The sequence below is a fragment of the Aquitalea magnusonii genome (assembly GCF_003202035.1).
GTDB classification, from domain to species: domain Bacteria; phylum Pseudomonadota; class Gammaproteobacteria; order Burkholderiales; family Chromobacteriaceae; genus Aquitalea; species Aquitalea magnusonii.
Window position 1 is genome coordinate 1 of the sequence record NZ_QJKC01000013.1, and the last position, 57671, is coordinate 57671.

At 59.0% G+C, this 57671-nt stretch carries 52 protein-coding genes and 2 rRNA genes (1 of these 54 running past the window's edge); 27 read left to right on the forward strand and 27 right to left on the reverse strand.

Annotation, left to right across the window (positions count from 1 at the left end):
- Positions 1-88: ribosomal RNA gene (gene rrf / locus DFR38_RS21885) — 5S ribosomal RNA — on the forward strand; the annotation flags it as partial.
- Positions 89-185: 97 nt separating this feature from the next.
- Positions 186-300: ribosomal RNA gene (rrf, locus tag DFR38_RS14095) — 5S ribosomal RNA — on the forward strand.
- Between the two features lie 74 nt (positions 301-374).
- On the opposite strand, the gene DFR38_RS14100 is transcribed toward rrf (DFR38_RS14095), so the two are convergent.
- Positions 375-875: a 2-thiouracil desulfurase family protein gene (locus DFR38_RS14100; protein ID WP_059285254.1), complete on the reverse strand. Its 501-nt coding sequence runs from the start codon at positions 873-875 to the stop codon at positions 375-377.
- Positions 872-2326 (reverse strand): MocR-like pyridoxine biosynthesis transcription factor PdxR, encoded by a 1455-nt coding sequence (gene pdxR / locus DFR38_RS14105; protein ID WP_059285279.1) that lies wholly within the window; start codon positions 2324-2326, stop codon positions 872-874. The genes DFR38_RS14100 and pdxR overlap by 4 nt, the downstream gene beginning before the upstream one ends.
- A gap of 102 nt (positions 2327-2428) precedes the next feature.
- On the opposite strand from pdxR, the gene DFR38_RS14110 reads away from it, so the two are divergent.
- From DFR38_RS14110 to DFR38_RS14120, 3 genes are all read left to right on the forward strand, one after another.
- The gene (locus DFR38_RS14110; protein ID WP_059285280.1) at positions 2429-2818 is read left to right on the forward strand and encodes a rhodanese-like domain-containing protein; all 390 of its coding nucleotides are present in this window, start codon (positions 2429-2431) and stop codon (positions 2816-2818) included.
- 8 nt (positions 2819-2826) lie between these two features.
- Entirely contained in the window at positions 2827-3582 is a 756-nt protein-coding gene (locus DFR38_RS14115; protein ID WP_059285255.1) for a GNAT family N-acetyltransferase, read from the forward strand.
- A gap of 91 nt (positions 3583-3673) precedes the next feature.
- Positions 3674-5113, forward strand: coding sequence for a hypothetical protein (locus tag DFR38_RS14120; RefSeq protein ID WP_110313556.1), 1440 nt, complete (start codon positions 3674-3676; stop codon positions 5111-5113).
- 102 nt (positions 5114-5215) lie between these two features.
- Here the strand turns inward: DFR38_RS14120 and gabD are convergent, their stop codons facing one another.
- From gabD to DFR38_RS14150, 6 genes are all read right to left on the reverse strand, one after another.
- Positions 5216-6676, reverse strand: a complete 1461-nt coding sequence (gene gabD, locus DFR38_RS14125; protein ID WP_059285256.1) for an NADP-dependent succinate-semialdehyde dehydrogenase — start codon at positions 6674-6676, stop codon at positions 5216-5218.
- Between the two features lie 91 nt (positions 6677-6767).
- A complete protein-coding gene (gene gabT, locus DFR38_RS14130; protein ID WP_059285257.1) occupies positions 6768-8033 on the reverse strand; it encodes a 4-aminobutyrate--2-oxoglutarate transaminase in 1266 nt (421 codons plus the stop codon).
- A gap of 273 nt (positions 8034-8306) precedes the next feature.
- Positions 8307-9611, reverse strand: a complete 1305-nt coding sequence (locus DFR38_RS14135) for a TolC family outer membrane protein (RefSeq protein WP_059285258.1) — start codon at positions 9609-9611, stop codon at positions 8307-8309.
- Entirely contained in the window at positions 9608-12670 is a 3063-nt protein-coding gene (locus tag DFR38_RS14140) for an efflux RND transporter permease subunit (RefSeq protein WP_059285259.1), read from the reverse strand. Before DFR38_RS14140 ends, DFR38_RS14135 begins: the two co-directional genes overlap by 4 nt.
- The gene (locus DFR38_RS14145; RefSeq protein ID WP_059285281.1) at positions 12670-13755 is read right to left on the reverse strand and encodes an efflux RND transporter periplasmic adaptor subunit; all 1086 of its coding nucleotides are present in this window, start codon (positions 13753-13755) and stop codon (positions 12670-12672) included. Before DFR38_RS14145 ends, DFR38_RS14140 begins: the two co-directional genes overlap by 1 nt.
- Positions 13756-13769: 14 nt before the next feature.
- Positions 13770-14438, reverse strand: a complete 669-nt coding sequence (locus DFR38_RS14150) for a TetR/AcrR family transcriptional regulator (protein ID WP_233170466.1) — start codon at positions 14436-14438, stop codon at positions 13770-13772.
- Between the two features lie 139 nt (positions 14439-14577).
- Between DFR38_RS14150 and argB the strand changes: the two genes are divergently transcribed.
- Both argB and DFR38_RS14160 read left to right on the forward strand, forming a co-directional pair.
- Entirely contained in the window at positions 14578-15450 is an 873-nt protein-coding gene (gene argB, locus DFR38_RS14155) for an acetylglutamate kinase (protein WP_059285261.1), read from the forward strand.
- Between the two features lie 174 nt (positions 15451-15624).
- Positions 15625-16059 carry a CBS domain-containing protein gene (locus DFR38_RS14160; RefSeq protein WP_059285262.1) on the forward strand — a complete coding sequence of 145 codons (435 nt, stop codon included), beginning with the start codon at positions 15625-15627 and terminating at the stop codon, positions 16057-16059.
- A gap of 64 nt (positions 16060-16123) precedes the next feature.
- Here DFR38_RS14160 and DFR38_RS14165 read toward each other — a convergent pair whose 3' ends face one another.
- Complete coding sequence (locus tag DFR38_RS14165; protein ID WP_110313557.1) at positions 16124-16897, reverse strand: IclR family transcriptional regulator; 774 nt, start codon at positions 16895-16897, stop codon at positions 16124-16126.
- 191 nt (positions 16898-17088) lie between these two features.
- Here DFR38_RS14165 and DFR38_RS14170 point away from each other — a divergent pair, with 191 nt between their 5' ends.
- The 7 genes from DFR38_RS14170 to ylqF all read left to right on the forward strand — a co-directional run bounded on the left by DFR38_RS14170 (position 17089) and on the right by ylqF (position 24184).
- Positions 17089-18276 (forward strand): acyl-CoA dehydrogenase, encoded by a 1188-nt coding sequence (locus DFR38_RS14170; protein ID WP_059285263.1) that lies wholly within the window; start codon positions 17089-17091, stop codon positions 18274-18276.
- A gap of 180 nt (positions 18277-18456) precedes the next feature.
- Entirely contained in the window at positions 18457-19647 is a 1191-nt protein-coding gene (locus DFR38_RS14175; RefSeq protein WP_059285264.1) for a CaiB/BaiF CoA transferase family protein, read from the forward strand.
- A gap of 105 nt (positions 19648-19752) precedes the next feature.
- Positions 19753-21372, forward strand: coding sequence for an electron transfer flavoprotein-ubiquinone oxidoreductase (locus tag DFR38_RS14180; RefSeq protein ID WP_059285282.1), 1620 nt, complete (start codon positions 19753-19755; stop codon positions 21370-21372).
- Positions 21373-21699: 327 nt separating this feature from the next.
- Positions 21700-22311, forward strand: coding sequence for a hypothetical protein (locus DFR38_RS14185; RefSeq protein ID WP_146215983.1), 612 nt, complete (start codon positions 21700-21702; stop codon positions 22309-22311).
- A gap of 22 nt (positions 22312-22333) precedes the next feature.
- Positions 22334-22672, forward strand: coding sequence for a DUF4870 family protein (locus DFR38_RS14190; RefSeq protein ID WP_059285266.1), 339 nt, complete (start codon positions 22334-22336; stop codon positions 22670-22672).
- 348 nt (positions 22673-23020) lie between these two features.
- Positions 23021-23233, forward strand: a complete 213-nt coding sequence (locus tag DFR38_RS14195; RefSeq protein WP_059285267.1) for a DUF3820 family protein — start codon at positions 23021-23023, stop codon at positions 23231-23233.
- Between the two features lie 3 nt (positions 23234-23236).
- Positions 23237-24184 (forward strand): ribosome biogenesis GTPase YlqF, encoded by a 948-nt coding sequence (ylqF, locus tag DFR38_RS14200; protein ID WP_059285268.1) that lies wholly within the window; start codon positions 23237-23239, stop codon positions 24182-24184.
- 71 nt (positions 24185-24255) lie between these two features.
- Here the strand turns inward: ylqF and DFR38_RS14205 are convergent, their stop codons facing one another.
- Positions 24256-24693: a hypothetical protein gene (locus tag DFR38_RS14205; RefSeq protein ID WP_059285269.1), complete on the reverse strand. Its 438-nt coding sequence runs from the start codon at positions 24691-24693 to the stop codon at positions 24256-24258.
- A gap of 355 nt (positions 24694-25048) precedes the next feature.
- Here DFR38_RS14205 and DFR38_RS14210 point away from each other — a divergent pair, with 355 nt between their 5' ends.
- The 3 genes from DFR38_RS14210 to DFR38_RS14220 all read left to right on the forward strand — a co-directional run bounded on the left by DFR38_RS14210 (position 25049) and on the right by DFR38_RS14220 (position 28522).
- On the forward strand, positions 25049-25396 hold the full coding sequence (locus DFR38_RS14210; RefSeq protein ID WP_059285270.1) for a DUF2834 domain-containing protein: 348 nt from the start codon (positions 25049-25051) through the stop codon (positions 25394-25396).
- Positions 25397-25727: 331 nt separating this feature from the next.
- The gene (locus DFR38_RS14215) at positions 25728-27059 is read left to right on the forward strand and encodes an MFS transporter (RefSeq protein WP_059285271.1); all 1332 of its coding nucleotides are present in this window, start codon (positions 25728-25730) and stop codon (positions 27057-27059) included.
- Entirely contained in the window at positions 27056-28522 is a 1467-nt protein-coding gene (locus DFR38_RS14220) for an amidase (protein ID WP_199053365.1), read from the forward strand. The genes DFR38_RS14215 and DFR38_RS14220 overlap by 4 nt, the downstream gene beginning before the upstream one ends.
- Before the next feature lie 69 nt (positions 28523-28591).
- Here the strand turns inward: DFR38_RS14220 and DFR38_RS14225 are convergent, their stop codons facing one another.
- From DFR38_RS14225 to moaA, 6 genes are all read right to left on the reverse strand, one after another.
- Entirely contained in the window at positions 28592-29134 is a 543-nt protein-coding gene (locus DFR38_RS14225; RefSeq protein WP_059285272.1) for a hypoxanthine-guanine phosphoribosyltransferase, read from the reverse strand.
- 66 nt (positions 29135-29200) lie between these two features.
- Complete coding sequence (gene galU / locus DFR38_RS14230) at positions 29201-30070, reverse strand: UTP--glucose-1-phosphate uridylyltransferase GalU (RefSeq protein ID WP_059285273.1); 870 nt, start codon at positions 30068-30070, stop codon at positions 29201-29203.
- A gap of 80 nt (positions 30071-30150) precedes the next feature.
- Positions 30151-31590 (reverse strand): tetratricopeptide repeat protein, encoded by a 1440-nt coding sequence (locus tag DFR38_RS14235; protein WP_059285274.1) that lies wholly within the window; start codon positions 31588-31590, stop codon positions 30151-30153.
- 10 nt (positions 31591-31600) lie between these two features.
- Complete coding sequence (gene ligA / locus DFR38_RS14240; protein ID WP_059285275.1) at positions 31601-34027, reverse strand: NAD-dependent DNA ligase LigA; 2427 nt, start codon at positions 34025-34027, stop codon at positions 31601-31603.
- 55 nt (positions 34028-34082) lie between these two features.
- A complete protein-coding gene (locus DFR38_RS14245; RefSeq protein WP_110313558.1) occupies positions 34083-35264 on the reverse strand; it encodes a cell division protein ZipA C-terminal FtsZ-binding domain-containing protein in 1182 nt (393 codons plus the stop codon).
- 97 nt (positions 35265-35361) lie between these two features.
- Positions 35362-36336: a GTP 3',8-cyclase MoaA gene (gene moaA, locus DFR38_RS14250; protein ID WP_110313576.1), complete on the reverse strand. Its 975-nt coding sequence runs from the start codon at positions 36334-36336 to the stop codon at positions 35362-35364.
- Between the two features lie 333 nt (positions 36337-36669).
- Between moaA and DFR38_RS14255 the strand changes: the two genes are divergently transcribed.
- The 4 genes from DFR38_RS14255 to DFR38_RS14270 are packed head-to-tail and all read left to right on the forward strand — an operon-like array spanning position 36670 to position 38763.
- Complete coding sequence (locus DFR38_RS14255) at positions 36670-37062, forward strand: MarR family winged helix-turn-helix transcriptional regulator (RefSeq protein ID WP_233170464.1); 393 nt, start codon at positions 36670-36672, stop codon at positions 37060-37062.
- Positions 37049-37594 (forward strand): cytochrome b, encoded by a 546-nt coding sequence (locus DFR38_RS14260; protein ID WP_059285277.1) that lies wholly within the window; start codon positions 37049-37051, stop codon positions 37592-37594. The genes DFR38_RS14255 and DFR38_RS14260 overlap by 14 nt, the downstream gene beginning before the upstream one ends.
- Positions 37595-37619: 25 nt before the next feature.
- Positions 37620-38171 (forward strand): YceI family protein, encoded by a 552-nt coding sequence (locus DFR38_RS14265; RefSeq protein WP_233170463.1) that lies wholly within the window; start codon positions 37620-37622, stop codon positions 38169-38171.
- A 19-nt stretch (positions 38172-38190) separates the two neighbouring features.
- On the forward strand, positions 38191-38763 hold the full coding sequence (locus tag DFR38_RS14270) for a YceI family protein (RefSeq protein WP_059285278.1): 573 nt from the start codon (positions 38191-38193) through the stop codon (positions 38761-38763).
- A 62-nt stretch (positions 38764-38825) separates the two neighbouring features.
- Here DFR38_RS14270 and DFR38_RS14275 read toward each other — a convergent pair whose 3' ends face one another.
- From DFR38_RS14275 to smc, 3 genes are all read right to left on the reverse strand, one after another.
- Positions 38826-39515 (reverse strand): energy transducer TonB, encoded by a 690-nt coding sequence (locus tag DFR38_RS14275; RefSeq protein WP_146215984.1) that lies wholly within the window; start codon positions 39513-39515, stop codon positions 38826-38828.
- Positions 39516-39523: 8 nt separating this feature from the next.
- Positions 39524-40903 (reverse strand): MFS transporter, encoded by a 1380-nt coding sequence (locus tag DFR38_RS14280; protein WP_110313560.1) that lies wholly within the window; start codon positions 40901-40903, stop codon positions 39524-39526.
- Positions 40904-41027: 124 nt separating this feature from the next.
- The gene (gene smc, locus DFR38_RS14285; protein WP_244909910.1) at positions 41028-44543 is read right to left on the reverse strand and encodes a chromosome segregation protein SMC; all 3516 of its coding nucleotides are present in this window, start codon (positions 44541-44543) and stop codon (positions 41028-41030) included.
- A gap of 105 nt (positions 44544-44648) precedes the next feature.
- Between smc and DFR38_RS14290 the strand changes: the two genes are divergently transcribed.
- The 5 genes from DFR38_RS14290 (at position 44649) to DFR38_RS14310 (ending at position 47537) form a co-directional block, all read left to right on the forward strand.
- Positions 44649-45209 (forward strand): YqgE/AlgH family protein, encoded by a 561-nt coding sequence (locus DFR38_RS14290; protein ID WP_059284336.1) that lies wholly within the window; start codon positions 44649-44651, stop codon positions 45207-45209.
- A complete protein-coding gene (gene ruvX / locus DFR38_RS14295) occupies positions 45193-45630 on the forward strand; it encodes a Holliday junction resolvase RuvX (protein ID WP_059284337.1) in 438 nt (145 codons plus the stop codon). Before DFR38_RS14290 ends, ruvX begins: the two co-directional genes overlap by 17 nt.
- 13 nt (positions 45631-45643) lie before the next feature.
- The gene (locus DFR38_RS14300; RefSeq protein WP_082693226.1) at positions 45644-46156 is read left to right on the forward strand and encodes a DUF3592 domain-containing protein; all 513 of its coding nucleotides are present in this window, start codon (positions 45644-45646) and stop codon (positions 46154-46156) included.
- Positions 46149-46616, forward strand: a complete 468-nt coding sequence (locus DFR38_RS14305; RefSeq protein ID WP_059284339.1) for a DUF3592 domain-containing protein — start codon at positions 46149-46151, stop codon at positions 46614-46616. Before DFR38_RS14300 ends, DFR38_RS14305 begins: the two co-directional genes overlap by 8 nt.
- Before the next feature lie 186 nt (positions 46617-46802).
- On the forward strand, positions 46803-47537 hold the full coding sequence (locus tag DFR38_RS14310; protein ID WP_059284340.1) for an S-methyl-5'-thioinosine phosphorylase: 735 nt from the start codon (positions 46803-46805) through the stop codon (positions 47535-47537).
- 88 nt (positions 47538-47625) lie between these two features.
- On the opposite strand, the gene DFR38_RS14315 is transcribed toward DFR38_RS14310, so the two are convergent.
- From DFR38_RS14315 to DFR38_RS14350, 8 genes are read right to left on the reverse strand one after another with little or no spacing between them, the layout of a single operon-like run.
- The gene (locus DFR38_RS14315; protein WP_059284341.1) at positions 47626-49407 is read right to left on the reverse strand and encodes a glycosyltransferase family 2 protein; all 1782 of its coding nucleotides are present in this window, start codon (positions 49405-49407) and stop codon (positions 47626-47628) included.
- Positions 49408-49451: 44 nt separating this feature from the next.
- Positions 49452-50843 (reverse strand): radical SAM protein, encoded by a 1392-nt coding sequence (locus DFR38_RS14320; protein WP_059284342.1) that lies wholly within the window; start codon positions 50841-50843, stop codon positions 49452-49454.
- Between the two features lie 22 nt (positions 50844-50865).
- Entirely contained in the window at positions 50866-51915 is a 1050-nt protein-coding gene (locus DFR38_RS14325) for an alpha-ketoacid dehydrogenase subunit beta (protein ID WP_204377376.1), read from the reverse strand.
- Between the two features lie 2 nt (positions 51916-51917).
- Positions 51918-52886 (reverse strand): thiamine pyrophosphate-dependent dehydrogenase E1 component subunit alpha, encoded by a 969-nt coding sequence (locus DFR38_RS14330; RefSeq protein ID WP_059284344.1) that lies wholly within the window; start codon positions 52884-52886, stop codon positions 51918-51920.
- A gap of 6 nt (positions 52887-52892) precedes the next feature.
- Positions 52893-53993 carry a radical SAM protein gene (locus tag DFR38_RS14335; RefSeq protein WP_059284345.1) on the reverse strand — a complete coding sequence of 367 codons (1101 nt, stop codon included), beginning with the start codon at positions 53991-53993 and terminating at the stop codon, positions 52893-52895.
- Positions 53994-54004: 11 nt separating this feature from the next.
- A complete protein-coding gene (locus DFR38_RS14340; RefSeq protein WP_059284346.1) occupies positions 54005-55519 on the reverse strand; it encodes a PfkB family carbohydrate kinase in 1515 nt (504 codons plus the stop codon).
- 1 nt (position 55520) lies between these two features.
- Positions 55521-56093: a D-sedoheptulose-7-phosphate isomerase gene (locus DFR38_RS14345; RefSeq protein WP_059284347.1), complete on the reverse strand. Its 573-nt coding sequence runs from the start codon at positions 56091-56093 to the stop codon at positions 55521-55523.
- Entirely contained in the window at positions 56080-57081 is a 1002-nt protein-coding gene (locus tag DFR38_RS14350) for an SDR family oxidoreductase (RefSeq protein ID WP_059284348.1), read from the reverse strand. Before DFR38_RS14350 ends, DFR38_RS14345 begins: the two co-directional genes overlap by 14 nt.
- Positions 57082-57410: 329 nt before the next feature.
- On the opposite strand from DFR38_RS14350, the gene DFR38_RS14355 reads away from it, so the two are divergent.
- Positions 57411-57671: the 5' portion of a glycosyltransferase family protein gene (locus DFR38_RS14355; RefSeq protein ID WP_082693227.1), read on the forward strand. The gene runs 1050 nt beyond the window's last position; only the first 261 of its 1311 coding nucleotides appear in the window; the start codon lies at positions 57411-57413; the stop codon falls past the right edge of the window.

Here is a 57671-nt window from a genome sequence, read left to right on the forward strand (position 1 = left end):
CGCCTTCCCATCCCGAACAGGACCGTGAAACGCCTTAGCGCCGATGATAGTGTGGCATTCGCCATGTGAAAGTAGGACACCGCCAGACTCCCCTTTGAAAGCCCAGCTCAATCGAGCTGGGCTTTGATTTAACTGTTTTCCTGACCGTCGAGTCATTCCGGCAGGAAAGCAGGTGACAGCTTGTGTTTGGTGGCCATAGCGAGGTGGTCCCACGCCTTCCCATCCCGAACAGGACCGTGAAACGCCTTAGCGCCGATGATAGTGTGGCATTCGCCATGTGAAAGTAGGACACCGCCAACCTTCCCATTTGCCAGCTAGCTGGCAGTAAAAAGCCCGGACTTGTTCCGGGCTTTTTGCATTCTGATCTCATCCAGTCAATGCATGTCGGTCACCAGCGCCAGCAGTTGGTCTATTTCATTTTCATTGAATACCTGCAAGCCATGTTGTTGCAGCAAGGCAGCAGTGACACCCTGGCCGTGTCGCAGCTGTTGACTGAAGCTCCCATCGTAGATGTCGTGATTGCCACATGACGGGCTATTGGCTTTGAGTAGTGCCAGCTGGCAACCATATTGCTTGGCCAGCTGCAGGGTGTGCTCGGCACCGGCCCGGAATGGCTGGCTGACATCTTCGCCACTGGCCGTCACCACCCGGGCCTGGCCGCGCAGCACCTGCCGGCCATCACCATGAATGATTTCTGCGGCAGGTCGTGGCACAGGTAGTCCACCTGCGCATTCTGGGCAGACGGGCAGTAGCTGGTAATGCGATGCCAGCTGTGTCAGACATGCGGCATTCTGGCTCTTGGATTGGCCATCGTAGCGCACAGGCTGTCCCAGCAGGCAGGCGCTGATCAGCAAGGGTGGTTTGTGATCGGTCACAACATGGGCTCCAGCAATTGCGCCAGTCGCAAGGCAGACTGGCGGATAAGGGTTTCTTCGACGCCGGCATAACCCAGCACCAGCCCGTTTTGCTCGGGCTGTTGCAGATAATGGCCGGATAGCGGGCGTAGCCATAGCTGCTCCCGTGCAGCAAGGCTGCTCAGTTGCTGGTCGTCGACATGGGCTGGCAGCCGGGCGACCAGATGCATGCCGGCCTGGCCTGCGGACAGGGGCACGGCGCTGCCCAGGGCATGCTCCAGTGTGTGGCGCAGCAGCTGCTGGCGTATGCGATACAGTTCGCGCATGCGCCGGATATGGCGGGCGAAGTGTCCCTGCTCGATAAAATCGGCCAGTGCGGCCTGCTGGGCATAGCTGCCTTCACGGTAGAAGCGGGCATAGGCCGCGCGGAAGCTGTCTGTCAGGGTGGGTGGGATAACCAGATAGCCTAGCCGCAGCGCTGGAAACATCACCTTGCTGAAGGTGCCGACATAGATGACCCGTTCGCTGCTGGCCAGCCCCTGCAGCGAGGCGATGGGCTGGGTATCGTAGCGGAATTCGCTGTCGTAATCGTCCTCGATGATCCAGCTGTTGCAGGTTTCTGCCAGTTGCAGCAGCTCCAGCCGCCGTTGCAGCGACATCACCACGCCACTGGGATATTGATGGGAGGGGGTGATGTAGATCAGTCGTGGCGTACTGCCAACAGGGGCGGCTGCCGGATTCAAGCCTTGTTCGTCTACCGGGACGGGAATCAGCTGCAGACCGGCGGCTTGTAGCGCAGCCTGGGCACCGATATAGCCCGGATCCTCCATCCAGGCGCAGTCGCCGGCATCGCTCAGCAACCGGGCCGCCAGCTCCAGCGCCTGCTGGGCACCTTGCACGATGAGAATCTGCTCGGGCTGACAACGTACCGAGCGCGACAGTTGCAGATAATCGCAAACGGCTTGTCGCAGTTCCGGCAGGCCGCCTTGTTGCTGATAGTGCCACCAGTGTGCGGGAGCCTGTTTGCTGCGCACTTGCTGCAGCCGCTGCCAGGTGTGATGCGGGAACTGCTGTAATTCCGGCAGGCCAGGCGCAAAAGCACCGGTCAGCCCGGTGGGTAAGCGGCACTGCGCGGTAAGTTGCTGCCCGCGCTGTGACAGGCCGGCATGTGGCATGGTCGGTGGCAGATGGGCGCTTTGCTGTGCAAAGAGCGGGCTGACAAAGGTGCCTGCTCCTTGCTTGCTGTGCAGATAGCCTTCGGCCAGCAACTGGTCGTAAGCGGCCAGCACGGTATTGCGGCCGAGCTGCAGCGCCTGCGCCAGTGTGCGGCTGGCCGGCAGCGCGGTGCCACCTTTCAGTTGCTGGCTGCGAATGGCTTCGCGCAGCAGACGGTAGAGCTGTTGCCCCAGCGTGGTCTGGCCATCGCGCAGCAGGCAGCGCTGCAGGTGTTCGATAATCCAGTCGGTTTGCACGGTGACGAGTGGTTCCTGCGTGAAGGTGGCAAGTGGTTCTTTTGAAGGAATCAATTTGCCCGTAATCTGCTTGTATTGCAATGCATGAACAAGGAGGGCGTGATGACGCAGCTGGAGTTCTATCAGGCCAAGCTGGCCTATGAAATCGATGCCGCTGATGTAAAGGCCGCACTGGATGCCGGGGAGAAGGTGATTCTGATTGATACCCGTGCGGCCAGTGCATTCGAAAGAGAAACCATTCCCGGTGCCTTGTCCTTGCCACACCGTACCATGTCGGCACAGACCACGGCAGCGTTGCCGCGTGATGCCTTGCTGGTGCCATTTTGCGATGGTATCGGTTGCAATGGCTCGACCAATGGGGCGATCAAGCTGTTGCAGCTGGGTTTCCGGGTGAAAGAGCTGCAGGGCGGGCTGGACTGGTGGAAGCGTGATGGCTACGCCACCGTTGGCAGCCATGCGGTGGCGGCCACCTCCCTTCAATGTGCCTGTTAGGAGTGCCCATGTCCGATACCTTTATCGCGCAGCGCCTGGCGGCTGGCGAAGCCAATGCCCTGGGCCAGTTGCATGGTTTGCCGCTGCCACAGTGGCAGCCCTGTCCACAGCCGCAGCCCGTGGTGCTGCAAGGCCAGTATTGCCGGCTGGAGCCCTTGTCGGTGGCCCGCCATGGTGAGGCGCTCTACGCCGCGATGCGGCGGGATGTCGAGGGCGCAAACTGGACCTATCTGCCCTATGGCCCGTTTGCTGATCAGGCAAGCTATCGGCAATGGCTGAGCAGCATGGAGGGTCTGGCTGATCCGCAGTTTTACGCCATAGTGGACGCTGGTTCGGGGCAGGCTCTTGGGTTGGCGAGTTATTTGCGCATCGACCCGGCCAATGGGGTGATCGAAGTGGGCCATCTCAATTTCTCTCCCTTGCTGCAACGCACGCCGGCGGCGACCGAGGCCATGTATTTGCTGATGCGCCATGCCTTTGAACTGGGTTACCGCCGCTACGAATGGAAGTGCAATGCCCTCAATCTGCCATCACGCCGGGCGGCCGAGCGCCTGGGTTTTCTGTTTGAAGGCTTGTTCCGCCAGGCCATGATCAGCAAGGGGCGAAACCGCGATACCGCCTGGTATTCGATACTGGATGGCGAGTGGCCGATGGTGCGCCAGTTGCTGGAGCAATGGCTGTCCGCGGACAATTTTGATGCAGCAGGGCAGCAGCAGCAATCATTGACGGCGTTGATGACAAACTGGAGACAGACCCGGCAATAAGCCAAATTGCGGCATTTGGGCTCCCCGAGGTTTCACCTCGGGCGGGCTGGCGGGTACAATGGGATGTTTTTGCTGATTTTCTGGTTGACTGATGACACCTCATCCCCGCAATGCTCATATCAAGGGCGAGCCGCAATTGCCCAATCGCTTCATTTTTGGCGACGCCGTGGACGAGTCCGGTCTGGAAGCGACCGAGTATCTGGTGCATACCGCTGCTCCGGCCTTTGTCTGCCGCCTGGTTGGCAATGATTTCACCGACTTTGCCGGTCGTGATGAAGACGAATTTGCCAGCGCGCTGCTATTTGATGTGGATGGCAACCGCAGCATTTACGTATGCAACCGCGGCTTGCGGCTGTTTGATTTCAATTTCAGTGGCGAGCCGCCGACAGCGGCCCGTCTGCAGGCCATCTGCGACGAAGCCATCGCCTGCTACCAGCGTTTGCATGAGGCTTATGCCGAACGCGAAGTCGGCCCCAAGGCCAGGGAGATGCGCCAGGGGCCAACCGAGCCCTTGCCACCAGCCGAGCGCAGCCGTGCCATCCGCACCTTGCGTGATGCGGCGCGTGCCGCCGCGCAGGACCCGATTCACCGCGCCGGTTTTGCGGCACAAGTGCAGCAGGCACTGATGGGCGGGGATCAGGCGGTGTTCACCGAAGCCCAGTTATCCCTGCTGGGCGAACCGGTGGCGCGTGCCTTGCTGGTGAATAGCGCGCGCGATGCCATTGCCTTTCCCGAAGTGGTGCGGGCGGATGGCTCGGTGATGTCTTTCGAATTGTGGGCCTTGCCCTTTGCCTTTTCCCGCGCGCAGGGTGGGGTGTGGTGGCACTTCCCCTTGCTGGAACGCCTGGAGACGCCGCTGGCGGATGCGCTGGATGTGCCGGAAAAAGCCATTCTGTGGATTTCCCCCACGCTGTTTACCGTGGACATGCTGAATGAGCGCGCCTGCCAGAACCTGATGCATCTGGCCGGCGTGATGGACGCCGGCTGTGATTTTGCGCCGCTGGATCCGGAGTCGTCGCGTGCCACTTACGAGGCGGCCCGCAAGACGCAGGACCCGCAGCTGGTGATTTCCTGGCTGCCCTTCCTGGTGGAACGTGGCGCCTTGCCGGTGGAGCAGGCAAGGCAGCTGTCGCGCAAGGCGCTGGATGCGGTGATGCCGCTGGTGCAGCAGGCCATCGGCGCCGAGATGGAATATGGCGAAGCCGAGCTGTTTGCACCGCTGCCGTGGTGGGAGTCCTTGCAGGCCGGGGTACGTGCCTGGAACCGCAAACGGCTGGGGCTGACCGTGGCCCTGATTGCCACCCGTGTCGGCGGCTTGCAGGACCTGGAAGCCGTGGCGGAATATCAGCCGGAAATGCAGGGTTATGAAGTGGGTCTCAAGTTGCGCGGCAGCGAAGAACTGCTGGCACGGTCGCCCTGGCTGGTGGTGCCGGACGTGGCGCCGGACAAGGATGCCACCTGGCAGGACTTGTGCGATTGCCTGCGCGAGGCGGACATTCCGCTGTCGGAAACCATCGTCAAGCTGCATTGATTGGTGGGCAGATGCAAAGACCAGGGCCGCGTGAGCGGCCCTGGTCTTTGGCAGATACGAAAAAGGCCGCGCAAGTGGCCTTTTCAGCAGGGATGACCGGACTTATTTGTCCAGGCCGCCCAGCAGTACGTATTTGATTTCCAGATAGTCTTCAATACCGTACTTGCTGCCCTCACGGCCCAGGCCGGATTGCTTCACGCCGCCAAAGGGCGCGGCTTCATTGGACAGGATGCCGCTGTTGACGGCGACCATGCCATATTCCAGACCTTCCGATACGCGGAAGATACGACCCACGTCGCGGGCATAGAAGTAGCTGGCCAGGCCGAATTCGGTATCGTTGGCCATCTGGATGGCTTCTTCTTCGGTGCTGAAGCGGAACAGCGGTGCCAGCGGGCCGAAGGTTTCTTCCTTGGCCACTTTCATCGCCGGAGTCACGCCGGTAATCACCGTGGGTTCGAAGAAGCTGTGGCCCAGTGCGTGGCGCTTGCCACCAGCCACCAGCTTGCCGCCCTTGGCCAGCGCGTCGGCAATGTGCTCTTCCACCTTGGCCACGGCATTGGTGTCGATCATCGGGCCCTGGGTGATGCCGGCTTCCAGACCATTGCCCACGTTCAGCTTGGCCACGGCAGCGGCAAATTTCTCGGCAAAGGCATCGTACACGCCATCCTGTACCAGGATGCGGTTGGCGCAGACGCAGGTCTGGCCGGCATTGCGGTACTTGGAAATCATGGCGCCTTCGACGGCGGCATCCAGATCGGCATCATCAAACACGATGAACGGTGCGTTGCCGCCCAGTTCCATCGACACTTTCTTGACGGTGTCGGCACATTGGGCAATCAGCTTGCGACCCACTTCGGTGGAGCCGGTAAAGGAGAATTTCTTCACCGTATCGCTGCCGGTCAGCACGGCGCCGATTTCGCTGGAGCCACCGGTCAGTACCGAGAACACGCCAGCCGGGATGCCGGCACGTTCGGCCAGCACGGCAATGGCCAGGGCGGACAGCGGAGTCTGGCTGGCCGGACGCACCACCATCGGGCAACCTGCTGCCAGGGCCGGAGCCGCCTTGCGGGTGATCATGGCATTGGGGAAGTTCCACGGGGTGATGGCGGCGGTTACGCCGATCGGCTCCTTGGTGACCAGGATGCGACGGTCGGCAGCCGGAGCCGGGATGGTGTCGCCGTACAGGCGCTTGGCTTCTTCGGCATACCATTCGATATAAGAAGCACCATAGGCGATTTCGCCCTTGGCTTCGGCCAGCGGCTTGCCCTGTTCGCAGGTCAGGATGACGGCCAGGTCGTCCTGGTTGGCCATCATCAGGTCAAACCAGCGGCGCAGGATGGTGGCGCGTTCCTTGGCGGATTTCTTTTTCCAGCTCTTGAAGGCTTCGGCGGCACCGGCTACGGCGCGCTCGGCTTCGGCCTTGCCCATTTTCGGCACGCTGGCGATGACTTCGCCGGTGGCCGGGTTGGTGACCGGGATGGTTTCGCCATTGTCGGCATCCAGCCATTGGCCGTTGATATAGCACTGCTGCTTGAGCAGGGAAGGATCTTTCAGGTTCAGCATGTCTCTCTCCAGAAGGTGGGCGGAGGATATTGTTTGTGCAGACGGCCAACCCCGCTGCCGGGATTGGCCGTTGCCATCAGCCGTTAAGCGATCAGGCCTTCAGGGCGGCTTCCAGCTTGGCCAGCGCTTCGGCGAAGATTTCGTCTTCGATGGTCAGCGGGAACAGGAAACGCACCACGTTGTAGTACACGCCGCAAGTCAGCAGGATCAGGCCGGATTCCAGTGCCTTGGTCTGTACCTTCTTGGTGAACTCGGCATCCGGCTCGTGGGTGCCCGGCTTGTTGAATTCCACGGCCACCATCGCGCCCAGACCACGTACATCGGCGATCTGCGGGATGTCTTTCTTCAGGCTGTGCAGTTTTTCCTTCAGCAGGTCGCCCAGCTTGTTGGAACGTTCCAGCAGCTTTTCTTCCTGAATCACGTCGATCACGGCGCTGGCAGCGGCCAGGCCCAGCGGGCTGCCGGCGTAAGTGCCACCCAGGCCGCCCGGTGCCGGTGCGTCCATCAGTTCGGCCTTGCCGACCAGGGCTGCCAGCGGGAAACCGCCAGCCAGCGACTTGGCCATGGTGGTCAGGTCCGGGGTCACATCGTAGTGTTCCATGGCAAACAGCTTGCCGGTACGGGCAAAGCCGGCTTGCACTTCGTCGGCAATCATCACGATGCCGTTGTCGTCACACAGCTTGCGGATGGCACGCACCCATTCGGCCGGTGCGGAGTAGAAACCACCTTCGCCTTGTACCGGTTCGAAGATGATGGCGGCCACGCGCTTGGCTTCGATATCGAACTTGAACAGTTTTTCGATGCTGGCCAGCGAATCTTCCACCGATACGCCGTGCAGGGCATTCGGGTAGGCAGCGTGGTAGATCTCACCCACAAACGGACCAAAGCCGATCTTGTACGGGGCAACCTTGCCGGTCAGGGCCATGCCCAGCATGGTACGGCCGTGGAAGGCACCGCCAAATGCGATCACACCCGGACGGCCGGTGGCGGCGCGGGCTACCTTGATGGCGTTCTCGACGGCTTCGGCGCCGGTGCTGAAGAAAGCGGTTTTCTTGGCGAAGTTGCCCGGAGTCAGCTTGTTCAGCTTTTCGGCCACATCGATATAGGATTCGTAGGGTACGACCTGGTAGCAGGTGTGGCTGAACTTGTTCAGTTGCGCGGCCACGGCAGCCTGTACCTTGTCATGCAGATGGCCGGTATTCAGTACGCCGATACCGCCAGCAAAGTCGATGTAACGGTTGCCTTCGATATCCCATACTTCGGCGTTCTTGGCCTTGTCGGCAAAGAAAGTACACATTACACCCACGCCGCGCGGGGTAGCCTCGGCCTTGCGTTGCATCAGATCCTTGTTGCTCATTCCATCTCTCCTAAGATTGGGGTGCCTGGCGGCGATGTCCTGGACGGAAGGGCTGGTTGCGGCGGTGGCACTTTCAATGCTTTTTTGCCGGGTCAACCAGCTGCCGGGGCGATGAATCGGCGGCTTCCAGAGTCGTTTGATTCTAATCAGGTGTTTAGCAAAAAGCTACACTTGCCACAAAAAGTTAAACACTTGTTGCAAGACCAGCACACCATGAAAAATGGGGCCGCTGTGCGAACAGTAGCCCCATTTGATCAAAAGTAACACATTTTCTTAATGCCGCACTGCCGCATTCACCTCCTGCAGTTGCTGCTGGTCCAGCGTGCCCGCCACTTGTCCCAGCTGCAGGCGAGCTGTCAGGTAATCGTATTTGGCGGTGGCCAGGCTGGTGAGTGCATCGTAGTAAGCCTGCTCGGCCTGCAGTACGTCCAGATTGGTCCGAATGCCCACTTCCTTGCCCAGCTTGGTGGAGTCGACCTTGCTTTTGGCCGAGACCAGCAGCTGTTGCTGTGCCCGCACCAGTGCCGCGCCATTGGTCACGCCCAGCCAGCTTTTGCGTACATCTTCCCTGAGCTGGCGGCGGGCGGATTCCAGCTTGTCGCGCGCCGATTCTTCACGGGCCAGCGCTTCGCGGATTTGCGAGTTGATGCCGCCGCCGGCAAACAGCGGCAGGCTGACGCTCACGCCGATGCTGCTGCCGCGGGTGACCGGTATCATGCCGGCCTGGTTGCTGCGGTTGTCGTTATAACCGGCATTGAGTGCCACCACCGGTAATTGATTGCCGCGTTTTTCGGTGACGGTCTGGCTGGCAAATTGCAAGGCCTGCTCGGCAGCGCGCAGTGCCAGGCTGTTGTGCGTGGCGGTCTCCAGCCAGCCTTGCAGGGTGCCGGCGGGCGGTGGCGGCAGTTGCTCCTGCAAGGGCTGGATGGCGCTGGCATCCAGGCCGGTCAGCCGGCGCAGATTGTTCTGGCTGATTTCCTGCTGGTTCAGTGCAACGATTTCCTTGGCGTTGGCGGCATCGAAGCCGGCCTGGGCTTCGTGGGTATCGATGATGGTGGCCGTGCCCAGCTCAAAGGCGGTTTTCGCCTGTTCCAGCTGGGTGTGAAAAGCCTTTTTGCTGGCGCGGGTGGCGGCCAGGGTGTCTTCGGCCAGCAGCACGTCAAAATAGGCGCGGGCGATGTCGACGATCAGTTGCTGCTCTGCCGCACTGAAAGCGGTTTCGGCCTGCTGGCTGGCAATCTTGCCTTTCTGATAGGCGCTGTACTTGCTGGTGTCGAACAGCGGCTGGCTCAGTTGCACGCCATAGCCGGAGCTGTCGTAAGTGGACTGCCCGGCCGGCTGGGTGGGGTTGGTGTGGCTGTAGCTGCCGGTCAGCGCCACTTGTGGCAGCAACTGGGCACGGCCTTGCACCGCCTGTTCGCGACCGGCGCCCAGATCGGCACGCGAGGCCGCGTAGTCGCTGTTGTAGTCGCGGGCGGCCAGCCAGGCCTGGTTCAGGTCGAAGGCCGGTGTGGCCGTGCTGGCCAGCAGCAGGGCCAGTCCGCTCAACAGCGGTGCGCAGTGGGCGTATGTCTTCATGATGTTCTCTTCGGTTTGCTTTCCACCCTGAACCACTGGGCGTACAGGGCGGGCAAAAACAGCAGGGTCAGCACCGTGGCCACCAGCAGGCCGCCCATGATGGCCACGGCCATCGGCCCCCAGAAGGTGCTGCGGGTCAGCGGGATCATGGCCAGGATGGCGGCCAGCGCGGTCAGCATGATGGGGCGGAAGCGCCGTACCGTCGAACCGATGATGGCCTCGTGCCGGTCTATGCCTTCGCGGATGTCCTGTTCGATCTGGTCGACCAGGATGACCGAGTTGCGCATGATCATGCCGGACAGGGCAATCACCCCCAGCATGGCGACAAAGCCAAAGGGCGCATGGAAGATGATCAGCGTCAGCGTCACGCCTATCATGCCCAGTGGTGCGGTCAGCAAGACCATCAGGGTGCGCTGGAAGCTTTGCAGCTGCAGCATCAGCAGGGTCAGTACCACCACGATCATGAAGGGCGCGACCGCGGCGATGGCGCTCTGCGAATTGCCACTGGACTCCATCGATCCGCCCAGCTCGATGTGATAGCCCAGCGGCAGGGTTTGTTCCAGCTGCTGCATCTGCGGCCAGAGTGCGGCGGATACATCATCCCCCTGCACGCCGTCGGCCACGTCGGCATTGACGGTGATGGTGGGCAGGCGGTTGCGCCGCCAGATGATGGATTCTTCCGGCTGATAGTCGATCTTGCCCAGCTGGGATACCGGTACAAAGCGGCCACTGGCGGTTTGCACCTGCAGATCACCGAGGGCGGCCACGTCGCTGTGCTCCTGCTTGTTGAGGCGGGCGACAATGCCCACGGTACGGTTGCCATCGCGATAGTCGGTGATGGTGGCGCCGGAAATCAGCATCTGCAGCTGTTGCGACAAGGATTGGCTGTTGATGCCCAGCAGGCGGATCTTGTCCTGATCCAGGGTGATGCGTAGCGCTTTCTGCTGCTCGCCCCAGTTGATATTGACGTGGCGGCTGGCCGGATGGGCGCGCACCTTTTGTTCTACCTGGGCGGCAATGGCGCGGATCTTGTCATGATCCGGTCCCATGACGCGGAACTGTACCGGATAGCCCACCGGCGGGCCGTTTTCCAGCCGGGTCACCCGGCCGCGCACCAGCGGGAAGTCGTGGTCGAAGATGGACTCCAGCCGTGCCTTGACCTGTTCGCGCACATGCTCGTCGCCGGTCATCACCATCAGCTGGGCGTAGTTCAGATGCTGTTGCTGCTGGTCCAGCGGCAGGTAGAAGCGCGGGCTGCCACTGCCGACATAGCTGGTGACGCTGAGCACGTTCCTGTCCTGCTTGATCAGTGCTTCCAGTTTTTTCACTTCGCCTTCGGTGGCGGCAAAACTGGCACCGCGCGGCAGCCACATGTCCACCATCAGCTCCGGCCGGTTGGACGAGGGGAAGAACTGCTGGGCCACCAGCAGGCGGAAGGCCAGCAAGGACAGCACGAAAACCCCCAGCGTGATGGCGATGACGGTCTTGCGGTAGTGCAGGCACCATTCCAGCAGCGCCCGAAAACGGATGTAGAAGGGCTTCTGGTACACATCATGCGTCTGGTGATGCATGGCCTGTTCCGGCAGCAGCTTGTAACCCAGAAACGGAGTAAACACCACGGCGACGATCCAGGACAGGATCAGTGCCAGTCCGACCACGGCAAACAGGCTGAACACATATTCGCCCGCGTCGGATTTGGCCAGCCCCACCGGCAGGAAGGTGGCCGCGGTAATCAGCGTGCCGGTGAGCATGGGGAAGGCGGTGCTGGTATAGGCATACGTCGCGGCCTGGAACTTGTTCCAGCCCTGTTCCAGCTTCAGCGCCATCATTTCCACGGCGATGATGGCATCGTCCACCAGCAAGCCCAGCGCGATGATCAGCGATCCCAGCGAGATGCGTTGCAGATCGAGCTTGAAAAAGTACATGGCCAGAAAGGTCATGGCCAGCACCAGCGGAATCGACAGCGCCACCACCACCCCGGTACGCAGGCCCAGGCTGAAGAAGCTGACGGCCAGCACGATCAGCACCGCCTCGATCAGCGAGCTCATGAATTCGCCGACGGCGCCTTTCACCACCTTGGGCTGGTCGGACACGGCGTGAATCTGTATGCCCACTGGCAACTTGGCCTGGATCCGCTGCAAGGCAGCATCCAGATGCTCGCCCAGCTTCAGCACATCGCCCCCGGTTTTCATCGAAATGGCCAGGCCCAAGGCCGGCTGGCCGTTGAAGCGCATGCGGAAGGAGGGCGGGTCGATGAAGCCGCGGTGAATGCTGGCGATATCACCCAGCCGCAGCGTCTTGCCATTGGCCACGATGGGCGTGTTGGCCACGGCCTCCACCGTGCTGTAATTGCCGGTAGGGCGCACCCAGATGCGGTCGCTGGCCGTTTCGTAACTGCCCGCGGGCAGCATGGCGTTTTGCTGCTGCAGCGCAGTCCAGATGCTGCCGGTATCCAGCCCCAGCGAGGCGAGCTTGCTGCTGGAGAGGTCGATGTAGATGTTTTCGCTTTGCTCGCCCACCAGGCTGACCTTGCCCACATCCGGCACGCGCAGGATTTCTTCCTTGGCACGATCGACATAGCGGCGCAGTTCTTCGGCGCTGAAACCGTCACCGGTAAAGGCGTAGATATTGCCGAAGGTATCGCCGAACTCGTCATTGAAGAAGGGGCCCTGGGTGCTTGCTGGCAGGCTGCTGCGCACATCGCCCAGTTTCTTGCGTACCTGATACCACAGGCCAGGCACGTTCTTGGCCGGGATATCCTCACGCAGAGCGATCAGCAGCAGCGATTCGCCCGGCTTGCTATAGCTCTGCACATACTTGATTTCCGGCATTTCCTGCAGCTTTTCTTCCAGCCGGTCGCTGATCTGCTGCTCTACCTCCTCGGCCTTGGCTCCTGGCCAGTAGGTCTGCACCAGCATGGCCTTGAAGGTGAATTCCGGGTCTTCCTTCTGCCCCAGCTGGGTGTAGGCCCACAGGCCGGACACCATCAGCATCACCATGAAGTAGAACACCAGTGCCTGGTGGCGCAGTGCCCATTCCGACAGATTGATTTTCTTCATTACTGTTCGCCTTGCTGCAGCAGGAGCACGCGCTGGCCTTCATGCAGCAGGTGGACACCGGCAGTCACCACCAGCTCGCCCGGCTGCAGCGCCCCACGTACGCTGGCACTGTCGCTGTCGATATTAAGCACGCTGACGGCGCGGCGGCTGACGCGCAGCGTCTTGGGATCGACAATCCACAGCGCATGCTTGCCCTGCTCGTCCAGCAGTGCGGTCAGCGGCAGCCGCATGGCGCTGCTGTCGCCGTGGCTGGCGCCGGGCAGGGACACGGTGGCCGTCTGGCCCAGAGCCAGGCCAGCGGCTTGTGGCAGGGTGATGCGTGCGGCATAGGTGCGGGTGGCCGGATCGGCATCGCCGGCCAGTTCACGCAGCCGGCCCTGGTATTGCTGTTTGCCGGCCCACAGGCTGATGGTGAAGGTTTGTTGCTGGCGCACGCTGGCCAGGGCGTTTTCCGGAAGCTGGATCGCGACTTCGCGCTCGCCGTCATGTGCCAGCCGTGCCACGGTCTGGCCCGCGGCCACCACCTGCCCCGGCTCGGCCAGCATCTGGCTGACGATGCCGTCGGCATCGGCGACCAGCTGGGTGTAGCTGCCCTGATTGCGGCTGGCGGTCAGCTGCGCGCGTGCCTCGTCACGCTTGGCGCGCGCCGCGTTGACGCCATTTTGCTGGCTGTCCACCTGCGCCTGGCTGATGAATTGCTTGGCCAGCAGCTCCTGGTAACGCTTCAGATTGAGCTGCTGCTGGGCAAGGTCGGATTCTGCCGCCGCCAGTTGTGCCTGTTTGGCGCTGATGTCCAGGCTGGTGTCGCTGGCATCCAGCCGGGCCAGCACCTGACCTTTGCGCACATGCTCGCCGCTATTGACCAGCTTGGCGATCACCTTGCCGCCGATGCGGAAGGCCAGATCGGTTTCGGTACGGGCGCGGACTTGTCCGGCAAAGCTGTTGCCATTGTCTATGCCGTGCTGGCCGGCGCTGACCACGCGTACCGGCCGGACTTCTTCGCTGGGGGCCTGCTGTTTGCTGCAGCCGGCCAGCAGCAGCAAGCCAAGCAGGGTAAAGCGCCAGAGGTGGGGAGAGGTGGACATGGGCATGTTTCCTGTCAGTTGTTTTTCAGGCCGTGCAGCACCAGATCCAGCGCGTCTTGCAGAAAGCCGAGCGGGTCTTTGGTGGAACCGATGCAGCAGCCAGGCAACTGGCCGAAGGAGTGGCTGAAAATCATGGTGGTCAGCAAGGGGGCCAGCAAGGCATCGACGGTGTGCACCAGCGGCACGGCGCGAAACTCGCCACTATCGATGCCGCGTTGCAGCACCCGGCTCAGCAGCTGGTTGCTGGGGGCGATCAGTTCTTCAAAGTAGAAGCGGGCAAGTTCGGGGAAATTGGCCGCTTCCGCAATCATCAGCTTGCACAGGCCGGCCGAAGGGGAGCAGCCCACTTCCTGCCACCAGTGCGCCACCATCTGATGGAGCAGTGCACTGGCGGAACCGTCGAAATCATCGGCCAGCCTGTCCAGCTGCTGCAGATTGGCCACGAAAGTGCCGCGGGCAATCGCCTTGAAAATTTCTTCCTTATTCTGGAAGTACAGGTAGGGCGTGCCCTTGGTCACCCCTGCGGCGCGGGCAATGTCTTCCATCTTGGTGGCGCGATAGCCTTTTTCGACAAACTGGCTGAGGGCGGCATCCAGGATTTCAGCCGGGCGGGCTTCTTTTTTCCTACGCCAGCGGGCGATAGGGCAGTTTTCGGTCATGGATTTAACTGAATCAATATTCATTAATGTCCGGCAATGTAGTGCAATTGCCTTGTCATGACAATTAATAAATCACTGTTCAGTAGCTTGATTGATTAGAATGCAACACATTGTCGCCAGTGGCCGGAATGGCTCCGGTCCTTATCCTCAGAAGGAGAGTGTCGTGTCTGTAAATGCCGCTGAAAAAGCGTTGGTTCTCGCCGAGGCCCTGCCGTATATCCGCCGTTTTTCCGGCAAGACCATCGTGATCAAGTACGGTGGCAACGCCATGACCGACGATGCCCTGAAAGAAGGCTTTGCCAAGGACATCGTGCTGCTCAAGCTGGTGGGCATCAATCCGGTGGTGGTGCATGGCGGCGGCCCGCAGATCAACGAGCTGCTGGAGCGCGTGGGCAAGGAAGGCAAGTTCATCCAGGGCATGCGCGTGACCGACCAGGAAACCATGGACGTGGTGGAAATGGTGCTGGGCGGCCTGGTGAACAAGGAAATCGTCTCGCTGATCAACACCCATGGCGGCAAGGCGGTTGGCCTCACCGGCAAGGATGGCCATTTCATCCGCGCGGAAAAGATGTTCCTCAGCGATGAGAGCGAAGACAAGATCGACATCGGCCAGGTCGGTGAAATCTCCAGCATCGACCCCTCGCTGGTGTCACTGCTGGACCGTCAGGATTTCATCCCGGTGGTAGCCCCCATCGGCGTAGGTGCCAATGGTGAAGCCTACAATATCAATGCCGACCTGGTGGCCGGCAAGCTGGCTGAAACCCTGAATGCCGAAAAACTGATCCTGATGACCAATACCCCGGGCGTGCTGGACAAGGCGGGCAAGCTGCTGACCGGCCTGTCCGCCCAGCAAGTGGACGCACTGTTTGCCGATGGCACCATCCACGGCGGCATGCTGCCGAAGATCAGCTCGGCGCTGGATGCGGCGCGCAGCGGGGTGAATACCGTGCACATCATCGATGGCCGTGTGCCGCATGCCCTGCTGCTGGAAATCATGACCGACGACGGTGTCGGCACCATGATCCGCGCCAGCTAGGCGTCAGCACTCAGCAAGCCAGGCCGGCAACAGCGATGTTGACCGGCCTTTTTCATGGCGGCGTGGCGGCCGGGCAAGGGCACGATATACCTTCTGCCATTTCGTTGATCAGTCTTGTTCTATAGTATTAAAACAGGTTGTATCAGGTTCTCTTGGCCGAACAGGGAGGGTGCAATGCAGACAGTCAGACAGTTGCTGGAGCAGAAGTCCGGGCGCGTGCTGGTGACGGTATCGCCGGAAAGTACCGTGTTTCAGGCTTTGCAGGTGATGGCGGAGCACGACATCGGTGCGGTGCTGGTGATGGAAGGCGGCGACGTGGTGGGGATATTCTCCGAGCGCGACTATGCACGGCGCATCGTGCTGCAGGGCCGTACTTCGGCTGGCACCCGCATCCGCGACATCATGACCAGCAAGGTGGTGTATGTCACGCCGGACCAGAGGTCGGACGAGTGCATGGCGCTGATGACGGAAAAGCACATCCGCCACCTGCCGGTGCTGGAAGGCAAGACGGTGCAGGGCATGTTGTCCATCGGCGACCTGGTCCATGCCACCATTCAGGAGCAGGCGCAGGTCATCAACCAGCTGGTGCATTACATCCAGAGCGCCTGAATCCGGATCTGCCCGCAAGCAAAAAGCCGCCTGTTGGCGGCTTTTTGCTATCTCGTGTAACGCCTCAGGCCACCGGCACGATGCGCTGGCGCAGGGCAATCAGCGCCGGGGCAACTTGCTGCTGCATCACCTCGGCGCTGAAGGCAAAGGCCGGGCCGCTGGCGTTCAGGCTCATCGGCGGCTGGCCCGGATTGGGCGAGGGCAGGTGCACACCTACCGCCATCACATCCGGTTCATATTCGCCAAATGATGCCGAATAGCCGCAGCGCAGGTATTCCTCCATCGCCTGTTGCAGCCGTTGTTGCAGCGCCGGCCAGCGTTCGCCATAACGCGCAGCCAGTTCGCCATCCAGTTGCTGGCGCACATTTACCGGTAGTCCGGCATAAAAGGCCCGGCCGATGGCGGTAGTGGCAATCGGCACCCGTGAGCCCACGGTCAGCTGCACGCTGACCCGCGACTGGCTGCGACAGGTTTCCAGATACACCATATCGGTGCCATCGCGCATGGCCAGGCTGATCGACACATTGTTTGCCAGGGCAAATTCCCGCATCAGCGGGCCGGCCACCTGGCGGATGTCATAGCTGGCCAGCACCACCGAGCCCAGCGCCAGCAGTGCCACCCCCAGCCGGTAAAAGCCGCTGTGTTCATCCTGCGACAGATGACCCAGCCTGGTCAGGGTGTAAGTCAGCCGTGACACGGTGGACTTGGGCAGGCCGGTACGCTTGGCGATTTCCAGGTTGGATAGCGCCGATTCGCCGGGGCGGAACGCCGCCAATACCTGCAAACCCCGCGCCAGCGCGGTGACGAATAACCGGTCCTTGTCATCCTCTTCCTGCATTGCTTTCCTCATTTCTATCTTGATGGCCTGGATTTTCCAACCTGGCGCTAGCGCGTGAGCGGCAAGCATAGCCTGCTTGCCGCCAGGATCAAACAAAACGCTTTACAGGCGAATTTGGAGTTGTTAGTCTATTCTGCAATGTAAAACGCAATTCCGCAATGCGGAACAAGCAAAACCAAGGAGAACTCTCGATGGCCGCATCCAACAGCCGCGCACCCTTTGCCTGGGAAGATCCCTTCCTGCTGGCCGATCAGCTGACCGAAGAAGAACGTCTGGTCCAGCAGACCGCCGAAGCCTATTGCCAGGATCGCCTGATGCCGCGCGTGCTGACGGCCAATCGTGAAGAACGCTTCGATCGCGAAATCATGAGCGAGATGGGCGAACTGGGCCTGCTGGGCTGCACCATCGACGGCTACGGCTGTGCCGGTCTCAGCCACGTGGCTTACGGCCTGGTAGCCCGCGAAGTGGAGCGTGTCGATTCCGGCTACCGCTCGGCCATGAGCGTGCAATCCAGCCTGGTGATGCACCCGATCTGGGCCTATGGCTCGGAAGCGCAGAAAGACAAATACCTGCCCAAGCTGGCCACCGGCGAATGGGTGGGCTGTTTCGGCCTGACCGAACCGGATGCCGGTTCCGACCCGGCCGGCATGAAAACCCGCGCTCGCAAGGTCGATGGCGGTTATGTGCTGTCCGGCAGCAAGATGTGGATCACCAACAGCCCGGTAGCCGATGTATTCGTGGTATGGGCCAAGGATGACGAAGGCGAAATCCGCGGCTTTGTGCTGGAAAAAGGCATGAAGGGTCTGTCTGCACCGAAGATTCACGGCAAGTTCAGCCTGCGTGCCTCCATTACCGGTGAAATCGTCATGGACGAAGTGCTGGTGCCGGAAGATGCCATCCTGCCGGGTGTGAAGGGTCTGAAAGGCCCGTTCGGTTGCCTGAACAAGGCCCGTTATGGCATTGCCTGGGGTGCGATGGGTGCCGCCGAGTTCTGCTGGCACGCCGCTCGCCAGTACACGCTGGACCGCAAGCAGTTTGGCCGCCCGCTGGCCGCCACCCAGCTGATCCAGCTCAAGCTGGCCAATATGCAGACCGAAATCGCGCTGGGCCTGCAGGCGGCCATCCGTGTCGGCCGTTTGCTGGACGAAGGCAAGGCTGCACCGGAAATGATTTCGCTGATCAAGCGCAACAACTGCGGCAAGTCGCTGGACATCGCCCGTATCGCCCGCGACATGCACGGCGGTAACGGCATTGCCGACGAATTCCACGTCATCCGCCATGTGATGAACCTGGAAGCCGTCAACACTTATGAAGGCACGCACGATGTGCATGCCCTGATTCTGGGCCGAGCCCAGACCGGTATTCAGGCATTTGCCTGATAGCACAGCGGGGGCATGGCTCCACCTGCCCCTGTTGTTGGTTCCTGTCTGTCCTTGTGCGGCCCGGTGAGTACCGGGCCCTTTTTTTGGTGCACAGCGTCATGTGGCTGCTCGCGCGGCGGCATCACACTGTCCATCCGGCCGCCAGGCGGCCATTAACGAATCAATCAGGAGAACACCATGGCGGGCGCACTTGCAGGCATCAAGGTTCTGGATCTTTCCCGGGTACTGGCCGGCCCCTGGGCAGGCCAGTTGCTGGCCGACCTGGGTGCCGAAGTGCTCAAGGTGGAACGGCCCGGTGCCGGCGACGACACCCGGCAATGGGCACCGCCCAGCCTGGCGGATGGCACGGCAGCTTACTTTCTGTGTGCCAACCGTGGCAAACGCTCGGTAACGGTGGACATCACCAAGCCGGAAGGGCAGGAGATTGTCCGCGCCCTGGCACGCGATGCCGACGTGATCATTGAAAACTACAAGGTGGGTGGACTGAAAAAATACGGGCTGGATTACGACAGCCTCAGCCAGCTCAATCCGCGGCTGGTGTATTGCTCCATCACCGGCTTTGGTCAGGATGGCCCCTATGCCGAGCTGCCTGGCTACGACTACATCGTGCAGGGCATGTCTGGTCTGATGAGCATTACCGGCCCGGCCGATGGAGAGCCGCACAAGGTGGGCGTGGCGGTCACCGACCTGTTCACCGGCATCTATGCCAGCAATGCCATTCTGGCGGCCATTATTGCGCGCAACAGCAGCGGCAAGGGGCAGTACATCGACATGGCGCTGTTCGATTGCGCGCTGGCCTCGCTGGCCAATATCAATATGAACTGGTTGATCGGCCAGCAAGTCCCGCCGCGGCTGGGCAATGCCCATGCCAATATCGTGCCTTATCAGGTATTTGCCTGTGCCGACGGCCATTTCATCCTGGCCTGCGGCAACGACAAGCAATTCCGTGCGGTATGCCAGGTCATCGGCCTGCCGGCACTGGCCGACGACGAACGCTTTGCCAGCAATCCGCAGCGGGTGAAGCACCGCGACAGCGTGGTGCCCGTGCTGGCCGCAGCCTTCATGGGCAATACCCGCGAACAGTGGCTCAAGCAACTGGATGAAGCCGGGGTGCCCTGCGGCCCGATCAACACCGTGGACGAAGCCTTCCGCGATCCGCAGATCCAGCATCGCGGCATGGAAATACACTTGCAGGACAGCGTAGGGCAAAATGTGCCCCTGGTAGGGTGTCCGATCAAACTTTCCGGCACGCCAGTCGAGTACAATCAGGCCCCTCCCAAACTGGGTGAACATACCGACGACGTACTGCGCGCGCTGGGCTACGACGCTGCCAGGATTGCCACACTGCGTGAGCAAGGCACCGTTTAAACGCTTGTTTGATTTTGACGAGCAAGGCCGCTTCATTGCATGATGACTGCCAGCCAATAAGGACAGCCCTCCGGGCGCAAAGGAGATGTGGTGCAACGCGATTATATGGAATACGACGTGGTGATCGTCGGCGGCGGCCCTGCCGGGCTGTCTGCCGCGATTCGCCTCAAGCAGCTGGCTGAAGAAAAAGGCCAGGAAATCAGTGTCTGTCTGTTGGAAAAAGGCTCGGAAATCGGGGCGCATATTCTGTCGGGTGCCGTGATTGAAACCGGCGCACTGTCTGAACTGATACCGGACTGGAAAGAAAAGGGCGCGCCGCTGAATACCCCGGCACTGTCCGACCGTTTCCTCTACCTGACGGAAACCGAGTCCATCCAGCTGCCTACCCCGCCGCAGATGCACAATCACGGCAACTACATTGTCAGCCTGGGCAATTTCTGCCGCTGGCTGGGCGAGCAGGCCGAAGCGCTGGGCGTGGAAATCTACCCCGGTTTTGCCGCTGCCGAAGTGCTTTACCATGCCGACGGCTCGGTCAAGGGCGTGGCCACCGGCGCCATGGGTACCGGCAAGAACGGCGACCAGCCGGGTGAACCGGGCATGGAGCTGTGGGCGCGCCAGACCATCTTTGCCGAAGGCTGTCGTGGCTCGCTCACCAAGATGCTGTTCGAGCGCTTTGCCCTGCGTGACGGCGCCGACCCGCAAACCTACGGCATCGGCATCAAGGAGTTGTGGGAAGTCAAACCGGAAAACCACAAGCCCGGCACCATCACCCACACCGTGGGCTGGCCGGTGGACACCGCCACTTACGGCGGTTCCTTCCTGTATCACCTGGAAGACAATCAGGTTGTCGTGGGCTATGTGGTGGGGCTGGATTACACCAACCCCTACCTCTCGCCGTTCGAGGAATTCCAGCGCTTCAAGACTCACCCTGCCATCAAGGGGGTGTTCGAGGGTGGCCGTCGCCTGAGCTATGGCGCACGTGCCCTGTCCGAAGGCGGCATCCAGAGTCTGCCCAAGCTGACCTTCCCTGGCGGCTTGCTGGTGGGCGATACTGCCGGCTTCCTCAATGTGCCCAAGATCAAGGGCACGCACACCGCGATGAAGTCGGCCACGCTGGCCGCCGATGCCGTGTTCGAGCTGCTGCAGGCCAATCCGGAAGCACAGGGGCTGGAAGCGACCGGCTATTCCGCCCGCTTCAAGCAAAGCTGGCTGCACGAAGAATTGCACAAAGTGCGCAATATCCGCCCGTCCTTCCGCTGGGGCCTGTGGCCGGCCATGATCTACTCGGCCATCGACACCTTCCTGTTCCGTGGCAAAGCCCCGTGGACGCTGCGCCACAAGCATGCCGACCACGAAGCCTTGCGTCCGGCCAGTGAATGCACGCGCATCGACTATCCCAAGCCGGACGGCGTGCTGACCTTCGACCGCCTGTCCTCGGTGTTCATTTCCAACACCAATCACAGCGAAGACCAGCCGCCGCACCTCAAGCTGAAAGATGCCAGCGTGCCGATCAGCTTCAATCTGGCCAAGTACGATGCCCCCGAACAGCGTTACTGCCCGGCTGGTGTGTATGAAATCGTCGGTCAGGAAGAGGGCAGCCCGCGTCTGCAGATCAATGCGCAGAACTGCGTACATTGCAAAACCTGTGATATCAAGGACCCCAGCCAGAACATCAACTGGTGCACGCCGGAAGGCGGCGGCGGTCCCAACTATCCCAATATGTAAGCAGCACTCTGGATTGCTGTTGCAAAAACCCGGCCTTGGCCGGGTTTTTTTGTGCAATGCAATGATTTCTGGCTTTCCGCCTTGACAGCCCACTGCCCTTGTTGGCAGGATGGTCGACATGAATACTTTCTCCGCAGTCTTTAACGCCTATTTTTATTGGTACCGCAGCTCACGGCGGCTCCAAGGGGCGTCTCTGCACTAGAGAACAGTACAAGAGAACGAATACACCCGAACAATGCCGCCGCGGACACTCCGGCGGCATTTGTTTTTTCAGCAGACAAATCAGCTCCGGACCCACCCAGGCAAGCCCGACTGGAGATGCAGGTCATGAATGAAGTCAGTGATGCAAGGCAGATCGCCCGAGAAAGCGCCAGTCTGGTGCTGGACGGTGCTGCGTGGTCCGTAACCCTGTTGACTGATGGTGAGGCCCTGGCCAATGCTGTCGCACCACAAACGGACAGCCTGTATCGCTACCTGCAGCAAGACCAGACAACGGCCACGCCGCTGCTGGAATCGCTGCTGCCGGACATTCGTGCCTTTGCCATGTTGCTGGCCTCCCAGCGCCGGCATCCCCATGGTTCGCCTGCACGCTTTGCCGATGCAACAGACTGGCTGGCGGCGCGTATCGCCGTGCTCGAACTCAGCCATGTCGCCGTCACCCTGGCTGAGCTGACGCAGCTGGATGAAGCGAACCGCCGTCTCAAGCTGCTGTCGGAGCAGTTGCAGCTTAAACTGCCATCGGCAGCTCCGGTGCTGCTGACCGCACCAGAGGCCACGCCCGGTGTATTGCGCGGCTGGAGCAGACAGCGGCAGAGCGGCATGGTGGGGACGGTGCACGGCATGCAATCCATGCTGATGGCCTCGCGCCTGGTGGCGCAGCAATGCCGTCAGCGGCTGCAACCTTTCTGGCACGGCCTGCAGGCAGCACGCCGCGGCTGAGCGACCAACAAGCGGAAATACCATGCAACTGCAAACGCGTGATGATGAGCGCAAACTGAACAACCTGACCCTGGTGGTGTATATCCTGCAGGGCCTCAGCCTGTTTACCGGCCTTCCCATGCTGGTCGGCGTGATCATCAACTATCTCAAGCTGGAGGATAGCCGCGGCAGCTGGTTTGAAAGCCATTTTCGCTGGCAGATCAACACCTTCTGGATCGGCCTGCTCGGCACGGTGCTGGGCTATGCACTGGTATGGATACTGGTCGGTTTTGCCATTCTTGGCCTGACCTGGCTGTGGTGCCTGTACCGTGTGCTGCGCGGTTTTCTGGCTTTCAATGACGGCAAGGCACTGCCGCGCTGAGCCAAAAAAGAAGGGCAACCAGAGCGGGCTGCCCAAAGAGGTCTTGAGCGTGCGGGCAGGCCATGCCTGTATCCAACCGCCGTATGCACTACGGCTGCCACGCCAAAGAACCTACGTCGCTATCACTGAACTGACTTCGCATTGCGGTCGCAATCGGAACCGACCAGACCCCGGTAACGAATGGCCACCATGCTATCCCGTCCACGCCGGTTTTCGACAGAAAAATGACAACGGCACTTGTCGCAGGTCAAATCCGGCAACTCGACAATAAAAGTCCGACAAAACAAGGCTGTGGCGTAAAATGGCAGCCTTTGGCACAATGCGCCTCCTTCAGTCCGATGTGAAATCATGCAACAAGAAGATCTGCAACGGCTGGTCAGCACGACCATGCCTTTTGGCAAACACCAGGGCACCCTGCTGTGCGACCTGCCTGGCAACTATCTCAACTGGTTTGCCCGCGAGGGTTTTCCCAAGAGCGAGATCGGTCGTCTGCTGCAATTGATGCAGGAAATCGACCACAATGGACTGAGTTATTTACTGGACCCGTTAAGAAAGCGTTAAAGCATGGCAATTCAATGGTTTCCCGGCCACATGAACAAGGCGCGCAAAGATGTCATGGAGCGCCTGAAAGACATCGATGTGGTCATCGAAATGCTGGATGCGCGCTTGCCGGCGTCCAGCGCCAATCCGATGCTGGCGCGCATGGCCAAGGGCAAGCCGCGCCTGATGATCCTCAACAAGCAGGATCTGGCCGACCCGGCCATCACCACGCAGTGGCTGGACTGGTATCGCGCCAAGAAGCAGACCCAGGCCATTGCGCTGGATGCCGGCGAACGTGCGCCTTCACAAAAGCTGGTGGCGGCCTGTCGCGAGCTGGCGCCCAATCGCGGCGGCCTGGACAAGCCGCTGCGGGTACTGATTTGCGGTATTCCCAACGTGGGCAAGTCCACGCTGATCAACAGCATGAGCAGCCGCAAGATCGCCAAGACCGGCAATATGCCTGGCGTCACCAAGAACGAGCAGCGCATTATCCTGGCCGATGATGTGGAGCTCTATGACACGCCCGGCATGCTGTGGCCCAAGATCGAAGTGGAAGAAGGCGGCTATAACCTGGCGGCCAGCGGCGCCGTTGGCCGTAATGCCATGGACGAGGAAGAAGTCTCGCTGGAACTGCTCAAATACCTGCTGCAACACTATGTGCCGCAACTGACGGCGCGTTATCGCCTGGACGAGGTGGACGGCCTGCAGGACTGGCAGGTACTGGAAATGATAGGCCGCAAGCGCGGTGCCATGCTGGGTGGCGGGCGCGTCAATATCCAGAAGGCAGCCGAAATCGTGCTCACCGATTTTCGCGATGGCAATACCGGCCGCATCACGCTGGAGCGCCCGCAGGAATGGGTAGTCTGGGAAAAGCGTGCCAAGGAACTGGCCGCGCAGAAAGCGGCAGCGCGCGAAGCCATGATGAGCGAAAAGGAAAAGCGCAAGCACAGCTCGCGCGGCCCGCAGGATTGATAGCGGTTTGCCCGGCAAACTGCTACAACAGCTAGCGCCGGAACGATCGTGCCATCATCAGGGCCGGTCGTTCAGGCCAGCGTATCAACGATGCTGCTATCCGTACTATCCTGCACCGCGGTATTGCTCAATGCCGGATCATTTTGCAGCAGGCTGCCCCAGTTGCTGCTCAGGCCCGCCAGGGTGCCGCTGCTGGCGGCTGTTCCCCCCAGCAGTTGATCATCCACCGCGGCTGCCGCGGTTGCCGGATCGCTGGCCACACTGCCTTGCAAGCTGCCAGCTTGCGTAAAACTGTTCAGCAAGCCTGCTGCATCATACGTCGTCCCCTCATCCCCACCGCCGCCAAGTGTCACCACGACGCTGGCGTCTTCGGCAATGCTGCTCGCCGCATCCACCAGCGCCGCATTGCTGTTGGAGGACTGGATCACCGGTGAGGGCAGCACGCCGCCATTCAACAAGGCGGCGCTGGCCAAGGAGAGCTGGGTAGCCTGGGTGATGGAATTGCTCATGGTGAAATCGGCTCATGCATGTTGATCATTCACTTATAGTGCAAGCGGCACCACTCTTGCAGGGAAAGATGTTGCCAGATGTTGCCAGTCTGTCGCGCGGGCATGAAGCTAGCCATGCTCAAGCCCCAGGCGCGGGCTCTGTCATTGTGGCAGCCAGCCTGCCGCTGGTGCGTCCTATCGGGTGCAGGGTGCGCTGGTGGCAGCTCGCTGAGCGACTGATGGGACAGTAGAGAGATTGCACTCTTCCCCCTACGCTGCTGGACAGTTCAGCCTGCCCCTTTATCGCATGAAGCCCGCGGAGCACCAGGCTGGGCATTGGCGCAACCCCCGCAGGAGATCCTTAATGAGCCGGACAATGCATCGCTATGCCACCCTGGCATTCCTTGTCATCGCCATTGGCGGTTTTATTGTCACCTGGTACTTCAACTTGCAGTACCTGATGCAGGGCGGAGGCCTGGGGCCCGCCGAATTCTTTGCTGCGGCGTTTGCCAATCCACTTACCAGCGCGATCACCATCGACATTTATTTGTCAGCCATTGCATTTTCCGTCTGGGTCATCAGCGATTCACGGCACGCCAGGGTCAAGTGGCCATGGGCATACATCCTGATCTGTTTTGCACTGGGCCTGGTGGTGTCCCTGCCCATCTATCTGGCCATGCGCGGGCGGGCCGGGCCCGCCACCTCAGTAGCTGAACAGCCCTGATGCCCAGCTGTGCTGGTCAAGCAAGCGGGTCGGTCACCGCCTGTCAGCCAGCCATCTGTCGACTGGCTCCAGACGGCCACGCAGTGTAGCCATGGCAGAAAACTGGCCAATAGTCTGGTTTTCTCCTGGGTTGTTGCCACCGCTGGCCTGTGGCGCGCCACGGCATTCCGATCAGGACTGATCTCTATGCCAGTGTGCTGCCAAAGCGGACAGTAGCTGCCTGATGGCAGCCGCCCTACCTTGCACCTCTGTTTCGTCCGCACGGCAAGCTGCTTGTGTTGCCAGCGGCACGATTGGGCTAATCCTATCTGGCAGCTAGAGGTGGCAAGGCATGGCGACTGACAAACCGATTTCCCGGCGGCGGCAGATTATTGCAGCCGTCGTGGGCAATACACTGGAGTGGTACGACTTCATCGTCTACGGCTTCATGACCAGTATTATTTCCAAGCTGTTTTTCCCGGCGGATGGCAACGAGTTCATCTCCCTGCTGATGGCGACCGCCACTTTCGGGGTGGGTTTCTTCATGCGGCCAGTCGGTGGTGTGCTACTGGGCATCTATGCCGACCGCAAGGGGCGCAAGGCCGCCATGCAACTGATCATGGCCATCATGGCCCTGGTGTCCTTGCTGATTGCCTGTGCACCACCTTATGCCGCCATCGGCGTGGCCGCTCCGTTGCTGATCGTGCTGGCGCGATTGCTGCAAGGCTTTGCCACCGGAGGGGAATATGCCAGCGCCACTGCATTTCTGGTAGAAGCCGCTCCACCGCATCAGCGTGGCCTGTATGGTTCCTGGCAGCTGGTGGGGCAGATGCTGGCCATTCTGGGCGGAGCCGGCATGGGGGCCTTGATCACACATAATCTGGATCAGGGGCAGCTGGAAAGCTGGGGCTGGCGGCTTCCGTTCTTGGTCGGTTTGCTGATTGCTCCGGTGGGGTGGTGGGTCCGCCGTCATATGGATGAGACCGAGGCCTTTCTCGAAGCCAGCCAGCCACAGGCGGCTGCGCCAGGTCTGGGCGGCCAGCTGCAGCAGAACCGGCGCAATATCCTGCTGACCATCGGCCTGACCATTCCCGGCACGGCAGGGTTTTATGTCCTGCTGGTGAATATGCCGGGCTATGTGCATCGCCAGTTCGGCCTGCCGCTGGACCAGGCCTTTACCATCCAGATGCTGGCAGTGGCCTGGATGGCCATCCTGATTCCCTTGGCGGGTGCCTGGTCGGACCGTATCGGCCGTCGTCCCCTGTTGTTCTGGCCCTATCTGGGCTTCCTGATCATGATTTATCCGGGATTTGCCTGGCTGGCTGATGCGCCCGGTATCGAACGGCTGCTCATGGTGCAACTGCTGTTCTGCACCTTGCTGGGGCTGGCATTCGGACCGGCGCCAACTGCGGTGTCCGAGCTGTTCCCGGTGCGGGTACGCTCTACCGGCGTTTCCATTGGCTACAACCTGGCGGTAATGATTTTTGGCGGTTTCGCTCCCTTTATCGTCACCTGGCTGGGCGGTCGCACCGGCTCACCCATCGCACCGGTTTACTATCTCTTGCCTTCCACCATGCTGGGCGTGGTGGCCTGCTATTTTCTACCACGTGGTCGTCCGGCAGCCGCAGCAATTGCACCGGCATCACTGGTCACCTCCAATGCAGCCTCCGGAGAGTCGTCATGAACAAACACATGTCCGGTCTTGATCCCATCGTGGCGCTGGATGCGCTGCCTCTGTCCCATGCCATTCACCAGCGGCAGCTGTCTTGTGTCGAGGTCATGCGCAGCTATCTGCAGCATATCCAGCGGGTAAACCACCAGGTCAACGCGCTGGTGTCCCTGCAGGACGAGGATTTGCTGCTGCAACAGGCTGCGCAATGCGATGCCGAACTGGCGCGTGGCGAGTCGCGCGGCTGGTTGCATGGCATTCCGCAGGCCATCAAGGATCTCGCTGCCACGCGCGACATCCCGACCACCATGGGTTCAAACCTGTATCGTCAGTATCAGCCGGCCAGTGACGACATCATGGTGGAGCGCATGCGCAGGGCAGGGGCCATCTTTATCGGCAAAAGCAATACCCCGGAATTCGGTGCCGGTTCCCATACCTATAACGCGGTATTCGGCGCTACCGCCAATGCCTATCAGCCCGAGTTGTGCGCCGGTGGCAGCTCGGGCGGGGCCGCGGTTGCCCTGGCCTTGCGCATGCTGCCGGTGGCCGATGGCAGCGACATGATGGGTTCGCTGCGCAATCCGGCGGCATTCAACAATGTATTCGGCTTTCGTCCCAGCTGGGGCACGGTGCCGCTGGGGCCAAGCCCGGAGCTGTTCTTGCAGCAGCTGGCGACCGAGGGCCCGATGGGCCGTACCGTGCCGGATGTGCTGGCACTATTGCGTACCCAGGCCGGTGCGGATGTCCGGGCGCCACTGGCGCATGGCAGCATTGCCGGCCTGGAACAGTCGCTGCAACAGGATGTCAGTGGCTGGCGGCTGGGCTGGCTGGGTGACTGGAACGGTTATCTGCCGATGGAGGCAGGTGTGCTGCAGCAATGCGAGCAGGTCTTGCCCGACTTTGCCGCACTGGGCTGCCAGCTTGAGTCATGCACGGTGAATTTCGATCCGTCCTTGCTGTGGGAAAGCTGGGAGGTTCACCGACATTGGTTGATGGCCGGCAGCTTGCTGGCGGATTATCAGGATCCCTCGCGTCGTCAGCAGCTGAAACCGGAATTGCAGTGGGAGATCGAGGGCGGCTTGCAGCTGACCGCTTTGGATGTGTACCGCGCCTCGCGCATACGCAGTGACTGGTATCGCGCCGTGTTGCAGCTATTCGAGCGCTTCGATTTCCTGTTGTTACCCAGTGCCCAGGTTTATCCATTTGCACTGGAGCAGCACTGGCCGCGCATGGTCGGGGGGCGCGTGATGAGCAGCTATCACCGCTGGATGGAGGTGGTCATCGGGCCGACCATGGCAGGTTTGCCGGTGATGAATGTGCCGGCAGGGTTTGGCAGCAATGGCTTGCCGATGGGCTTGCAAATCATCGGGCGGCCGCGGGCAGATAGCACGGTATTGCAGCTGGCCCATGCTTACGATGGGCAACGGCGCTGGGTGCAGAGCATTCTGCCCGAGCTGCTGCTGGCGAGCGGCGCTTAGGCCGGCCATGCAAAAACCGCGAGGGGCAAGGCCGCTCGCGGTGTGGTTTGCCTGACTATGGCTGGTGGCTTACTTCAGGGCGTGGATGGCCGGCAGATTGCGCCAGGCGCCACGCACGTCCATGCCGTAGCCGAAAACATAGCGGTCCGGCACGTCGAGGCCGACGAAATCGGCAGCAATCGGCTTTTCCTTGGGGATCAGCTTGTTGGCAAACACGCCGCTGTAGAATTCCTTGGCACCCATGCCCATCACCTTGTCGCGGATGGCTGCCATGGTATGGCCTTCATCCAGGATGTCGTCCAGTACCAGTACCACGCGGTCCTGCACATCCTCTTTGGGGGCCTGTTTCCATACCAGCTCGCCGCCGTGGGTCTTGTCGCCATAGCGCGATACATGCACGTAGTCGAAATCCAGCGGGAAATTCAGGCGCGGCAGCAACTGGCCGGTAAATACCACGGCACCACCCATGACGGACAGTACCAGCGGATAGGTTTCACCCAGTTTTTCGGTGATCTCCACTGCCATGCGATCGACGGCAGCGCTCACCTCTTCTGCGGTGAACAGAATGTCCGAGCTATTGATCAGACCGCGAGCTTCGGCAATGTTGGGCATGTTGACTCCTTGAGAAAATACAAACGCCGCTCCGTCTACAGAGCGGCGTAATGGAAAATTGGCAAATCAGTTCTGCAGCGTGCGCAGATACTGAGAAAATTCCCTGGCCACTTCGTGGTGCTTCAGACCATAGCTGACGGTAGCTTTAAGATAGCCCAGTTTCGAGCCGCAATCGTAGCGGGTTCCCTTGAAGGGCAAGGCCAGTACCGCCTCTTCTTTCAGCAGGGCGGCAATGCCGTCGGTCAGCTGGATTTCACCACCCGCTCCGGGCGTGGTGTTGAGCAGCTTGTCGAAAATGCGCGGGGTGAGGATGTAGCGCCCCACCACGGCCAGATTGGACGGGGCCACATCCGGGTGCGGTTTTTCCACAATGCTCAATACCTGCTGCTGCCCGTGGGCATTGCTGCCGGTTTCGACAATGCCGTAAGAACCGGTCTCCTCGCGGGCGACGGTTTCCACGCCCAGAATCGAACTGTGGGTGGTATCGAACAGGCTGACCATCTGCTCCATCGCCCCTGGTTCGCCATCGATCAGGTCATCGGCCAGGATGACGGCAAAGGGTTCGTCGCCCACGACGGGGCGGGCACACAGCACGGCATGGCCCAGGCCCAATGCTTCGGTCTGGCGGATATAGATGCAGCTGACCGAGGGCGGGATGATGCCGCGCACGGTGTCCAGCAGCTTCTGCTTGTTCTTGTTTTCCAGCTCGGTTTCCAGCTCGTAGGCCTTGTCGAAGTGGTCTTCGATGGAGCGCTTGTTACGGCCGGTAATGAAAATCAGCTCGGTGATGCCGGCGGCAATCGCCTCTTCCACGGCGTACTGGATAAGGGGTTTGTCCACTACCGGCAGCATTTCTTTCGGGCTGGCCTTGGTGGCGGGCAAAAAACGCGTACCGAGTCCGGCTACCGGGAATACCGCTTTGCTGATTTTTTTCATCGTCGTAGAAGTCTTCAATTGAAAATATTTCTGACTGGCGCGCATTCTATCCTGTCTTGCGCGCCGCACCAAACAACAACTCAATCTCGCGGCCATTGCCGCAGCGTTTTTGCCACGCGGGCAATCAGGGGCGGCCAATCGCCAGGCGTGGCCTGCCGCCAGATCCGCATGCTGGCATACCAGGGAGAGGTGTCACCCTGGGCCATGAAGAAGGGGGCGCTTTCTGCCCGCATCAATACCCATACCGGTTTGCCCAGTGCTCCCGCCAGATGAACCACCGAGGTGTCCACGCTGATCACCAGATCCAGCTGGCTGATGATGGCGGCGGTATCGGCAAAATCGGAGATGGGCAGCTGGTGTACCCTGCCTTGCAGTTCCGGCGCTTGCTCACCCAGTTGCAGGCTGATGAAGTCGGCATCAATGCTATCCAGCAAGGGCAGGAACTGCTCCAGCGGGACGGATTTGTTCTGGCGGGAGTGGTCGACTATGCCTACCCCCCAAGAGCCGGTTTCCCAAACAATGCCGATGCGAGGTCTGTTCACGCTACATGGAGGGAGGCGGGCAGCGTAAGTGTGTGCTAATTGCAAATCGGCATGCAGATACGGTTGACCCGACAAATTATCCGGTTCGATACCTAGCCGCAGTGGCAGCGACATCAGCGGTAATTGCCAGTCATGGGCAGGAGGCGCGTCCTCCAGCGGCAGCAGTTCGATATTGGGTAACTGGGCAAACAGCCGCAGGCAGGCATTCTGGCAGGCGAGCATCAGCCGGGCCGAAGGATGGCGGCGCTGTAACTCGGGCAGGAAACGCACCATCTGCAGGGTATCGCCCAGACCCTGTTCGGCCCAGATCAGCAGGCTTTGCTGGCCCAGATCCTGGCCTTGCCAGGCCCGGTCGCGGTAGCGCGGCTGTATGATGCTGTCCCAGCGCTGTTCGTATAGCGGCCAGGCTTCACGGTAACGGCCCTGTAGCAGCAGGGCCACCGACAGGTTGAAGGCGAGGAAGGCATCCGCGCCCGCCAGGGCCATGCCCTGCCGGTAGGCGCTGACCGCTTCGTCCAGTCGCAAGGCGCAGGTCAGTGCATTGCCCAGATTGTTCAGGCGCCCGGCACTGGCACCTGCCAGTTGCAGCGCATTCTGGTGGCAGATCACCGCATCGTCATAACGCAGGGCATATTGCAACACCACCCCCAGATTGCTCCAGGCATCGACATGCTCAGGTTCCGCCTGTAGTACTTCGAGCAACAGGTTTTCCGCCAGGGTCAGCTCGCCCAGCTCCTTGAGCAGCACGGCCAGATTGCATTTGATATTAGTGGACGTGGGCTTGAGTGCCGCTGCCGCCAGATAGTCTTCCAGCGCCAGCGGATAGTGCTTCAGCCGCATCTGCGCCGTGCCGCGGTTGAACAGGGCCTGCCAGTCCTGGGCATTGTGGCGCAGGCATTCACTGAAGGCGGCAATGGCCTGTTCTTGCTGATCGGCTGCCGCCAGGCGGTTACCGCGCTCGAATGCCGTTTCGCGCATGATGTCCCTTTCAGTCTGCGGTTTGCTGCAACATGGCTTGCAAGCTGGCTTCATCCAGAATGGCCACGCCCAGTTCCTGGGCCTTGGCCAGCTTGCTGCCGGCATCGGCACCGGCCACCACGAAATGCGTCTTTTTCGATACGCTGCCGGCCACCTTGCCACCCGCCGCCTCAATCAGCGCCTTGGCCGCATCGCGTGACAGCGTGGGCAGGGTGCCGGTGAGCACAAAGGTTTTGCCGTCGAACAGTGGGTGAGCTGTCAGCGTATCTTGTGGCAGGCTGCTGAGGATTTCCGTGCGCAACGCTGCCAGCTGTTGCAGGGCCTGACGATTGGCGGCCTCGTCCAGCCAGTCGGCCAGCGCATTGACGACCTCGGCCGGCAACTGCAGCAATAGCAACTGGCGACGCTCCATGCGCGCCAGCTGCTCCAGCCCGCTGATTTGCGTGGCCAGCTGTTGGCTGCGCACCTCGGTCAGCCGTGGAATCGCCAGCCGGGCCAGCAAGACGGCCGTGTCCAGTTGTTCGCCCAGCTTGGCTGAAGGCGGATGCTCGTCGGCCGGGGCAACATAGTGCAGCAGGGCGTCCAGCGCGGCTTCGTTGTTGGCTTCGGCAAAGAAATCTGCCAGCGATTGCGCCACCACGCCGCCAATATCCGGCAGGGCGGCAAACAAGGCTGCCGGTGCGCGACGGATCAGCGCCAGCGAGCCCAGCCAGTCGGCCAGCGTCTTGGCGGTGGATTCGCCGACATGGCGTATGCCCAGCGCAAACAGCAGGCGTGCCAATGCGGGCTGGCGGCTGGCGGCGATGGCCTGCAACAGGTTTTCTGCCCATTTGCTGGCCACCTTGCCCGCCTTGACGGTTTCCGGCGTCACGCCTTCGTCTTCATCGGCGCGGCGTTTCATCTGTAGCAGATCGTCCAGTGTCAGGCGGTACAGATCGGCCACGCCATGGACATAGCCGTATTCCACCAGCTTGTCGATATAGCGTTCACCCAGGCCGTCGATGTCCATCATGCGGCGGCCGGCAAAGTGCTGGATGGCCTGACTGCGCTGTGCCTTGCAGCTCAGTCCGCCCGAACAGCGTGCGATGGCTTCGCCTGCTTCGCGTACCACATGGCTGCCACACACCGGGCAGTGGCTGGGCAGGCGATAGGGAGGATATTGTGCTTCCTCGCCCTGGCTGAACAAATCACCGCCAGCCGCCGGGCGCATGGGGCGGCGCTCCAGCACCACGGAGACCACTTCCGGAATCACATCGCCGGCGCGACGCACGATCACGGTGTCGCCCACGCGCACATCCTTGCGCAGCACTTCGTCTTCATTGTGCAAGGTGGCATTGGTGACGGTTACACCGCCCACAAATACCGGCTGCAAGCGTGCCACCGGGGTGATGGCGCCGGTGCGACCCACTTGCTCTTCGATGGCTTCCACCAGGGTCAGCGCTTCCTCGGCAGGGAATTTGTGGGCGATGGCCCAGCGCGGTGCGCGCGAGACAAAGCCCAGTTCTTCTTGTTGGGCGCGGCTGTCCACCTTGTACACCACACCGTCAATTTCAAAGGGCAGGGTGGCGCGACGTTGCAGCACGCTTTCGTAATAGGCGGCCAGACCGGCAGCACCTTCCACCACCGGACGCAGGTCTTGGGCTACCACGGGGAAGCCCAGTTGTTGCAGCCAGTCCATTTCGCCGGCATGGCTGAGCGGCCAGTCGGCACCTTCCACCTGGGCGATGGCATAGGCGAAGAAGGATAGCCGCCGTTGTGCGGTGATGCGGGAATCCAGCTGGCGCAGACTGCCTGCCGCTGCATTGCGCGGGTTGGCAAAGGTTTTGTCGCCACGGGCCAGTTGCTCGGCATTCAGCCGTTCGAAATCGCGCTTGAGCATCAGCACTTCGCCACGCACTTCCAGCAAGGTGGGCGGGTGCGCCAGTTCCAGCTTGAGCGGAATGGCATGAATGGTACGGATGTTCTCCGTGACGTTTTCCCCGGTGATGCCATCGCCACGGGTGGCCGCCTGTACCAGCACGCCATCGCGGTAAAGCAGGCTGATGGCCAGACCATCAAACTTGGGTTCGGTGGCATAGCGGATGGGCGATTCGGCCAGCTCGCGCCGGATGCGCTCGTCAAATTGCAGCAGTTCGGCGTGGCGCCGGGCAAAATCGTCCTGCTGCATGTCGGAAAAGGCATTACCCAGCGACAGCATGGGGACGCTGTGGGTGATCTGGCTGAACTCCGGCAAGGGCATGCCGCCCACGCGCAGAGTGGGGGAGTCGGCGGTTTTCAGTTGCGGATGCTGTTGTTCCAGGGTTTGCAGTTCGCGGAACAGGCGGTCGTACTCGGCATCCGGCACGCTGGGGGCATCCAGCACATAGTATTCATGGCCATAGCGGGTCAGCTGCTGGCGCAGGGCATGGGCGCGGGCGGCAAGGTCGTTGGTGGTCATCGGATAGTCTCAAAACGGAAAAAGGCCGGCATGTGCCGGCCTGCGCGCAGTGGTGTCAGGCGAACAGCCTGAGTGCGGCGACACTGCCCGGCGCAATGCCGCGGTCGTCCATGCTGCTGTAAATATGGACCAGCTGGTCGCGGATGCGCGACAGCCCGACGTCGGACAAGACACGGCGGTTGTCATCCACCAGTTGTGCGTCGAATTCGGCAGCCAGCTGCTTGGCAAACAGCACGGCGCGGTCGAATACCTCGACGCCACCGGCCACGCGCGGCACATCAAACAGCAGCGTCAGCGCCGGGAAGGACTTGTCCAGCAGGGTGTGGAAGGTAAACGGCATCTGGTCGGCTGCCATCAGCGAATACAGGGTGTTGCCGGAATCCGCCAGGTAATGGAAAGCGCCATCCGGTTCCAGCTGCAGGCCGCCAGCCTCGACAAAGCTGCGCAGGCGGCTGCCTTCCACGGCTGCGCGCGGCACCACATTGATGCCGATCAGCACGTCGACATCAGCGCAGAAACGATCCAGTTCGCGTGCTGCCACCAGTTTTTGCTGGCGTTGCGGAAAGCTGACCGCAGCATCGTGTTCTTCGGCGAAGCGCGATACCTGCTGGCAAAAGCCCGCCAGTTCCGGTTCGGTGACCGCGCCGCTGCGATCCACCATCTGCATGCCGATGTTGATTTGCTTGTAGCGGGTGCCCGGCACGGCTTCGGCTGGTTTCCACAAGCCTTTTTCGGTGCGGCCGATGATGTGGGTGCGTTTGCCGACATTGAAACGCGGCATGGCGGCCAGTTCGTGCGGCTCGTGGAAGACGACTTCAGCGATGAAGTCGAGCGAGGGGTCGAGCAGGGCGGCCACCAGCGCCTGATGATCGGCCGATTCAAACTGGCCGGACTCGTCGTCTTCGCGCTGCGGCATCGGTTCCGGTATCGGCGCCGGACGTTCCACCGCCGGCGGCAAGGTCAGGGTGGTGTCTTCCGGGATTTCCGGCTCGAACGGTTCGTCGTCGTAACCGGCCGGCACATGCGCGCTGTCGACCAGCACCGGTTCCATGCGGTCGGCCCGTACGCCATCCCGGACATTGTTTTTGGGGACGTTCAGCAGGACGTCGTCATGAGGGCGCGCGAAAGCCTGGCTGGTTTTCTTGCGAAAGCGCCACTCTTGAAAAACATTGAATCCGAACACCAGGGCGATGACTGCCACGCCCAATATCAGTACACCAATCTGCAATTCGCTCATTAGGCCGTCCGCGTTAAGGCGAATAATTTGCCAATAGTATAACGAAAGCGGGCTGTTGCAGGCTATGGCCGGTGCAAACTAGCTGCTTTTGGGCGCATTAACCGCCGGTCATCGACATGATGCGGATGAGTTTGCCCGGATTTTCGCGAAATTCGTGCCGTTCCGGCTTGAGCTCGATGGCCTGGCGGATGGCATCCAGCAGGCCTTGATCGCTGATGCCGGCCCGCAGCAGAGGCCGCAGTTCGAAACTTTCCTCCTGCCCCAGGCACATGTACAGCGTGCCATCCACCGACAGGCGGACGCGGTTGCAGGTGGCGCAAAAATGCTGGGAAATGGGGGTGATCACCCCCAGCGTGAATGCCCCGTCAGCGCTGCGCCAGTAACGAGCCGGCCCGCCGCCCATTTCACTGTTCTGTGGCAACAGACCAAAACGCTGCCGCAATTGTTCCAGTACCGGCTGCAAATCGAGATAGGCGGTATTGCGGCCGCTGTCGCCCATCGGCATGGCTTCGATCAGCCGCAGCACAAAACCGTTGGCAATGCAGAAGCCCACCATGGTTTCGATGTCTGCCTCGTTGACGTCCTTCATGGCCACCATATTGATCTTGATGGGTGACAGGCCCGCGGCGCGCGCGGCCTCCAGGCCCGCCATGACCTGCGGCAGGCTGTCACGGCCGGTGATGGCGTTGACGCATTCGCGCCGCAGCGAATCCAGACTGACATTGACACGTTTGACACCGGCACGGGATAGCGCGTCGGCATGGCGCGCCAGCTGGGTGGCATTGGTGGTGAGCGACAGGTCTTGCAGGCCGGGCAGGGCTGCCAGGCGACCGGCCAGCAACGGCAGGTCGCGCCGTAGCAAGGGTTCACCGCCAGTCAGCCGGACCCGGCGTGTACCCAGGCTGACAAATGCCGCCACCACGCGTTCGATTTCGTCGAAGGTGAGCCAGTTTTCCGGTTCTTCAAAGTCCTTGAAGCCTTTGGGAATGCAGTAGCTGCAGCGCAAGTCGCAACGATCCGTTACCGACAGGCGGAGATATTCAATGCTGCGTCCAAAGCGGTCCTGCAGGATAGTCATGATGGAGCGACCAGGTTAAGTCAGCACGGGGGGCTGCCGTGATGGTTGATATTGATCAGAATAGCGCCAAACCTTGCCGGGTAAAAGGCGTTAGGAATTATTGTCGTTTGTTGTGGTCCACTGCTCTTTGTCTTGATTTGTCGGAATATTGCAACGGTTCTGTCTGTCAAAGATGTGGATTTTTCTAGTCCATTAATTGCAATATAGTTCTAGTTTGAACTATACTGATTCGAACAAAAGGTTGATGACGCTATGAGTCATGCAAAAAAGGAGCCGTCTCTGTCGGTCATTCGGGAACTTGCGCGGACATTCCAGGCATTTGAACAATTGTCGGCTTTTCATATCCGCCAGATGGATCTCACGCCGCCACAATTCGATGTGGTGGCGACACTGGGCAATACGCCCGGCATGAGCTGCAAGGAATTGTCGGAAAAAACACTGATCACCAAGGGCACACTGACCGGGGTGATCGACCGTCTGATTGAAAAGGGCGTGGTCAGCCGCTGTGCGCAAGAGCAGGACCGTCGCAGCGTCATGGTGGCCCTGACCCCGCAGGGCGAAGCCTTGTTCCAGCAGGTGTTTCCGGCACACATTGCCTATATGAAAACCGCCTTCGACCTGCTGGAACCCGCCGACATGGAGGAGTTGTGCCGTCGGCTTTCCCAGCTGCGCACAGCATTTAACCAGGTACTGGAGCAAAAAAAACATGAAATCGAGTGAGCGCTATTCCTCACCCGCCATCGCGCTGCACTGGCTGATCGCCGGGCTGATCATCGCGACCTTTATTGCCGGCCTGCTGGTGTCCGGCCTGCCCTTGTCGCCGGCCAAGTTCAAATACATCGCCTGGCACAAGTGGGCGGGCATCACCATCCTGGCGCTGGTGGTGGTGCGCTTGCTGGTGCGCCTGCTGAAGCGCCCGCCGGCCTTGCCGGCCCACATGAGTGCAGCGGAGCGCCTGCTGGCGCATGGCGGCCATCTGGCACTCTACCTGCTGATGTTCGCCGTGCCGCTGACCGGCTGGCTGATGAGCTCGGCCTATGGTTTCCCGGTGGTGCTGTTCAAGCTGGTACAGCTGCCGGACCTGGTGGCGCAGGACGAGCAGCTGGCCGCCACCCTGAAAACCGTGCATGAAACCCTGAACTGGATCATGGCCGCCTGTGTGGCCGGCCATGTGCTGGCCGCCATCAAGCACCATGTCATCGACAAGGACGGCATGCTGTACCGCATGAGCCTGCGTGGCCCACGCAACTAAACCCTTAGCTGAAGTGAGAACGAGCATGAAACAACTGAGACTGATTCCTGCGGCATTGCTGCTGGTCGCCCCGCTGTTGCAGGCCGCGCCGCTGGACACAGGCAAGAGCCAGATCAATTTCACCATGAAGCAGCTGAATGTGCCGGTGACCGGCAGTTTCAAGAAATTCAGCGGCACCGTGCTGCTGGACCTGAAGAAACCGGAAGCCGGCAAGGCCGACATCAGCATCGACACCGCCAGCATCAGCCTGCCGACGGCCGAAGCGGTGGGCGAGGCGAAAAAAGCCGACTGGTTCAATGTAGCGAAATTCCCGTCGGCCCGTTTTGTCAGCAGCAGCATCAAGAACCTGGGCGGTGGCAAATTGCAGGTGGCGGGCAAGCTGACCATCAAGGGCAATACCCGTGATGTGACGGCGCCCTTCACTGCCCGTCAGGAAGGTGCGCTCACCGTGGTGGAAGGCGTGCTGCCGGTATCGCGGCTGGCTTACAAGATTGGTGAAGGCGACTGGGCCGATACCGGCACCGTGGCCGATGAAGTGCAGATCAAGTTCAAAGTGGCCATTCCGGCCGGCAAATAACACTCAGGAGAGTTAAGTCATGATGAAGAAAGCCCTGTTCGCTGTTGCGTTTTCGGCCTTTGCAGGCGCCGCCCTGGCCGCCCCGGTGAGCTATAGCGTGGACCCGACCCACACCGTGGCCCAATACGAAGTGCGTCACCTTGGTTTCTCGGTGCAGTCCGGCGTATTCACCAAGACTGCCGGCAGTGTGGTGCTGGATACCGAAGCCAAGAAGGGTGCGGTTGACATCACCATCGATACCAACTCGCTGCAAACCTACCTGGCGGCTCGCGACACCCACCTGAAGAGCAAGGATTTCTTCAATGTGGCCCAGTTCCCCACCATCACCTTCAAGTCGACCGACCTGAAGTTTGCCGGTGACAAGCTGGCTGCTGTTAACGGCAACCTGACCATTCTGGGCGTGACCAAGCCGGTGACCCTGACCGTGACCAACTTCGGTGGCGGCAAGAACCCGATGAGCGGCCAGGAAACTTACGGCGCCAATGCCGAAACCACCATCAAGCGCAGCGATTTCGGCATGAAGACCTTCCTGCCGGCGATTGCCGATGATGTCACCCTGAAAGTGACCATCGAAGCCGTCAAGGCGCAGTAAGCCAACGGTTGCTGTAGCCTGTAAAAGCCCGCCCATGCGGGCTTTTTCATTGTGTGGGGTGCTCAGCGCGACTGCAGGCTGAAGCTGATCGGCACCAGAATATGCGAGGCAATGGCCGTGCCATCCTGGCGGGCCGGTACAAAGCGCCAGTCGGCAACGGCGGCGCGGGCCGCCTCGTCCAATCGGCGCGAGTGGCTGCTGTCGACGATGTCGATCTGGCTGGCGCGGCCTTCCGGGCTGACCCGTACCCGCAGCAGGACCCGGCCCTGCTCGCCCAGTTCACGCGAGCGCTCCGGATAGGGTGGCTCCGGGTTGTGCAGGTAGGCGGTGTGATATAGCGCGGGATGATTTTCTGCGTCGCTGGCCGCCGGCGCACTGGCGGCTTTGCCCGGCGTGCCGGCGGCTGGAGTATCACCGGACTGGCTGGCGGGCGGCGTGGCGGGTGGCGGGCCGGCCATGATCTGCTGTGTCTGGCGGTTCGCCGCCAGGCGTGGGGCGGGTGTCGCTGTGGGCGGGGTAGTGAGCACGGGCTGCGTGGCTGTCGGCACATGCCTGGATGGCGGGCGGCTGGTGTGCTGCGTCTGCGGCAGCTGCGCCGGCATCCTTTGTAACTGTAACTGCAGGCCGCCTGCTGCCGGCGCTGCAGCGGGTGCTGCCGGCCACCGCGCGTGGCCATAGCCCAGCAGCGCGGCATGCAGCAGCAGCGACAGCAGCAGGGTGCTGGACAGGGACGGGGAGGGCAATCGTGGCATGCCGGGACTCAGCAGCGCATGCTGGCGCTCGGGCGGGCGTACTGCCACCAGGCTACCGCCATCGACACCAGATAAAAAACCAGGAACAGCATGAAGGCGGGCACGAAGCTGGCGAACCAGTCCAGTGCGCTGCCAAAGGCCTTGGGGATGAAGAAGCCGCCCAGCGTGGCCGTGACCGAGCTGATGCTCATCGCCGCCACGCCGCGCCGCCCGCCACGCGCGTAGGCCGCGGCAATGGTCTCGCCGCTGGCCTTGGCCTGCCGGCCGGCCTCGAGCAGGAAAACCTTGGGTGACAGCTGGTAGGACGAGCCATTGCCCACGCCGGCCGCAAAGAACATCAGCAAAAACGCGCACAGGAACAGGCTGAAGCTGCCACCATCCAGCTCGCCGGGCAGGCTGGCCAGGATGAGCAGGGTGCCGACCACCATCAGCGCATTGCAGACCAGCGTGGTGATGCCGCCGCCGATGCGGTCACCGCACCAGCCGCCAATGGGCCGCGCCAGCGCGCAGATCAGCGGCCCCAGAAACAGGTAGGGTGTGGCATCCACCAGGGGAAACAGCGCGTGGGCCAATAGCGGAAAGGCGGCGGAGAAGCCGATGAAGGTGCCGTAGCTGCTCAGATACAAAAGGCAGATATACCAGGTGTGGCGCTCCTTCATCATCAGCCACTGGTCGTGCAGGGTCAGCCGCAGCTTGGGCAGGTCGTGTGCATACAGCAGGCAGAGGGTGGTAATCAGCAGGATGGGGATGATCCAGACATAGCCGGCATTCTGCAGCCAGATGGGATGCACCTGCGCACCACGGCCCCAGATTTGCGGTGCGCCGCCCAGGCTGCCAAACAGCGGAACGGCGATGACCAGCGGCACCACGATCTGCACCACGGACACGCCCAGATTACCCATGCCGGCATTCAGCCCCATGGCAAAACCCTTGGCAGATTTGGGAAAGAAAAAGCTGGTGTTGGACAAGTGTGACGACGACGCCGCGCCGCCAATGCCGCAGCAGGCAGCCACCAGCAACAGCAGGGGGAAGGGCGCGCTGATGTCCTGTACCAGCCAGCCCACGCCCAAGGCCGGGATCAGCAGGAACAGCGTGGAAATGCCCAGCCAGGTGCCACCGCCCACCCAGCTCCAGATGCAGGCGTAAAACAGCCGCATGATGCCGCCCACCAGCGGCGGGATGGAGACCAGCAGAAACTGCTGCTGGCCTGTCATGGCAAAGCCGATGGCCGGCAAATGGCTGACCACGATGCTCCACATCATCCAGACATTAAAGTTCAGATGCAGGGCGAGGGTGGAAAGGAGCAGATTGCGGTTGGCAATCCTGCGGCCGCGGGTCAGCCAGAAAATGATGTTTTCCGGCTCCCAGCGCTTGATGCTTACCGTCATGCCCGAGGTCTCGAAGAAGTCAGAATGCGCGTCATGGCAACGCAAGTCGCGCAGTATGAGCGCCACGGTCAGAGCATAGATTGCGATGCATCAACTGCGCCATGCTGAAACTTGCGTAGATGCGTCATGCAATTTCGCGCATCTTCAGCGCCTCGACAATATCCACCGCCACGATGCGGCTGACCCCCTGTTCCTGCATGGTCACGCCCACCAGTTGCTCGGCCATTTCCATGGTGAGGCGGTTGTGCGAAATATAGAGGAACTGGGTACGTTCGGACATTTGCTTGACCAGATCGCAGAAGCGGCTGGTGTTGGCATCGTCCAGTGGCGCATCCACTTCGTCGAGCAGACAGAACGGCGCCGGATTGAGCGAAAACAGCGAAAACACCAGGCTCATGGCGGTCAGCGCCTTTTCGCCACCGGACAGCAGGTGGATGGTGCTGTTTTTCTTGCCCGGCGGCTGGGCGATGATCTGCATGCCGGAGTCGAGCAGGTCTTCGCCGGTCAGCACCAGTTCGGCGCGGCCGCCGCCGAACAGGGTGGGGAAAAACTCGCGCATCTTGCCATTGACCGCTTCATAGGTGCTTTGCAGCATCTGGCGCGTTTCGCCGTCTATCTTCTGGATGGCTTCTTCCAGCGTGGCCATGGCCTGGTTCAGGTCTTCGGCCTGGCTGCCCAGATATTCACCACGCTTGCGCGCTTCTTCCAGTTCTTCCAGTGCGGCCAGATTGACCGCCCCCAGCCCTTCCAGCGCGCGCGCCAGGCGGGCGATTTCCGCGGCCAGCGCATTGGGCTTGATGGCATCGGTGAGATCGGCCAGCAGCGCGGCCTCGTCGGCCTGGGCTTCTTTCAGTTCCTCGGCAAAGCGCTCCATCGCCAGCCGCGCTTCCTGATGCTTGAGCAACCAGTCGGAACGCCCCTCGCGCAGGGCCGGCAGGGCGGCATTGACCTCGTGCTGACGCTGGGTGAGCTGGCGCAGCTGTTCGGTCAGGCCGTTCAGGCGGTCGCGGGTGGCGGCCAGTGCGGCTTCGTGCTGTTCGCGCTGTTCCAGCGCCTGTTGCATGGCCTCTTCCGGTACGGTGTCGTCGACGGTTTCGGCTTCTTCGGCCAGGGCTTCCAGCCGCTCGGCCAGCTGCTGGTCGCGTTCGTCCAGCTCGCGGGCGCGGCGCGCCAGTTCGCCGGCTTTCTGTTCGGCGGTGTTGAGTTCCAGGCGGATTTCATGCAGCTGGCGTTCGGCATCGCGGGTCTTGTTGCGGGCCAGTTGCAGGCCGGTTTCGGCATTCAGCCGCTCCAGCCGCACTTCTTCCAGCTGCACGGTCAGCTCTTCCAGCGTCAAGGCCGACTCTTCACTCAGCAGCTCCCCTTCTTCGATTTCCAGCGCGGCCTGCTGTTGTTCCTGGCGGATGCGCAGGCGTTCGGCCTCGATAAAGGACAGGCGCGCCGCCCCCTGGCGGGCCGCCTGGTCCAGCTTGACGTGTTCCAGTGTCACCGCATTGAGCTCGGCTTCCAGCCGGGTGAGCGAGCCTTTTTGTGCCCTGACGGCTTCGGCCAGCATGCCGTTCATGCTTTGCAATGATTCACGGCGCTTTTGCAGTGTGTCGATGTCCGGTGCCAATTGCTGCTGGCGGCGGTGGGCGGCTTCCAGTTGCTGCTTGCGCAGCATGACGCCGGCGCCGCTGGCCTCGCTGTGAAAGCTGATGCTGCTGGCACTGACCCGGTGGCCTTGCGGGGTAAGCAGGCACTGGCCGGCCTGCAGTTGCCCGCGGCGGGCGATGGCCTGCTCCAGGTCATCGGCCAGATACACGCCGTCCAGCCAGTCGGCCAGTGCCGCGTCGAATGGGGCGCTGGCGCTGATCTGCTCCAGCAGGCGCGGCCAGGGCTGCCTGGCGCTGGCTGCGGGCTGTTGGCCATCCACCACGGTCAGCAGCGCCGGCGGTTGTGCTGTGCATTGGGCGGCACGCGCAGTCAGCCGTTCGCCCAGTACGGCTTCCAGTGCGCCTTGCCAGTGCGGATCGATCTGCACCGACTGCCACAGCTGCGGGCTATGGCTCAGGCCCTGTTGTTCCAGCCAGTCGGCAAGCTTTTCGCCAGCGGCCTCGCGTTCCAGTACGGCGGTGAGGGCGGCCACTTCGGCTTCGGCCCGCGCCAGTTCGGCGCGCTGGCTGGCCAGTTGTTCGTCCAGTTTTTCCCGTTCCGAGGCAAGGTCAGCCAGCTTGGCCTCATCGGCCACCACCCGTGCGCGTACCGCGTCCAGCGCCGAGCGCGCCCGCTCCACTTCGGCTTGTGCGGCCGCCTGCTGGGCGTGGTCGGGGAGATTGAGTTCGGTCAGCTCACGCTGCAGTGCTTGTTCGCGGCTGGCCAGTTGCTCCAGTGCGCGGCGCTGGTGTTCGGCCTTTTGCCGCGCCAGGTCGCGCTCGCGGGTGAGGTTGGCCTGCTGCGCCAGCAGCTGGGCTTGTTGCTGGTCGCGCGTACGGAATGCGGCTTCGGCCATGGGCAGCAAGTCGGCACCGTCTTCCAGCGCCATCTGCGCCTCTTCCAGCCGCATCTGCGCTTCTTCGCGCCGTGGCAGCCAGTCGTCCAGCTCCATGGCGGCCTGGCGGCGGCTTTCGGCCAATTGCTGGCGCTCGCTGCGGGCGGCAGCCAGTTCGCGCTCTACCCTGACCTGGTTTTGCTGGCGGTGGCGCTGTTGTTCTTCCAGCCGGGCCAGCGCGGCATTGGCTTCGAACAGCCGCTGCTGGGCTTCGTGCACCGCATCGCTCACCGCGTAGTGGCTTTCGCGTACGGTTTCCAGTTCGCTATCCAGATGGGTGAGCGCCGCTTCCATGGCGGCTTCTTCGGTTTCGATGCGCGACAGTTCGGCGCGGGCGTGGGCTTCGTTACGGCTGGCTTCTTCACGCCGTGCCAGTGCCAGCAGGTTTTGCTTGTGGGTGAGGGTGCCGCGCAGGTCGTGGTACTGGGCGGCCACTTCGGCCTGTTCGCTCAGCCGTTCCACCTGGCGTTCCAGTTCCTGACGCAGGTCCTCGATGCGTTCCAGATTGGCGCGGGTGTCGGCAATGCGGTGTTCGGTTTCGCGGCGGCGTTCCTTGTATTTGGACACGCCGGCGGCTTCTTCCAGATAGGCGCGCAGCTCCTCCGGGCGGGCTTCGATGATGCGCGAGATCATGCCCTGTTCGATCACCGCATAGCCACGCGCGCCCACGCCGGTGCCGAGGAACAGGTCGGTGATGTCGCGGCGGCGCACTTGCTGGTTGTTGATGTAGTAGCTGGATTCGCCCTGGCGGGTGAGCACGCGCTTGATGGCCACTTCGGCGTACTGCCCCCACGGGCCGGTGAGCTGGCCGTCGCCATTGTCGAACACCAGTTCCACCGAGGCACGGCTGACCGGCTTGCGGGTGGAGGAGCCGTTGAAAATCACATCCTGCATCGATTCGCCACGCAGCTGTTTGGCGCTGGATTCGCCCAGCACCCAGCGCACCGCGTCGATCACATTGGATTTGCCGCAGCCATTGGGGCCGATCACCGCTACCAGCTGGCCGGGGACCGGAATGCTGGTGGGATCGACAAATGACTTGAAACCGGAGAGTTTGACGTGGGTCAGGCGCAAGGCGTCCTCGCAGGGTGGATGAAGCAATCGCGGCATTTTATCAGGGTGGCGCCATTTGGTCGGATTTGCTGCAGATCAAGCGTCAATCTGCGGCAATGCTTGCAAGCGCTGTTGCCAACTTTGTTGTGCCATAATGCCCGCATGGAACCGTTATCGCTGACCGATCACTTTCTGATTGCCATGCCCAATATGGCTGATCCCCTGTTTGCCCGTTCGCTGGTTTACCTGTGCGAACACGGCGAACACGGTGCCATGGGCCTGATTGTCAACAAGCCATCCGGCATTGCCATGGCGCAGCTGTTCGAGCAGATCGACCTGCCGCTGGAGACCGATCCGCTGCGTGGCGAGTCGGTGTACTTTGGTGGGCCGGTACAGCCCGACCGCGGCTTTGTGCTGCATGCGCCGGCTGGCCATTGGCAGTCCAGCCTGCAGGTCAAGGAGGGCTTGGCGCTGACCACCTCCAAGGACGTGCTGATTGCCGTTTCCGAAGGCCGGGCACCGGAACGCATGCTGATCACCCTGGGCTATGCCGGCTGGACCGCCGGACAGCTGGAGCAGGAAATCAGCGACAACAGCTGGCTGACCGTCAAGGCCGAGCCTTCCATCCTGTTTGAGCTGCCGGCAGAGCTGCGCTACGACGCCGCCATGTCCCTGCTGGGATTTGATCCCTCCTTGCTGTCGGGAGATGTCGGCCATGCCTGAGGGAACCGTACTGGCTTTTGACTTTGGCGAACGGCGCATCGGCGTGGCCATGGGTGAAACCATGCTGGGCATTGCCCATCCGCTGCTCACCATCGATACCGAACTCACCGACGCCCGCTTCGCTGCCATCGGCAAGCTGATCGACGAATGGCGGCCATCGCAGCTGGTGGTGGGCCTGCCCATGCATCAGGACGACACCGAGCACCAGATGACGCAGCTGGCACGCCGTTTTGCCAATCGGCTCAAGGGCCGCTTCGGCCTGCCGGTGTGGCTGGTGGACGAGCGACTGACTTCGGTGATCGCCGAGTCCATGCTGGAAGAGGCCGGCGTGCGCGGCCGCAAACAGAAACCGGCGCTGGACCAGGTGGCGGCCCAGGCCATTCTGGCCACCTGGTTCGAAAGCCCCGGCATCGCCGTCTGAACCATCCATCATCATGCCTCTATCCCCCCGCCTGCAGACATCCATCCTGATGCTGGCCTTCCTGCTCAGCCTGTCCGGGCTGGTGTATCTGCTGCTGGATCCGGCACGCAGTGTCAGTCACTGGCAGCCGGCCCCCGGCCATGTCGAGTCCAGCCGCATCCTGGTCAGCAGCCCGCCCGAGCACCCCGACCAGATCCACTGGGAACCTTATGTGCAATACCTGTACACGGTAAACGGCGAGCTGTACCACGGCGATCAGCTATACGCAGTGGCCGCCGGCCTGCCCGGTGACCACAGCAGCGCCGAAGACATCACCCGCCGCTTTCCCGCCGGCAAGGCGGTGGTGGTGTATTACAACCCGCAACAGCCAACCCGTGCCGTGCTGATTCGCGCCGGTGACAGCAGCATAGGCAGCGGGCAGTTCATTCTGGCGGCGCTCAGCACCCTGTTTGGCTGGGCCCTGTTCGACCGCCTGCTGCAACGCTGGCGGCTGGGGCGCAGTCACCGGGTGGTATCGCATGGTTGAAAAGCTGCTGCAAAGCGTGATGCTGCTGGCCGGACTGGCCGCCTTCGGCTATCTGTGGTGGCTGGGGGCCAAGGGGGATGCTTCGGGCAGCTGGCCCAGTGCCGTCGGCACCGTGCTGGAAAGCCGGCTGGAGCAGCGCCAGGTCAATGCCGGGGGGGATCGCGACAATACCTGGGAATATTTCCCGCAGCTGCGTTACCGATATCAGGTGCAGGGTCAGACCTATCAATCCGGCAACCGCCGCTTCCCCAATCCCGGTTACAGCCGCAGCCAGCAGGAAGTGGCTGCCATCCTGGCACGCTATCCGGCAGGGGCGCAGGTGAGGGTGTATTACAACCCGGCCAATCCGGCAGAAGCCTGTCTGGAAACCGGCCAGCACTGGACGGCCTGGGTGGGCAAGGCCATTGCGCTGCTGATGGCCGTGGTGGCCGGCTGGCTGCTGTGGCGCGGACAAAGCTGAAGCCTTGGCACGGCGTGATCTGGCACGGTGGATCGCCGCCACGCTTTGCCGTCCGTTTTTCCATGCAAATCGACTGTCAGACGGGATAAAGCAATTCATCCCCTCAGCCGATTTAAGCCATAATGCCGACAAAACCAAGCCGCATGGCACTTGCATCCACGCCATGCCATAACAAGGGGAACGACTATGTTGGCCATTATCGGAGGCAGCGGCCTGGCCAAGCTGCCGATTCTGGAAGTGACCCATCGCCAGGTGGTAAGAACGCCTTACGGTGATCCATCCTGCGCGCTGACTTTTGGCCGCATCGGTCAGCAAAACGTGGTGTTCATTGCCCGCCACGGCCATGGCCATTCGCTGGCACCGCATGAAATCAATTACCGCGCCAATATCTGGGCGCTACACAACCAGGGCGTCAAGGGCATCCTCTCCATCGGCTCGGTCGGCGGCATCCGCGCCGACATGGGACCGGGCATGCTGGTGGTGCCGGACAACATCATCGATTACAGCTGGGGTCGCAAGCACACCTTTTTTGATGGCCCGGAGCGGCCGGTGGTGCATGTCGATTTCAGCAATCCCTACGACGATGGCCTGCGCAGCAAGCTGATCGAGGCGGTCAAGGCCAGCGGCAAGCCGGCGCTCAATCAGGGCATTTATGCCTGCACCCAGGGGCCACGGCTGGAAACCGCAGCAGAAATCCTCAGGCTGGAGCGGGATGGTGCCGATATAGTCGGCATGACCGGCATGCCCGAAGCCTGCCTGGCCCGTGAAATGAACCTGCCCTATGCCCACCTGTGCCTGGTGGTGAACTGGGCCGCCGGGAAGGGCGGGACGGCCACGGTCGATTTTGATCCTGCCACCGCGGAAGCGGGCATGAATGATGTCACTGCAGTTCTACACTCTCTTTGCATAAACAGAGAGTAAGGTTGTATTGCCTACCGCCACAGCGGTAACTGCATATTGCCTGCGGGCAATATGGCTTACCGCTGTGGGCTTGGTCTGAAATGCTGTGTCAGTTGAAATTCAGTCCGGCAGCGGTTGGATGATCCGCAGCTAAAACTTTACGGCGCGCATCGATCACTTCTTGTATTCCCATATCGCTATATCTGCCGTAGATGATTTCAAAATCATGCTTCATGTTCTGCCAGGCCTGCACGGTTCGGGAATCATATTCCTGCCCATTCCCTAGTCTGCGTCTTACCTGTACCGTTGTATCATTAAAATGAACAAATGGAATCGTACGCGAAAGGCGTATCAGTAAATCCCAATCTTCATGTGAAGCCAGACTTTCATCAAATCCCCCCACCTTTTCAATAGCCAGCAAGGGGTGAGCCAGTGCATTGATCGGGATATAGTTGGTAATTTGCAGTCTGTTGAAATCAAATTTCTTGCAAGCCATCATCGATTTACGCTGATCCTCGCGCAGACCGAAATTGACCTGCTCGGTAATAAAGTGTGCATTGCCAAACACCAAAGCGCCAGGATTGCGACAAGCCTCGTGATGCAAGCGTGCCAGATGGTGCGTGTACATCAGGTCATCATCATCAAGATATACGACATATTGACCACGGGCCAAGCGCAATGCCAGATTTCGTGCGGCTGCGACGCCTCTATTCGGCTGACGCACATACGTAATATTCAGATCTTTGCATAGCCATTCAAGCAAATTTTCCTGTGCAGGTCCACCATCATTGACCATGATGATTTCGAAATTTTTGTAGGTTTGGCTGGCGATGCTTTGCAGGGCATTGACTGCAAGATGAGGACGATTATAAGTCGTCAGGATAATGCTAAAGAATGGCTGGTTAGGGTCGATGGGATCGTGCAGTGATGATGATATATCTGTTTCGGTAAAGTGTTGTTTGGTCTGCGGTGCCGATTGGGAAATGACTTTTTCAATGTGAGAAAGTAATTGATTGGCACGCTGCTCGGCCAGAGATTTGCGATATTCAAATTCAGGTAGTGCATTTTGAACAAAAAATTCAAATTTGGACTGATATAAGCGAACAATATCGGCTAGATGCGGCAAAAGTCGGTCGACATTTTCAGCAGTAAAGTATTTTTCCAGTAAAACGGAGTGTTCAAAAAATGCCAGTCCAGAGCGTCCATAGCGATCGCCGGAGGAAGCTTGCTGATTATGTAGTCTAAAGATGGAAATTTCACTATTGATAAAAGCACTTTGCACTCCCTTCAGGGACAGGTTCATTACCTTGTCCCAGTCTGTGGCACGGAAGAAGCGCTCTGTGTCAAAAGCAGACAGCTTGGTATCGAAAAAGTCCTCGCTACCCAGTATGTTTCTTCGGAACATGCTGGCACCAATATTGATGTAGCAGTCAAACTTGAGCAGCTCCGGTAACTCATCGCGACTGGCAAAGTAGTCCTGTGTCAACCAGCCGGGATGTTGCAAGGGGATGCTTCTCTCATCCTCGGTGAGCATGGTGTAGCGACCGAATACAAAGCCACACTCCGGATGCTGGTCTAAAACATCTTTGAGTTTTTGCAGACTATTGGGCACCAGCATATCGTCTGCGCCAAGCAGCACTACATAGTCGCCGCTTGCCCGTTTTATGCCTTGATTGATATTGCAGGTGGCACCTAGGTTTATTTCATTCTTTACATAAGTAATACGCGAATCGGCATTCGCATATGTCTCGGAAATGGATTGTGTTTCATCGGTAGAGCAATCATCACAGATAATAATCTCAACGTCGTTGATGTTTTGTTGCAAGATGCTATTGATTGCGCTGGGTAAAAAGCGAGCATAATTATATGCCGGTATAATAATCGAGATCATTTTAGTCCAATAACTTGTTTAAAATTGAGGCAGCATTGTCAGCGTCAGATAAAGTTGACGTGCTCGGGTGGGTTTTTCAGATCCCACAGGAACTTGTTGACATAATCTTGACGGCAGCCAATTGCACAATCTTTATGGACATCGACTGATGCGGCTACATCTTGATGCACCGCCCAATACCGGTCACCCATCACGATATCAAAGAAGGATTGCTCGTGTAGGTCGCCGATGTAAAACCTTTCCTTGTTGAAAAATGGGCCGCAGGGATAGATTTTTCCATTCCCGGATATCTGTAGTAAAAATGGGGTGCCATGACAGACGTCGTATTTTCGGAATCCGTTTTTATACAAGGAAGATTCACCGGCAGCATTGATTTTATTCCACTTCGCCTGCACCACATAGTCTGGTGTGGAAAGGCTTTCAGCCTTTTTCAATACATCAGTAACGGAAAGATATTCATCGTAGTTGATGCCAATCTCTTTGTATTCCGAGTCAGAGCAGTGCTTGATGACAAAGTAGTCAACACCCAGCTCTGCGCCAAGCATTGCTTCAGGAATGACTTCGTCAAAACACTCAGGTATCAAAACCATTTGCAGACCAATTGTGCACTTGTAGCCATATTCTTTTTTGATCTGAACCAGCGCACGTATTTTTTCAATCAGCAGATCAAAATTTTCCTCTCTGGATTGATGTACACGGCGGAATCCCTCTCGCGTCCCTGCGGATAGATTGAAACGGATCCAGCTCATATTCTTTAGCAAGTCATGGGCACGATCCATATCCAGCTGCAGACCGTTGGTGGCCATCGAGGTATCAATGCCTAATTCACTGGCAAGCACCGTCGCATCATAGAGTGCAGGATTCAAGGTCGGTTCGCCATCGCCAATAAACCCGATAGAGCGTACGCCCAGCTTGCCGCAGTCCTGAATATAAGATAGCAGTGCCTCTCGACCGATCATTGTTCCTTTGGTCATGTTTTGCACTACGGCATAGCAGTAAATGCATGCAGTATTACAAAACTTGGTCAGACCCATATCGATATGAATGGGTGCAAAGCGTTCTCCATTTTGCCAGGCCAGGACGCGATCCAGATGGTGCAGCATCTTGTGGCCATCGAAACGGAATCGTTCAGCCTTGTTGCGATAACTTGGCCCGGTGAACTGGTTTGGTACGGCAGTTTCCTCTTCGTCGGCAAGCCGAATGACACCAACCTGGCTGCCTTCCTTATAAAACTCAATTTTCTGCCCACTGCTTTGGCTCAGTTGGCGACTGTCAAGCAAGTCCTCTGGCTCTGCCAGTGCTTTCCGATTGACAATGACATTGGATGTGCGCAGTTTATGGCCGGGGTTGCGTGCCAGGGGGGCTTCATCAGGAATCATGGTGGTGGTTTTTTGACCGAACCGGTTGATCCCTTCCTTAGGCTTGTTATCGCTCATGCTGTTTCCTTTTATGTGCAGTTCAGAAGGGGCCGGTAAACCAATCCCCGGGCACGTCATGATGAAGTCGTGGTGGTGGCAGGGCCTCAAGGGGCAGAGACTCAAGTCCCAGCATTTCTCCCACGCTGGTAATGATATCTTTAGCCTCCGTGTAGAAGGCTCGACTCAGACCATAGCTTGTTGGCTCTGGGCAATCTGGCGCTGTCAGCCGCCGAGGGGCGCAGCGTAGTGCTGACCAGTGTGTCATGCAGATACGGGCAATGATTTCCCCGGCTACAGAGCATGTTGCAGCCCCGCTATCCAGTACCAGCAGTCGGCCGGTTTTGACCACGGACGCTTCCAGTGTTGCCATATCCAAGGGTTTGATACTGCGTAAATCGATCAATTCGCAATGAATGCCAACCTCTGCCAGTGCCTGGCAAGCATGGCGGGCTTCCGTGACCAGATAGGACATGGCCACGATGGTGATGGCATCACCCGCTTGCAGCGTATGTGCTTTGCCAAGCGGTACACGGTAGTCACCAACGGGAACATCTTCGGTAGCAGGGTGTATCCACCGGTGCTCAAGAAAAAGGACTGGATCATCATCAAAAATCGCAGAAAGGAGCAAGCCCTTGGCATCTGCTGCGCTGGAGGGCATGACCACCTTCAAGCCTGGAACGTGGGCAAACCAAGCCTGGAGGTTCTGCGAGTGGGTAGGACCCTGACCCCAGCCACGACCCATGATGAGGCGCAGGGTCAACGGCACCTTATGCTCCGCACCAAAGGTGTAGTGCCATTTTGCGGCATTATTGACGAGCTGATCCATGGCAAGCAGGAAAAAATCCAGCCGCTGATGGCACATCACTGGACGCAGGCCACCAATTGCAGCACCAATGCCGATGCCCGTCATGCCATTTTCCGCAGTGGGCATGTCAAAAACGCGATCTGTGCCGAATTGTTGTTGCAAGCCGGCGGTCGTGCCAAAAATTGCCTTGGGATCATCTACACCCAAACCGTAGCAGATGACTGCAGGATCATGCTGCATGGCGATATGCAGGGCTTCATTGATGGCTTGTGCGGCATTCATCATGCTCATAATTGCGGCCCCAAAACCGTTGCGTAGATGCCGTCCATGCCACTAGAAGGATCAGGAAACGGAGCGGTATCGGCTTTTGCGAAAGCAACATCAATGCGATGCGCGATTTTGGTTTCCATGGTATTCAAATCTTCAGCACAAAGCTGTAATCGTTCGATGAGCTGCTGAATCGGATCCCGACTTTTCCAATAGGCCAGTTCCCCATGTGGTCGGTAATTAAGATGATCATCATCATAAGGGCCACAGTGTTCAAGCCAGCGATAGGTTGGCATTTCTATGAAATAAGGGCCCAGCCCATTCCGGATCGCGCTGATAGCCGCATTTGTAGCGGTGTGAACAGCTTCCACATCGTTGCCATCCACAACGACAGTATTTAGGCCGATGGCCTTTGCCAATTCGGCCAAGGATCTGTTTTTTGGTTGTCTTTTATCAAGCGAGCTATAGACAGAGTAAAAATTGTTCTCGCATGCAAACAGCACAGGGAGATTCCGTACTACGGCAAAATTGGCACTTTCATAAAATGCCCCTTCTTCGGTTGCACCATCCCCTAAAAAAATGCAACTTATCCGGTCACTGCGCTTTTGCTTTAGCGAGAGCGCCAATCCAACACCAACAGGAATGCTGTTACCTACGATGGCCGTACTGGCGACAAAGCCAACTTTGGTATCAGACAAATGCATTGAGCCACCTCGGCCCCCGCAGCAGCCTGTGGACTTGCCGTGTAGCTCAGCGATAAGGGCGTCAAGATCTCCCCCCTTGGCCAAATAGTGTGCATGAGCACGGTGCGTGCTGACAGCCAGATCCGTCGCTTCAAGCGCTGCGCAGACACCAACTGCGGCGGCTTCTTGACCAATCGATAGATGTACCGGGCAGCGCATCTTCTGTTCTGGATAATGCCTTGCGATGGCCTCTTCAGTACGCCGTATCAATAACATCTGCTCAAGAAAGAGGGTAGAAAGGCTCATGATGTCTCAGATGAAATTGACGTGTGGAACATTATTGTTAATCAGTCGATCAAGATAGCGATTGACTTCATCCATGCGACAGTTACGACGGCAATCCTGAATGTTCAGGTTTTCCCGTACATAATGGAAGTTTTCCTGTCTGCGTGCACCTTGCCAAATGCTTTGAAAACTACTTTCATTGATGTTTCCATATTCGAAACGCTTATCCAGCAAATAAGCGCTGCAACCATAAACACGACCATCTGCCATGATATAAGCCCAAACAAATGGCGTTGCATGACATTTCTGGTAGCGTTGCTTAGGGTCTTCCATGTATTTGTGCATGGTATGACTTCGGAAAATCAGCTGAAAGCGTTCTGTATTGAATTTTGCAAGCTCAGCTTCCATATCAAGGTAGGGCTGATAGTCCACGCTCTCGTATTGATGTGTCTCACTGAAAAGATGCTGGGAATATGGTTTGATTACAAGGTAATCGCAGCCGATCTCATCTCGACAGATGCGTGCCAATTCCAACATGTCGGCGGCGTTCTCCGGGAGAAGTAAAGCCTGCACGCCGATTGTGCAGTTGATATTGTTCTCATGTTTGAAAGCAACCGCGCGTTTGATGTTTTCTAATACGCGGATGAAATCACGTTCGCGGGTTTTATGAATTGCAGCATAAGAGGCCGCATTGCCCGCATTTAACGATATTTTTATCCAGGAAATTTTATCCAGGGATTTTTCAATAAACTCCTGATTCATCAGGACGCCATTTGTCGTAAAGGCAACATCAATTCCGGATTTTTTGGTCAGTGCGACAATGTCATTGATTTTTTTATGCAGCAAGGGCTCACCTTCCCCTGCATACATGATGCTTTTTACACCAAGACTACCCATTTCAGGAAGTCGCTGCTCAAGTATGGAGTAATCCAGCATGCTGGATTTATAACCAATATAGTCTACCGCACAAAAGGTACAGCGATGATTGCATGCGCCAACAGGTGATAATTCCATATAGATGGGATAGATCTGCTTGGCCTTTTCCCAATCGTCACCAGTGTCAAGTAAGTCGGCCACCCGTTTCGGATGATAAATCAATTTATGGCTGTCAATCAGGAAGGCATCCATGGCATTTGGCCCTATTTCAATAAGGTAGTGGCGTATTTGGCAAACAAGACAGGATCAACCGGTTCTCTGTTGCAAACAATCTGAACATCCAGGGCTGCGGCAATGCTGCCAGCTAACACTGCTGCGGGGGTACTGTCTGTTACTGCCATGAATAAACCACCGAGTGATAAAAAGGCATCACCCGCACCGATACGGTCGACTACATGTGAAGATAGCGCCGGTATTGCCAGCGTACTTTGCTTGTCAACAATTAATGCACCTTTGAGGCCTCTGGTAATGGCTACCGCTCGACTATCCAGTCGAGTCAATAGTTCCATGGCAACATCTTCTAGTGGTGACTGCCGGTCATGGGTTGCCAGGCGTGCTTCAGGCTCGTTCAGACAAATAAAATCCGCTTTAGGATAACGAGTAATAATGTGATATCCGCGGTTTCCACTATTGATCTGTGTATTGACCACTAAAAAACGGGCATGATGCGAAATGGTTTTTGCCATTTTCTTACTGATCATGCCATTCCCGAAGTCGGGCACAATGACCAAATCATAGTCATTGGCATATTGCTCAATCCAGGAGCAGAAATCTTGCTCAAGATCTGGATTGTCTTCTTCTTCACCACCAAAATAGACTTCAAATAGCCGCTGCAGATCCTGATCAACAAAGCGCCGTTTAATCAGTGTCGGCGCATTTTGAAAATGTCGGTATTCTAGTGTGACATTGGATTTCAGTTTTGATTTAATATAGTCAATGCCATCATCTTTTCCCAGGGCCGTCAGCAAAGTCACGTTTTGGGTAAATCCTGCAATGTGGTTTGCCACTGCAACCGCACCACCTGCAAACCTTTCCTCACTTTGGTGACGTACTGCTAATGAGGTTCCCTTGCCGGTCTGCCCTAAAGTGTGGACATAGTGATATTCATCGATGATGGTATCACCTATCACAAGCACATTAAGCGATTTGAGTGACTGGATATGCTCAAGGAATGAACTGAGAGGGCTGGTTTGTTTAAACTGCTCTAAAAAAAGACGAGTATCCTGAGGTAATACATCGAAATGGGTGTTTAGCAGCTTGGTTGAGCTGAAAGTAATTTCATCGGTAAAGTAGATATCTCCACCGTTGGATCTGACCGCTTCAATCTCAAGCGAAATATTACCTGTAGTGTCTTTAGTGGGATCCGCATAGTCACTTCCTTTAACGTAGAGGAATGGCTTTATTTTCTCTATCGCTAAAATGGCTGTCTCTGCGTTGCTGATGGCAAGAAAATCTACACAAGATAAGGCTGCAAGATTTTCGGCGCGCAATAACTCAGAGAAGACTGGTCTGCCTGGCCCTTTTCGCACAAAATCGTCTGATGTTATCGTCACAATTAGCACATGGCCCAAGCTTCGGGCTAATTGCAGGTGTTTGATATGACCGGTGTGCATCAAGTCAAAAGTGCCGTGGCAATGAATGACTTTTTGTCCGGAGCTTCTGAGTTGTTCGGTAATGTGTGCCAACTCATCAAGAGTCTTGATTTTTTCAGTGCTCATTTTAATTTTCTGCAAGTGAGTCCGAAAGATAATGCAAAATAAGCTGGTGGCCGACTTCAACCATGCCATAATCGTCAGAAGGCAACCAGATGTTGATCATGCCTTTACTTCTAAGGTGGTTATTGGCCGAAAAGCCTGATAAGGTGATAATGTTAGCCTCATTTGCTAGCGCGCTATCACAGGCCTGTAGAATATTGGCAGACTGACCAGAGCTGCTGACAGCCAGTACGACATCGCCGCTTCTGATGTATCTGCTTATTAACTCCTGATACGCGTTAGCGTATCCATAGTCATTACTCATGCATGTCAACAACGATGGCTCTTGCAAAACATGAGCACGCAACCTGCACTTGTTGACCAGATCGGTTTGTACGTGGGCAACCAATGCAGCACTACCACCATTTCCTAACAGATAGACATCTTTTCCTTCGGCGCGCACCGATAGCAGCACTTCTTTGGTGCGTTGCAAGGAATGTTCAATACTCATGGGAATATTGTTTCCATCCGTAGCCTGTGCTTGCGCCAAAATGCCTTGAAACTGCTGGCTGTATATGAGGAAGTTATCTGTCAGCATGTTGACTTCCCAGGTGGGTAAACCAGGATCTCGTGGCTTTATCAATCGATTCAGCGGTCCAGACAGGGGCGTCAGACCAGTCTTGTATGGACGATAGCATGATTTTGACGCCCTCTTCGAAGCTAACCTTCGGTTTCCAGTCCAGGACTTGTTGTATGAGTCTGGTGTCGGCGAAAGTGCAGTCTGGCTCGCCGGGGCGCTTGGGAATGAAAATGTGCTCTCCTCCAAGTAACTGAGCCAGGTAGAGGACACTGTAATGGTTACCGCTACCCACATTGAGCGCTCGGCCGCAAATGTTAGAGCGTGCAGCAGCAATGAAGGCATTGGCGACATCTGTAACAAAGGTGAAGTCACGTGTCTGTGATCCATCCCCTACAATTGTCAATGGTAAACCTTTTAGCTTTTGTGCAAGAAACACACCAAATACCGCGCCATAAGCTCCACTGGTTCGAGAGCGTGGGCCGTAGACGTTGAACAGTCGAAGTGACAGGGCTGGCAATTGGTAAACCTTGGCCCAATGCAGTACCAATTCCTCCCCCATGGCCTTGGTTAATGCATACGGATATTCGGGTTGTAAAGCAGCTTGTTCACTGGTCGGATAGCTATCAGGAATGCCGTAACTGGAGGATGAGGCCGCATAAACAAACCGTTGGATGCCATGTTCTTTGGCGGCCTGCAGCACATTGAGCGTACCGTTGACATTGACATCAAAATAGTCTTCAGGTTGTTCGATAGATGGGACGATATCCGATCGTCCAGCCAGGTGAATGACCCAATCGACACCATGGAAATATGTTCTGATCAGCTGTCGTTCGCGGATATCAGCGCATATGAATTGAAATTCCGGGTGGTCGATGAAACCAGCCAAGTTACGTTCAGTGCCTGTCGAGAGGTCATCAAGGGCCAAGACTGTGTGTCCTTCTCGAAGCAGCAGATCACAGACATGACTGCCAATGAAGCCTGCGGCTCCTGTAACCAGTACTCGCATGGAGTGTCCTTGTTGTAGCTGAGTAGGATGATGAATTTTTATCGTCAAATCGGGGTAAAACTTAAGCAGCAAAGGCAGTTAAGTTTTGCGCCATATTTTAAATTATTTAATTTAAATTAATTTAAGCTATTGATTGTCAATGGAAGGCATGATGTCGTTTGATTGTTTGCTAGTTGTTTTGTGAGTAGCAATGTATTATCGGCTACTATTGGAGGTAGATGACAATTAGGAATGTGGCATATTGTCACTTGCAGTATTGTTTCAGCCGACTCTATGCAGAATAGTGCAGTTCTCTATGATAATAAGGGATTGTGCACCATTATGCATTGATGCTGTTGCTTGTTTTTAATGGTGGGACTAAAGGTCAAGGTAGGCTTCATTTTAATAGTTTGGTATTTATTGTGAGGTATGCTGTGTCTGATAGATTAATTTTACTTGTTAATTCACGCGCAAGCTACTATTTTTCCCTTGGTCTTTCTTTATTGAAAGGCTTTCAGCAAGTGGGCGTCGATTGCAAAGTAATTGACTGGGCGAATGGCGAGGCTGTGGTTGTGGCGGAGATAGCCAGATTGCAGCCTACTGTTGTGTTT

Coding starts and splice junctions, on each gene's coding strand:
- DFR38_RS14110 (WP_059285280.1), top strand. CDS start 2,429: ATGACGCAGCTGGAGTTCTATCAGGCCAAGCTGGCCTATGAAATCGAT.
- DFR38_RS14115 (WP_059285255.1), top strand. CDS start 2,827: ATGTCCGATACCTTTATCGCGCAGCGCCTGGCGGCTGGCGAAGCCAAT.
- DFR38_RS14120 (WP_110313556.1), top strand. CDS start 3,674: ATGACACCTCATCCCCGCAATGCTCATATCAAGGGCGAGCCGCAATTG.
- gabD (WP_059285256.1), bottom strand. CDS start 6,676: ATGCTGAACCTGAAAGATCCTTCCCTGCTCAAGCAGCAGTGCTATATC.
- gabT (WP_059285257.1), bottom strand. CDS start 8,033: ATGAGCAACAAGGATCTGATGCAACGCAAGGCCGAGGCTACCCCGCGC.
- DFR38_RS14135 (WP_059285258.1), bottom strand. CDS start 9,611: ATGAAGACATACGCCCACTGCGCACCGCTGTTGAGCGGACTGGCCCTG.
- DFR38_RS14140 (WP_059285259.1), bottom strand. CDS start 12,670: ATGAAGAAAATCAATCTGTCGGAATGGGCACTGCGCCACCAGGCACTG.
- DFR38_RS14145 (WP_059285281.1), bottom strand. CDS start 13,755: ATGTCCACCTCTCCCCACCTCTGGCGCTTTACCCTGCTTGGCTTGCTG.
- DFR38_RS14150 (WP_233170466.1), bottom strand. CDS start 14,438: ATGAATATTGATTCAGTTAAATCCATGACCGAAAACTGCCCTATCGCC.
- DFR38_RS14160 (WP_059285262.1), top strand. CDS start 15,625: ATGCAGACAGTCAGACAGTTGCTGGAGCAGAAGTCCGGGCGCGTGCTG.
- DFR38_RS14165 (WP_110313557.1), bottom strand. CDS start 16,897: ATGCAGGAAGAGGATGACAAGGACCGGTTATTCGTCACCGCGCTGGCG.
- DFR38_RS14170 (WP_059285263.1), top strand. CDS start 17,089: ATGGCCGCATCCAACAGCCGCGCACCCTTTGCCTGGGAAGATCCCTTC.
- DFR38_RS14175 (WP_059285264.1), top strand. CDS start 18,457: ATGGCGGGCGCACTTGCAGGCATCAAGGTTCTGGATCTTTCCCGGGTA.
- DFR38_RS14180 (WP_059285282.1), top strand. CDS start 19,753: ATGGAATACGACGTGGTGATCGTCGGCGGCGGCCCTGCCGGGCTGTCT.
- DFR38_RS14185 (WP_146215983.1), top strand. CDS start 21,700: ATGAATGAAGTCAGTGATGCAAGGCAGATCGCCCGAGAAAGCGCCAGT.
- DFR38_RS14190 (WP_059285266.1), top strand. CDS start 22,334: ATGCAACTGCAAACGCGTGATGATGAGCGCAAACTGAACAACCTGACC.
- DFR38_RS14195 (WP_059285267.1), top strand. CDS start 23,021: ATGCAACAAGAAGATCTGCAACGGCTGGTCAGCACGACCATGCCTTTT.
- ylqF (WP_059285268.1), top strand. CDS start 23,237: ATGGCAATTCAATGGTTTCCCGGCCACATGAACAAGGCGCGCAAAGAT.
- DFR38_RS14205 (WP_059285269.1), bottom strand. CDS start 24,693: ATGAGCAATTCCATCACCCAGGCTACCCAGCTCTCCTTGGCCAGCGCC.
- DFR38_RS14210 (WP_059285270.1), top strand. CDS start 25,049: ATGCATCGCTATGCCACCCTGGCATTCCTTGTCATCGCCATTGGCGGT.
- DFR38_RS14215 (WP_059285271.1), top strand. CDS start 25,728: ATGGCGACTGACAAACCGATTTCCCGGCGGCGGCAGATTATTGCAGCC.
- DFR38_RS14220 (WP_199053365.1), top strand. CDS start 27,056: ATGAACAAACACATGTCCGGTCTTGATCCCATCGTGGCGCTGGATGCG.
- DFR38_RS14225 (WP_059285272.1), bottom strand. CDS start 29,134: ATGCCCAACATTGCCGAAGCTCGCGGTCTGATCAATAGCTCGGACATT.
- galU (WP_059285273.1), bottom strand. CDS start 30,070: ATGAAAAAAATCAGCAAAGCGGTATTCCCGGTAGCCGGACTCGGTACG.
- DFR38_RS14235 (WP_059285274.1), bottom strand. CDS start 31,590: ATGCGCGAAACGGCATTCGAGCGCGGTAACCGCCTGGCGGCAGCCGAT.
- ligA (WP_059285275.1), bottom strand. CDS start 34,027: ATGACCACCAACGACCTTGCCGCCCGCGCCCATGCCCTGCGCCAGCAG.
- DFR38_RS14245 (WP_110313558.1), bottom strand. CDS start 35,264: ATGAGCGAATTGCAGATTGGTGTACTGATATTGGGCGTGGCAGTCATC.
- DFR38_RS14260 (WP_059285277.1), top strand. CDS start 37,049: ATGAAATCGAGTGAGCGCTATTCCTCACCCGCCATCGCGCTGCACTGG.
- DFR38_RS14265 (WP_233170463.1), top strand. CDS start 37,620: ATGAAACAACTGAGACTGATTCCTGCGGCATTGCTGCTGGTCGCCCCG.
- DFR38_RS14270 (WP_059285278.1), top strand. CDS start 38,191: ATGATGAAGAAAGCCCTGTTCGCTGTTGCGTTTTCGGCCTTTGCAGGC.
- DFR38_RS14275 (WP_146215984.1), bottom strand. CDS start 39,515: ATGCCACGATTGCCCTCCCCGTCCCTGTCCAGCACCCTGCTGCTGTCG.
- DFR38_RS14280 (WP_110313560.1), bottom strand. CDS start 40,903: ATGACGGTAAGCATCAAGCGCTGGGAGCCGGAAAACATCATTTTCTGG.
- smc (WP_244909910.1), bottom strand. CDS start 44,543: ATGCCGCGATTGCTTCATCCACCCTGCGAGGACGCCTTGCGCCTGACC.
- DFR38_RS14290 (WP_059284336.1), top strand. CDS start 44,649: ATGGAACCGTTATCGCTGACCGATCACTTTCTGATTGCCATGCCCAAT.
- ruvX (WP_059284337.1), top strand. CDS start 45,193: ATGTCGGCCATGCCTGAGGGAACCGTACTGGCTTTTGACTTTGGCGAA.
- DFR38_RS14300 (WP_082693226.1), top strand. CDS start 45,644: ATGCCTCTATCCCCCCGCCTGCAGACATCCATCCTGATGCTGGCCTTC.
- DFR38_RS14305 (WP_059284339.1), top strand. CDS start 46,149: ATGGTTGAAAAGCTGCTGCAAAGCGTGATGCTGCTGGCCGGACTGGCC.
- DFR38_RS14310 (WP_059284340.1), top strand. CDS start 46,803: ATGTTGGCCATTATCGGAGGCAGCGGCCTGGCCAAGCTGCCGATTCTG.
- DFR38_RS14315 (WP_059284341.1), bottom strand. CDS start 49,407: ATGATCTCGATTATTATACCGGCATATAATTATGCTCGCTTTTTACCC.
- DFR38_RS14320 (WP_059284342.1), bottom strand. CDS start 50,843: ATGAGCGATAACAAGCCTAAGGAAGGGATCAACCGGTTCGGTCAAAAA.
- DFR38_RS14325 (WP_204377376.1), bottom strand. CDS start 51,915: ATGATGAATGCCGCACAAGCCATCAATGAAGCCCTGCATATCGCCATG.
- DFR38_RS14330 (WP_059284344.1), bottom strand. CDS start 52,886: ATGAGCCTTTCTACCCTCTTTCTTGAGCAGATGTTATTGATACGGCGT.
- DFR38_RS14335 (WP_059284345.1), bottom strand. CDS start 53,993: ATGGATGCCTTCCTGATTGACAGCCATAAATTGATTTATCATCCGAAA.
- DFR38_RS14340 (WP_059284346.1), bottom strand. CDS start 55,519: ATGAGCACTGAAAAAATCAAGACTCTTGATGAGTTGGCACACATTACC.
- DFR38_RS14345 (WP_059284347.1), bottom strand. CDS start 56,093: ATGCTGACAGATAACTTCCTCATATACAGCCAGCAGTTTCAAGGCATT.
- DFR38_RS14350 (WP_059284348.1), bottom strand. CDS start 57,081: ATGCGAGTACTGGTTACAGGAGCCGCAGGCTTCATTGGCAGTCATGTC.